Source organism: Amycolatopsis sp. NPDC051106 (genome assembly GCF_040682775.1).
In the GTDB taxonomy this organism is placed as follows: domain Bacteria; phylum Actinomycetota; class Actinomycetes; order Mycobacteriales; family Pseudonocardiaceae; genus Amycolatopsis.
Map to the genome: position 1 here is coordinate 1 of NZ_JBFBBQ010000009.1, position 57,225 is coordinate 57,225.

Here is a 57,225-nt window from a genome sequence, read left to right on the forward strand (position 1 = left end):
CGTTGAACGCACCCAAGGCGGCCTTCGGTGCGTTCAACGCAACCAAGGCCACATTGGGGCGCTTGAGGTGACCTAACGCGAAACGGGGTGCCGGGCAGCACGCCCGGCACCCCGTCCGTTACGGGTTTTCGCAGGTCAGCCGGTGAACCGGCCGGCAACCAGACCCTGGGTGGCACTCAAGTCGGCCTTCGCCGCCGTCGGCGCCGGGGGCGTCGGCTGGGGCAGCGGGGCGCACTCGACGTCGGCCGTGCGGCCCGGCTTGCGGGCCGGGAGCGCGCCCGTCGCCAGGTAGTCCGCGATCTTGTTGTCGACGCACGCGTTGCCGCGCGGGGTGATCGCGTGGCTCGTGCCGCCCGGCTCCGCGATCAGCGACGCGCCCGGGAAGCGGCTGCGGACCTCGAGGCTGCCCTCGTACGGCGTCGCCGCGTCGAGGGTCTCGTCGATCATCAGCACGCTCTGCACGCCGCGCCCGTCGATCTTCGCCGGCTTGCCCGCCTTCGCCGGCCAGTACAGGCACGGCGCGTTGAACCAGGCGTTCTGCCAGGTGAAGTACGGCGCCTTGGCGAACGTCTTCCAGTTGTCGCTCTTCCACTGGTTCCAGCTCTGCGGCCACTGCACGTCGGAGCACTGGACGGCCAGGTACACCGCGTAGCCGTTGTCGTCACCGCGGCCGCCGAACGCCTCGAACAGCGACTGCCAGTTCTGCCAGTCACCCTGGTTGACGAACCGCGAAAGCGCGTCGCCCAGGAGCGTCCATCGCAGCTGGTAGTACGACGCCTGCTGGATGACGTCGAGGATCTCGTCCGGGCCGATCACTCCGCCGGCGGGGTTGAACTGCGCCTTGAGCAGCTGCTCGTTGACCACGCGCTGCACCGCGGACTGCGTCTTGCCGAGGTGGTAGACGTCGTCGTGCTGGGCGAGCCAGCCGAACCAGATGAGGATGTTCTTGTCGAACGCGACGTCCTGGTTCAGGTTGTCGCCGTACCAGACACCGCGCGGGTCGACCGTCGAGTCGAGCACCATCCGGCGCACGTTCTGCGGGTACAGCGAGCCGTACACCTGGCCGAGGTAGGTGCCGTAGGAGTAGCCGTAGAAGTTCAGCTGCTTCTGGCCGAGCGCCTTCCGGAGGGAGTCCATGTCCTTGACCGTGTCGGTCGTCTTCATGTTCTCCAGCAGGGCCTTCGAGTTGTTCTTCGCGCACGCGTCGGCGTAGCCCTTGGCGCGGCCGAGCCAGGTCCGCTCGAGCTGCGGGGTCAAGGGCACGTACTGCGGCCGGTCGTAGTCCATGTAGTTCGGGTCGCAGCTCAACGCGGGCTTGCTCGCGCCGACACCGCGCGGGTCGAAGCCGATCCAGTCGTAGGCGTCGCCGGCGTGGTTCGGGACGCGCGGACCGCGCGTCGCCAGCAGCAGGCCCGAGCCGCCGGGACCACCCGGGTTGGTCAGCATGACGCCCTGGTACTGCGCGTCGGCGACCTTGTGCTTGACGCGGCTGACGGCGAGCTGGACCTGCTCGCCGCGGGGCTTCGAGTAGTCGAGCGGCACCCCCAGGTACCCGCATTCGGCGCCGGCGGTGACGAGCGTGGGATCGGTACACGGCCCCCAGGCGATCGTCCCGGCCGCCGGTGCGGGCGCCGCGGACGCGGCCGGCGCGGCCACGAGCGCGGACGCCACCGCGGCGGCGACCACCGCGGCGACGGTCACCACGGAAGAAATGGCACGTCTCACTGTTTTCTCCCTTTCGGCTACGGCTTCGAGCGGCTGAACCCTAGACCCGCCGGCGGCCTCCGGGGACCGCAAACGGGGAGGGTGACCGCGAATGCCCTACGAAAGGCGGAAATCGGATACGCCGGTCCGGCGGTGCCGCCCGGCCGGGCGGCACCGTCCGATGTGGACGGTGCGGCCGGTCCGTGGCCGATCAGGCGTGCCGCTGGACGAACGCCTCGATCAGCTGCTGCCGCTCGGCCGAGGTCGCCCGCTCCAGCTCGACCGTGTCGCCGTCGATCGTCATCGTGATCTTGTGGCGGCCCGCCTGGCGGCCCAGCCACTCGCGCAGCGTCTCGACCAGGCCGGGGAACACGCCGCCCGCCGCGCTGAACGCCACCAGCAGCGAGCCGACCGTCACCGGGTCGGCCGCCTTCGCGCCGTCCGGCAGCTCACCCGGCACCGCCCGCAGCTCGACGTCGAGCTCACCCAGCTCCGCACGCAGGCGCCGGGCGAGCCGGTCGAGCTCCTCCGCGTCGGCGTCCGCCGCTTCGAGGCGAAGCACCGCCCGCCGCGTGTCCGGTTCGGTCATGCGCGCCATGGTGCGCCCCGGAACGAGCGTGGGCAAGGCCCCGATCAGGCACGGATCTCGTTGAGGTAGTTGTAGATCGTGTAGCGCGTGACGTCGAGGCGCCCGGCCAGGTGGTCGACCGCGTCCTTGATGAGGAAATAACCGGCTTCGTCGAGCTCCCGGACCACCGCCGCCTTGTGCCGCTTCTTCATGAGGTCCACCGGGATCCCGGCCTTGGTCACCGCCCGGTCGACGAGGAACCGCTGCAGGCTGTCGACGTCCGGGGGGAAAGTCTCCGGCTCGCCGTTGCCGCCCGCCGATGCCGACGCGTCCACGCTGTTGACGCACAAGCAGCCGACCGCGACCCCGTCCGCGTCGCGCAGGAACAGCGTCGACGAACGGATCGCGCGGCCGTCCGGGCCGTGCGTGCGGTAGTTCGTCAGGTCCTGGGTCGTGCCGCGGCGGACCAGGCCGAGCAGCAGGTCGGTCATCGGCCCGCCGACGCTGCGGCCGGTGAGGTCGCCCGCGATCGCGACGATCGAGTCCGGCAGCCGGCTGAGGTCGTGCAGCAGCACCTCGTTGCCCGGCCCGAGCATCGCGGCGAGCCCCGGGATCGCCGGCACCAGCGCGGTCAGCACCTCGTGCGTGGTCGCGCCGGCCGCCGGGACGGCCAGCGGTTCGCGCGGCTTGGTCAGCGTCTCCAACGCCTCGCGCAGCAGATCCGCGGCCGCCGCCGGGGTCGACGCGTGCGGCGACAACCGGACGTGCTCGGGCCGCACGGTCGCCGCGATCCCGGCGGTGGCCAGCGCCGCGCCGACCTGCTCGGCCGGGTGGCCGGGCAGCGTGAACGCCAGGATTCCCGCGCGCCGTTCGGTCGCCGACACGACCTCGGCGCCGCAGGACGCCAGCACCTCCTCGAAGGACGCGATCCGCTCGGCGATCCGCGCCGCGATGGCGCCGACGCCCGCGTCCTCGACGAGTTCGAGGGCCTCGGCGAACGCGCCGGACGTGATGGGGCTGAGGTTGGAGATGGACCAGGCCTGGGCGGTGGCGTCGGGCGGGTGGATCTCGTCGTCGAACAGGCCCGGGTCGCGGGCGCCGGTCCAGCCGGAGAACACCGGATCCATCCGCTCCAAAGCGCGGTCGGACAGCACCGCGAAGCCGGTCCCCCAGCCCGCGCGCAGCCACTTCTGCCCGCCGACGACCAGGACGTCGGCGACCTCCCACGGTTCCTCGACCACGCCGAAGCCCTGGATGCCGTCGACGACCAGCAGCCGGTCGCCGACGACGTCGCGCAGCGCCGCGAGGTCGGCGCGGAAGCCGGTGCGGAAGTCGACCGCGCTGACGGTGACCGTCGTGATCTCCGGAGTCAGTGCCTCGGCGACCCGCGAAGGCGTCACGTAACCGCCGGTCAGACGCCGTACGCGCAGCCGGCCGGCCTGTTCGGCCCGTGCCCACGGGTAGGTGTTGGCGGGGAACTCGGCGGCCGACACCAGGACGTCACCGCTGCTGTGGAACGCGGCCTGGAACAACCCGAGACTGGTGTTGGGCAGCAGGACGGTGTGGTCGGTGTCCGAGCCGGACAGCCGCGCGGCGGCCGCCTTGGCGCGGATCTCCTGCCGCATCAGCTCGTCCACAGTGGACGGACCGGCCGTGGTGGCCTGGTCGAGCAGGGCGGCCGTCGTGTCGAGCACCGCGTGCGACGGCGGGCCGAACCGGGCGAAGTCGAGGTAGCCGGCGGGCTCGTCGAACTGGAGCAGGTACCGGGGCGAAATCCGCGTCACGCGAGGATCCTCGCCAGGAACTGCCGGGTGCGCTCGTGCTTCGGCGCGCTCAGCACCTCCGACGGCGGCCCGGTCTCGACGACCGCGCCGTCGGCCAGGAACACCACCTCGTCGGCGGCTTCCGCGGCGAAGCTCATCTCGTGCGTCACGACGACCATCGTCATCCCCTCCCCCGCCAACGTACTCATCACTTCCAGCACCTCCCCGACCAGCTCGGGGTCCAGCGCCGACGTCGGCTCGTCGAACAGCATCAGCTTCGGTTTCATCGCCAGCGACCGCGCGATCGCGACGCGCTGCTGCTGCCCGCCGGACAGCTGCGCCGGGTAGGCGTCGCCGCGGTGCCCGAGGCCGACGCGGTCCAGCAGCTCCAGCCCCTGCTTGCGGGCTTCGTCCGGCTTGAGGCCGAGCACCCGGATCGGGCCCTCGACGACGTTCTCCAGCGCCGTCCGGTGCGCGAACAGGTTGAACCGCTGGAACACCATGCCGATGTCCCGGCGCTGGCGGGCGACGTCGCGTTCGCGCAGCTCGTACAGCTTGCCGCCGCGCTGCCGGAAGCCGATCGCCTCGCCGTCGACCCAGATCTGGCCGGCGTCGATCGTCTCGAGGTGGTTGATGCAGCGCAGGAACGTGCTCTTCCCGGCGCCGGACGGGCCGAGCAGGCAGACGACCTGTCCCTTGTGGACTTCGAGGTCGATGCCGCCGAGGACTTCGGTGTGCCCGTAGGACTTCTTGACGCCGACGGCGCGCAGCAGCGGCTCAGACACGGGCACTCCTCACCAGCGGCACGCCGCGCAACGCCTTGCCCGCGCGGGAAAGCGGTCCCCGGTCGGCCTGCCCGAACGAACGTTCCAGGTAGTGCTGGCCGACCCCGGCGACGGTCACCACGACCATGTACCAGACGGCCGCGGCCAGCAGCGTCTCCATGACCAGCAGGTTGTTCGACGAGATGTTGTTGGCCGCGTGGATCAGCTCGGTCACGCCGATCACCGACGCCATCGAGGTGCCCTTGAGCATGTTGATGAAGTCGTTGCCGGTCGGCGGGATGATCACGCGCATCGCCTGCGGCAGCACGACCCGGCGCAGCGTCGCGGCCGGCGTCATGCCGATCGACTTCGCCGCTTCGGTCTGCCCGCTGTCGACGCTGTTCAGCCCGGCCCGGACGATCTCGGCCATGTACGCGCTCTCGTTGAGCGCCAGGCCGAGGAACGCGGCGGTGAACGCGCTGATCAGCACGTTCGTCTGCTCGTGGACCAGGAACGGGATGTCGATGACCGGGAAGACGAGCGCCAGGTTGTACCAGAGGAGGATCTGCAGCAGCACCGGCAGGCCGCGGAAGATCCAGATGTAGCCGGCGGCGAACCACCGGGCGACCGGGTTGGCGCTGCGCCGCAGCAGGGCGATGACGACGCCCAGCACGATCGCGACGCCCTGCGACAGCACGGCCAGCACGACCGTGTTGAGCAGGCCGGTCGCCATCACCTTGAAGAAGACGAAGTCCGGGACCTGGCTCCACGCGATCTGCGCGTTGCCGAGCGCGATGCCCAGCAGCACCAGCAGGGCCAGGATGATCGCGGCGGCGACCCAGCGTCCCCAGTGCCTCAGCCGGACGATGGGCAGCGGTTCAGCCGGGTCAGGAGCCGCCATTGACCGCGGCCTCCTTGATGGCGCCCTGCTCGACACCCCACGCCTGGAGGATCTTGCCGTACGTGCCGTCGCTGATCAGGGCCTGCAGCGCCTTCTGCACGGAGTCGCGCAGCGCCGTGTTGGTCTTGTTGACGCCGATGCCGTACGGCCCGCCCTCGATCGGCTCGCCGGGGACGACCTCGAAGAACTTGCCGTCACCGGCGGTCCGGGAGATGTAGACGGCGCTGGGCAGGTCGTTGAGGATCGCCGCGACGCGGCCGGTGCGCAGCTGGTTCTGGTTCTGGTTGTCGCTGTCGGTCGCGGTGACGGTGACCGCGGGCTTGCCGGCCTGCGTGCACTTGGTGCTCTGCGCCTCGGCGAACTTCTGGTGGCTGGTGCCCTGCACTACGGCGACGTTCTTGCCGCAGAGCGCGTCCGGTCCGGTGATGCTGTCCGGATTGCCCTTGCGGATCATGATCGTGATGCCCGAGGTGAAGTAGTCGACGAAGTCGATCTGCGCCTGGCGGGCCTTGGTGTCGTTCATGCCGGCCATGGTCAGGTCGATGCGGCCGGACTGGAGGCTGGTGATGAGCGAGCCGAACGCCATGTCCTGGTGGGACACGGCGACGCCGAGCTTGGCGGCGATCGCCTTGGCGAGGTCGACCTCGTAGCCGATCGGGGTCTTGCCGTCGGCGGCGTAGAAGTTGTTGGGCGCGGACTGCAGGTTCGACGCCAGGTGCAGGCCCGCTTGCTTGACGTTGTCCGGCAGGGCGGCGTTGAGCTGGGCGTCCTTCTGCACGCCCTGGACGATCGCCGCGGTGTCCGGGATCCCGGACGCGGGCGCGCCGGCGGCCTGCGACGTCCCGCCGGCGCCGTCCGGACCACCACCACAGGCCGTCACGAGGACGGCCAGGCTCGCGAGCAGCACTGCCTGTGCGGCACGGGAACGGGACATAACGGACCTCCACTGTTCGGCTGGCGGGAACGGTACAACTCGTTGTTGAAGAGGTCAACTCCCTGTTGAAATCTGAACCGGTGCTAGCTTGCGCGCATGAGCCTGCGGATCGGCATCCTCGGGGCGGCCCGCATCGCCCCCGCTGCCCTGGTCAAGCCCGCTTCTTCCCACTCCGAAGTGGACGTCGTGGCGATCGCGGCGCGTTCCCTCGAGCGCGCGCAAGCGTTTGCGACCCGGCACGGCATCCCGCGGACGCACTCGTCCTACGAAGCGCTGCTCGCCGATCCGGACATCGACGCGGTGTACAACCCGCTGCCGAACGGCCTGCACGGCCGGTGGACCCGGGCGGCGCTGGAGGCGGGCAAGCACGTGCTGTGCGAGAAGCCGTTCACGGCCAACGCGGCGGAGGCGCGCGAGATCGCCCGGGTGGCCGAAGCTTCCGGCCGCGTCGTGATGGAGGCGTTCCACTACCGCTACCACCCCCTGGCGCTGCGGGTGGAGGAGCTCGTGGCATCGGGCGAACTGGGGACGCTCGAGCGCGTCGAGACGGCGTTGAGCTTCCCGCTGCCGAAGTTCTCGGACATCCGCTACGACTACGCATTGGCGGGCGGCGCGACGATGGACGCGGGCTGCTACGCGGTCCACATGGCCCGGACGTTCGGCGGCGGCGAGACCCCTTCGGTGGTTTCGGCTTCCGCGAAGCTGCGTTCGTCCCGCGTCGACCGGGCTATGACGGCGGAGCTGAAGTTCCCGTCGGGCCACACGGGCCGGGTGGAGTGCTCGATGTGGTCGTCTTCGGTCTTGAAGATCAGCGCGAAGGTGATCGGGTCGCGCGGGTCGATCAGCGTGGTCAACCCGCTGATGCCACAGGCGTACCACCGGTTCTCGGTCCGCATCGGCGACGAGCGGCGCACGGAGAAGTTCCCCCGCCGGGCAACGTACGCGTACCAACTGGACGCGTTCGCGGCGGCAGTCCTGCGAGGCGAACCGGTGAAAACCTCACCGGCCGACGCGATCGAAACGATGACCGTGATCGACGAGATCTACCGCGCCGCGGGACTGCCGCTGCGCGAACCCAGCTGAGCCCGCACGTCGGCGAGGGCGAAGCCGAGCAGGTTGAGACCCCGCCAAGCGCGCGGCTTCTCCGCCCGCGGATCGTCCACCGCGAGACCGATACCCCAGACGCGGTCGACCGGGCTCGCCTCGACCAGCACTCGTTCCCCGGTGCCGGCCAGGTACCGGCGCAGGTCGGGGTTCTGGGCGAACTTGGCGGCGTTCCCGTCGACCACGATGTCGTAGCGGTGAGCCACCCAAGCCTCTTCGTCGAACCCGCGCACCCGGCGGCCGAAGTCCTTGGCCTGCTTCGGGTGCACCGCGGTCAGCACCTGCGCCGCGACCTCTTCGTCGCCGAAGAGCCGCGCCTTGCGCCACATCATGTAGTGCTCGGCGGTGGCGAACCGGACCCCGTCGACCTCGAACGGCGACGGCCACCACTGACTGAAGCACCCGGCACCCACCCCGCCACCACGCGGCGGCCGGTGGCCCCAGAAGTACACGTACTTGAACCGCCGGCCCGCGTCGAGAGCGCGGGTCAGCTCCTCGACACTGCGCGGGCTACCGGTCATGGCGCCAGTCTCACGCACCAGGCCCTCGCCCCGCGCCCCATTTTCCGGCGGCTCCGAAAGCCGTGAATGTCGCATTGAGGGACTCCAAGTCCCTCAATGCGACATTCACGGACTTGCGACCCCCTACGCCGCCACGTAGTTGCCGGACAGGATCAGCAGTACCTGGACCGTGATGCCGGTCCCGTAGTAGTCCGTCGAGTCCGGAGTCCACGACGAGACCGCCGTCCACAGCTTGTCGAGCCACGCCTGGCTGCCCGGGTCCGTCATCGCCGCCACCGCGAACGGGGCGGTGAAGCACGGGTGCTGACCACTCTCGGTCTTCGTGCCCGACAGCGAGTAGCCGCTCTGGATCTTCGCCGGGTCACCGCCCGTCGCGGACTTGATCCACGCGTTCATCTTGCGGACCTGCGCCGCGGCCGCGCTGCCGGAGAACGAGATCGCGTCCGCGCCCAGGCGCCACGGGTCGCGGCAGGCGTTCCAGCTGTACTTGCCGTCGTACGGGCCCTCGAGGAACTCCGCCGGCGCCGGCTTCGGCGTCGAGTTCGTGTTGACGACGAAGTCCGGCAGCAGTCCGGTGTTCGGCGCGTACTGGGACTGCAGCTGGCTCACCGCTGTCTCCGAACGAGTCCGCACCGAGTCCCAGAAGCTGTCGCCGGTCGCCTTCGCGAACGCCCGCAGGTGCCCGGGCATCCAGTCGGACGAGCGCGAGCTGTTCTTGTACTCCGCGTCGTTGCCCCAGTCACCCAGCAGCGTGAACTTCGTGGTGCCGTTGACCTCGGACTTCTTGATCGCGTTGATGATCCGGACGGCCTCGGCCTTGTAGTTGACCGAGCCCGCGCTGCCCCACTTCTGGTCCGCGATCAGGAGGCCGTACGCGATTTCGAGGTCGCCGTCGGTGGCGGAGTCGCTGCCGTTGACGCTCTTGCAGTTCGAATCCTGCTCAGCCGCGTGCAGGTCCTTGTTGTTGACCGACGGGTGGGCCTTCACGAACTTCAGGATCCCGTCGACGATCGAGCGGGCCTGCGTGTCCTTGCCGGCCATCATCGCCGAGATCGTCAGGCCGTAGCCCTCCCCCTCGGCGACGAACGAGTGGTCGGCGTCCTTCGACAGCACCGCGTAGGTGCCGCTGCCGCACTTGGTCGTCAGGAAGTTCTTCTTCCAGAAGTCGTAGTACTTCTGCAGCGCCTGGTCCTGCGTGGCCTGCGAGACGGACGGCCGCAGCGTCCCCGGCACGTACGGGGTACCGGCCGCCGACGCGCTCGCGGGCACGCTCAACAGCCCGGCGGCCAGGGCGGCCGTGGCCACCACCGCCCGGACGATCTTCTTCATGAATCCTCCGACATCGTTGGCTGCGGCGATGGCGGTTCAGAGCGTGACAGACGGTTCAAGACCAGGTCAAGACCGTTAGGAAACTTTCCTTACAATGACCGTGAGTGGCCTCACGACCGTCCGGGCACCCGGACGGACTAGCGTGGCGGACATGATGATCGACCGCGGCGCGGACTTCCGCGCCTTCTGGACCGAGCGCCGCCTGGCCACCCTGACGACGGTCCGGCCGGACGGCACCCCGCACGTCGTCGCGGTCGGCGTGACCGTGGACTTCGACGCCGGGCTCGCCCGCGTCATCACGTTCTCGTCGTCGGTCAAGGCCCGGCTGATCCGCGCCGCCGGCTCCGCCGGCGTCCCGGTCGCGGTCTGCCAGCTCGAAGGCCCGAAGTGGTCCACTTTGGAGGGACGCGCGATCCTGCGCGACGACCCGGACTCGGTGCGGGACGCGGAAAACCGCTACGCCGCGCGCTACCGGCAGCCCAAGCCGAACCCGCAGCGGGTGGTCCTGGAGATCGCGGTGAGCCGGATCCTCGGCAACGCCTGACTCCCCTAACCCCCGGACACGCCGGGGACGGCGGCCCGCCGCTCCAGCCACCGCAAGATCACCTGGTTCGTCTCGGCCGGCTTTTCCTGCTGGATCCAGTGACCGCAGTCCAGGCTCGTCACTTCCACGTCGGGCACGAACTCTTCCAGCCGTGCCGACCTCAGGACCGGGTCACGGTCGCCGTAGACCATGAGCGCGGGCTGCCGGACGACCGGGTCCACGTCGGCCAGCAGGCGCCAGTTGCGGTCGAGGTTCCGGTACCAGTTGATGCTGCTCGTGAAGCCCGTCGACTCGAAGGCGGAGACGAAGACGGCCAGTTCGCGGTCGCTCATGACGGGCTCGCCGAGGGGTGTCTCCGCCCGGGCGAGCTCGATCATCGCCATCCCCGGCCGAGGCGGTTCCGGGGGCTGGTTCTTCCGGAACACGTTGCGCAGGAACCGGGCCGGGTGCCGGTCGAGCACGGCGTCCGCGACGCCCGGCTGCCGGTTGAAGTGGACGAAGTAGAAGTCCCCGCCGAGTACGGCCTCCATGGATTCGATCCAGGGCGTCTCTCCGCGCGCCTGGTAGGGCAGGCTCAGCGCCACCACGCCGTTCACCCGCTTCGGGTGCAGCAAGGTCAGGCCCCAGACGACGAAGGCGCCCCAGTCGTGGCCGACGAAGGTGGCGTCCTCGTAGCCGTAGTGATCGAGGAGTGCGACGAGGTCACCCGACAGGTGCTCGATGTCGTAGTCCGTCACTTCGGCCGGACACGACGAGTTGCCGTAGCCCCGCTGGTTCGGGACGATCACGTGGTAGCCCGCCGCGGCCAGGGCCGGCACTTGGTGGCGCCAGGAAAAGGCGTGCTCCGGCCAGCCGTGACAGAGCACGATGGGCTTTCCCGCGTTCTCCCGGCCCGCTTCGAAGACCTCGAGTTCCACACCGTTGACGGAGACAAGGGTGGGTTCCGGGAAGTCGGTCGGATCGACCATGGCGTTTCCTCTCTGTCGTTCGGCGCGTCCGCGACGGCCGATGCGGTCAGGTCGCCATCGTGCCGACCGAAACAGGTCATCCCGTAACCGGTTTCCTGTGGGAGTGTGGGCGGTGTGCGAGCCGACCGGCTGATGGCCGTCCTTCTGCTGCTGCAACAGCGCGAACAGCTGACGGCAGCCGACGTCGCGCGGGAGCTGGAGGTGTCCGAGCGCACCGCCCGCCGTGACTTCGACGCCCTGGCCATGGCCGGCGTGCCCGTCTACTCGATCCAGGGCCGGGGCGGCGGCTGGCGCCTCGTGGGCGGCGCGCGCACCGACCTGTCCGGGCTGACCGCGGGCGAGGCGCGCGCCCTGTTCCTGGTCGCCGGCCCGGCCTCGGCCGCGACGCCGGCCGTGAAAGCGGCGCTGCGCAAGCTCGTGCGGGCCCTGCCGGAGCCTTTCCGGGGGCCGGCCGAGGCGGCGGCCGCGTCGCTGGTCATGGACCCGCAACGGTGGGGGTCGAGCCGGGTCGAGCACCGGCCGCCGCCTCGCTTCCTCGACGAGCTGCAGGACGCGGTGATCCGCGGTGTCCAGGTGCGGCTCGGCTACGTCGACAGCACCGGCGCCGAAACCGGGAGGACCGTCCACCCGCTGGGCATCGTCGCCAAAGGCCCGTTGTGGTACCTGGTCTGCGGCACCGAAGCGGGCCGGCGGACCTTCCGGATCGACCGCGTGTCGTCCGCCGACCCGACCGGCGATCCCGTGCACCGGCCCGGCGGGTTCGACCTCGCCGAGAGCTGGCGCGAAATCGCCGACGAGGTCGACCGCCGGCGGACGCCCCTCGAGATCCAGGCGACCTGCACGGTCAGCGGGATGGCCCGGCTCCGGATGGTGCTCGGCGACCGGCTCGAGGTCGGCGGCTCCACGACCGACGGCCGCATCGAGGTCGTGATCCGCGGCTACAACGAGTACGCGCTCGCCGGCGAGCTCGCCGGCCTCGTCGAATGGCTCGAGGTGACCGGCCCCGCGGGTGTGCGAGACCGCCTGGCCTCGATCGGCGGCGCACTCGTCGAGCGGTACGGCTGAGACGGCCTTCAGAGGCCTGTACGCCGACCCGCGCGGGCGTGCACCAGCCGCGTGTACTCCGCCAGCAGGGTCGCCAGCTCGCTGTGCTCCCCCGCCGACGCCAGCTGCTGGTGCCCCACCAGCACCGCCATACCCAGGGACGTGAGCGTCCGCGCGAGGTCGCGGTCGCCGACGATGCCCTTGACCGCCCGGCCGACCGTCCGCAGCCGCGCGGAGTCCACGCGCTTCTGCGCCGCTCGCACGGTTTCGTCGTTCGCCGCCCACGCGCGGATGGCGGCCTCGGCTTCGTGCGGCAGCCCGAGCGTCAGGTCCATCAGCGCGGCGAAGTCCGCCGACGGGCCGCCGCTGCCGAAGTTGCGTTCGCGCAGGATGAGCACCTGCCGGTTCTCCCAGTGGTCCAGGAGCTGCTCCACGAAGCCCGGCCAGCCGCCGAAGTGGTGGTAGAACGATCCGCTCGTCACGCCGAGGTCGCGGCACAGCCGGCCGACGTTCAGCTCGGTGAACCCGTGTTCCGCCAGCACGTCCAGCGCGGCCGCGAAGTACGCCTGCCGCCTGACCGGGGGCATCAGACGTTCCGGTCCCGGTCCCGCCAGTACGGTTCGCGCAGCGAGCGCTTGAGGATCTTGCCGGTCGCGTTGCGCGGCAACGCTTCCACGACGTCGACGCTGCGCGGGCACTTGTAGTGGGCCAGGCGCTCGCGGCAGAACTCCATCAGCTTGTCGGCGTCGACCTGGTCCCCGGCGACGACGGCCTTGACCTGCTCGCCCCACCGGTCGTCCGGCACGCCGATCACGGCGACCTCGGCCACGCCGGGGAACTCCGCGACGACGCGCTCGACCTCGGGCGAGTAGACGTTCTCGCCGCCGGTGATGATCATGTCCTTGACGCGGTCCTCGAGGAAGAGGAACCCGCCGTCGTCGAGGCGGCCGACGTCGCCGGTGCGCACCCAGCCGTCCACTATGGTCTCCGCGGTCGCCTCCGGCTTGCCGAGGTAGCCGGCCATCCGCTGCTCGGTGCGGATCCAGACCTCGCCGGTGGCGCTGTCTTCGAGGGTCACCGGGTCGACGATCCGGATGTCCACACCGGACAGTGCGGTGCCCGCCGACGCCAGCCGCTCGGGACGCGAGGCGTCCCGGTGCGCGTCCGGATCGAGCGCGGTGACCGCACCGGACAGCTCGGTCATGCCGTAGACCTGCGCGAACTTGACGTCCGGCCAGGCGGCGAGCACCGTGCGCAGCAACGGGAGCGGCATCGGCGAAGCGCCGTAGCAGAGGTACTTCAGCCGGGAGAACGCCTTGAGCGCGGCCTCGCCGGCCTGCGCGATCCCGGCGACCACGGCGGGCACCAGGAAGGCGTGCGTGATCCCGGCTTGCAACGCCGCGAACAGCGACGCCGCGTCCGGCTCGCGGGTCAGATAGGACGGCTCGCCGTAGAGGAAACCGGAAACGGCGTAGCAGCTGCCGCCGACGTGGAACAGCGGCATCGCGACGAGGTTGACGTCGCCCGGGCCGATCGGGAACGCGGTGCCCGCGGCGAGGCCGTGGGCGATGACGCTGCGGTGCGTGAGCACCGCGCCCTTCGGGAAGCCGGTGGTGCCGCTGGTGTACATGATCAGGACACCGTCGTCTTCGTCGAGCGCGGACCCGGTGTACGGCTCGGCGCCCGTCAGGAACGGCTCGTACTCGTCCTGGTCCCCGCCGACGACGATCACGCGTTCCAGCGCGGGCAGGCGGTCGCGGACCGCGTCGAGGGCGGGCACGAGCTCGGCGCCGACGAAGACCACCTTCGCGCCCGCGTCCGCGAGGACGTACGCCAGTTCGTCGCCGGAAAGCCGCCAGTTGACCACCGCGTTCGCGGCACCGACGCCGGCCGCCGCGAAGGTCGTCTCCAGGCAGGCGGGGTGGTTCTTGTCGACGAAGGCGACCCGGTCGCCGCGGGTGACCCCGGCGCCCGCGAGCGCACCCGACAGCCGGCGGACCCGCTCGTCGAACTCCGCCCAGGTCCAGGACCGGTCGCCGAAGATCAGCGCCGTGTCACCGGATCGTTCGCGCGCCCAATGGGCCAGGAGCTCGCCGAACAGCCGGACCCGGGGGCGGACGTCTTCGGGCATGGCGGTGCTCCTTCGGCCGGCGCTGGACCATAGACCGCTCTATGGTGCGGCGCGGCCCGCCGGGCGTCAATACCGGACAGGGATGACCGGAACGCCCGGTCTGCCCGTTTGTTCTTGCCGTGTCAGGCGCCGAACCGGCGGCGGGCGGTCTCGATGTCCCCGAGGTACCGCTGCGTCCAGCCGCACATCGCGTCGACGGTCGCGCGCAGCCCCTGCCCCGGTTCGGTGAGGGTGTACTCGACCCGCGGCGGCACCGTCGGGTGCACCTCGCGCTCGATGAGCCCGTTGCGCTCCAGCATGCGCAGGTTCTGGGTGAGCATCTTGTGGCTGATGCCCTCGACCGCGTCCCGCACTTCGCTGAAGCGGAGGGTGCCGTCGCCGATCGTCTCGATGATCAGCAACGCCCACTTGTTGGCGACGTCCGAGAAGATCTCGCGCGCGAGGGAATCCGCCCGCGAAAGGTCCGCGTCCTGCTTGGTCACCATCTGGTTCCCCCGTCACCGAAAAGTGCCTTCTTCCGTACCGCCCGGCACTCTCCTACGGTTCCTGGGTAACCACAAGAGACCACGGAGGAAAAGTGGCTGTCACCCTGGTGAATCCCCGCGAGCTGCCCGAGATCGACGTCTACCACCAGGTGTCGATCGCGTCCGGGACGAAGCTGGTGTTCGTCGCCGGGCAGGTCGCCTGGGACACCGAACCCGACCTCGCCGCGCAGGTCGAGCAGTGCTACGTCAACGTCGGCGCGGCCCTGGCCGCGGCCGGCGGTTCGTTCGACGACGTCGTGAAACTGACCTGCTACGTCGTCGACTGGACGCCGGACAAGATGCCCGCGCTCCTCGACGGGATCGCCCGGGGCAGCACGAAACTGGGGACCACCGCGAAACCGCCCGCCAGCCTCATCGGCGTGGCCGCGCTCGACGTCCCCGAGCACCTCGTCGAGGTCGAAGTCACCGCGGTGCTCTAGGCGAACAGCGAGAGCAGCCCCTCGGTCGAGCGCACCACGACGTGGGCCGCGGTGCGTTCGGCGTGGGGCCGGTCCGGCCGTTCCGCCTCGTGCCGCCAGCGCCGCAGCGCGTCCAGGCCCGCGTCGTAGATGTCGCCCGGGTCCGCGTCCGGTTCCAGGTTCAGGCGGTCGGCCGGGGACGTGCCCTGGGCCCCCAGCAACCTGACCGCCTCCCCCGCCGGCTCGCCGGACAGCGCCGTGCGGCCGCCGCGGATGTCGGCGATCAGGCGCAGCTCGCGGAAGTCGTGCGCGGCCGCCGCGAACCGCTCCACCCGGGACACCAGCCGGTCGCCGCCCGGGCGGGGCTGCGCCGCCAGCAGCGCCTCCAGCCGGATGATCGCCGTGCGGGCCTTCAACGCCTCGGCCCGCGCCACGATGCACCCGGCGAGGGTGTCCCGCAGCTCGCCGAGACCGCTGCGGCGGAGCAGCTCCGCCGACAGCTTGACGCGGTCGTCGCAGCCCGTGCGGATCAGCGTCAGCGCCAGGCGGACGCCGAACATCCCGAACCGCACGACCAGCGACCGCCGCGTCTCGACCGGGATCGGGCCGGGGAACGCGGGATCCGTGAACGAATCCACCGAAAGCACGTGCCGTTCCAGCTCTTCGCGCGGCACTGCGGCGAAGGCCGCCAGGAGGTCGAACTCGTCGTCGCGCAGGGACCGGCCGCCGTAGGCCAGCTGCCCGGCGACGGCGATGACGCCCAGGAAACCCGTGCACAGCGGGTCTTCGCGCCAAGCCCGGCGGGCGAGCTGCTTCGCGGTCAGCAACGCGTCGATGCGGCCCGCGCCGACCTCGTCGGCCCGCGACAGCACCAGGACCGAGTTGACCGCGCTCTGCCGCGCGAACGCCGAGCCACCCGGCGGATGAGCCGCCGAGAGCTCGTCCGGTTCGAGGTGGCGCACGAGCCGGACCGTCGCGTCCGGGAGGTCGTCGGCCGGGCCGGGATCGTCCAGCAGGACGAGGTCGCGCAGTGCGCGCGTCGGCCATTCGCCCAGCGCGGCGGCGAGCGTCGTCTTGCCCGACGACGGCGCCCCGGTGAACCCGACGCGCAGCGGCTGCTCCAGCCGGTTCAAGCAATCGTGCAAGACCGCCGAAGCACGCGGGTCGTCGCGGTAGAGGCCCGCCGCGGCGTGCAGCAGGTCGCGGACATCCTGCGTCACGCCGAAAGCTCCCTCGGCTTCCGCCCGGCGATCGTGCCGAGCTCGCCCGCGCGCTGGTGCAGCCCGGCCAGGCGGTCGATCTCCCGGCGGATGTGCCCGGTCTTGCGCTCGCGCTCGGCGGTGCCGGCCACGATCATCTCGCGCTCGCGCGTCAGCTCGTCCGCCAGGTCCTCGGCCAGTCCGGTGAAGTGGTCGCGCAGCCGCCGCTGGACGATGCGGATCCCGTCGCGGAACTCCTTGCTGTAGCGCAGGAAGACGTCGTCGACGTGGCGTTGCGCGGCCTGCTTGGCGACGGCCTGCCGCCGCTGCAGCCGCATCCCGCCCTCGTCGCGGATCGTCTTCACCGCGAACGCCGCGCCGGCGCTGAGCGACACGGGGTTGATCAGCGGCAGGCCCAGCCACGGCAGGCTGGTGACCAGGCCGAACATCAGCACCCCGCCGTACGAGCCGCGCAGGCCGGTGAAGGCCTGCTGGCCGATCTTGAACTTCTCGATCTTCGGGCGCCGGACGTCGTCGAGGCGGTCGATGCCGGAACCGTCGAGCGGCAGTTCGGGCAGCGCGCGGTCGTACTGGGCGCCGAAGCACGCCGCGACCGCCTGCGCGGTCCACTGCGCCCGCTCGGCCAGCCACGCGTAGTTCGTTTCGACGGCATCGGCCAGGGTCTCGTCCAGCCACGACGCGAACTCGTCCCACACCTTGGCCGGGTCGCCCTCGTCGAAGGTCTGGTCGATGGTGGTGACGATCTTGCGCGTCCGCTCGCGCAGGTCGTACTCGACGTCACCGAGCAGGTCGGTGATCTCGTCGGAAAGCAGGTTCTGCCACCGGGTGTTCTGCCGCCGCAGGTCGTCGGCACGGCGTTGCGCGCGCTGCAGCAACGCGGCCTGCCCGAGCCCGGCGTCTTGGGCGGCGGTATCGACGCGGTCGCGCAGCGACTCCACGAGCTCCGCCGCCGCGGCACGCACGCCGACGGCGGCGAGCAGGGCGCGCGACTGCTCCGGCGGCCGCGCGGCCTGCTCGGCGATCCACGTGAGCAGTTCGGGAAAGCCCGACCGCGTGTTCAGCTCGGCGTCCCCGGTCTTCGCGGCGGCTTGGCGCACGACGGCCGAAACCGGCAGCACGGGCGCGTCGATCCCCGCTTCGGCGAGCATCCCGCGGTCGCGTTCGGCCACCGCGCGCCACCCGGGGGAAGCGTCGATCTTGGTGAGCGCCAGCACGACGTGCGGGCACCAGGTGCGGACGTGCCGGGCCAGCGCGAGCTCGGCGGCGCTGAGCGGCGCGGTCGCGTCGGAGACGAGGATCACGGCGTCGGCGTCGGCGAGCAGGTCGAGCGCGGCGGCGGTGCGCGGCGACCGCGGGTCGCCGACCGGCGGGGTGTCCACGAGGACGAGCCCGGCGGAGAGGAGTTCGCGCGGCACGCCTACCTCGACGCGGCTGAGCGTGCCGGCGGGCCGGGCGCCGAGCTCACCGGTGAGCCGGTCGACCGCGACGGGAGTCCGTTCGAGGGAGCGGCCGACCAGGGTGGCGGCGGGCTCGGGGGCGTAGCCGATTTCGGTGGGGACTTCGGGGGTCGGGGCGTCGCCGACCGCGCACACGGGCGCGTTCAGCACCGCGTTGAGCAGGTATCCTTTGCCCTGTTTGGGGAATCCGAGCACGCCGAGCCGGATCTGCCCCTCGGGGGCGTCACGACGTCTGCGGAGGCGCTCGGCGAGGTCGGCGCGGCCGTGCGTGCGGCACGCGTCCAACGTCTCGTTGAGCACTTCGAGCCAAGCCGGTGCGGTCACAGCGGACGAGTGTCCCCGGTTTACTCCCCGTGCGCACACCGGGTGCCCGTCCCGCGGCTGCACCCAGACCGCGGGACGGGCACCGGTAACCGGTTCGGGGATCAGTGCCCGAGGTGGATGTCGTTGTGACCGAGGTCGCCGACGTGGATGTTGCCCAGCGCGTTGTGGCTGAGGTTGTCGGTGACGCCCGAAACGACGTCGTGCACAGCGTCGACACCGTTGTTGCTGGCGATGTCGCCGACCGCGTTGTGGTCGACGCCGACCGCGCCCGTCACCGTGGTGACGGTGTTGTGGGTGATGTCGCCGACGGTGTTCTGGACAGCGCTGGTCAGGTCGCCGCCGACGTGCTTGACGTCGAGGTCGCCGACGTGCTTCAGCGTGCTGCCGAGGTCACCGACGTGGCTGGTGACGTCGCCGGCGGCGGTGCCGGTGACCGCACCGGCGAAGTCGCCGGTGCCGACGGTGGAGACCGCGTTGGTGACCGTGTGGCCGACCTCGCCGACCACGTTGTGGCCGTCGACCGCACCCGTGACCGCGCCGGTGACGGCGTTGCCGAGACCGCCGACCGAGCCCGCGTCGATGCTCTGCGCGAGGTCGCCGCCGAGGCCGAACGAGTTGGTGACGTCGCTCGCGATCGTGGTGACGCTGGCGGCGTTGTTGGTGATGTCGGTCACGCTGGAGAGCGGGTGGCCGAGGCCGCCCACCGCCGGCAGGCCGAGGTCGCCCACGCCCGGCAGCACGCCGCCGAGGTCGCCGACACCCGGGAGCTCCGGGACGGCCGGCAGGCCGAGGCCCGCGGTGAGGGCGGTGAGCTGGTCGATCGCACCCTGGATGCCGGAGGCGTCGGTGCCGACCGAGGTCAGGTCGCCGACGACGGGCAGGGCGCCGACGGCCGGGAGGCTGTCGACCGGGACGAAGTCGAGCACCAGCGGGATGACCTCGTGCACGTCGGCGGCGCTGACGTCGCCGAGACCGGCGGCAGCGAGGGCGCCCTGCGGGTCCGTCCCGAACGCCGCGAGGGCGGTCGGGTCGTTGAGCAGGTTCAGCGCGAAATCGTGCAACGTCTGCACGGAGTCCATGGGGTTTTCTCCTGATCCGGTGATTCGGGGGACGGCATCGGCCGCAAGGACCGCTGCTCCGTCATCAAGCTAGGGAGCCGGTCCCCCCACGCACATCGGGGATCACTCCGAGTTGCGGGTCAGTCAGCCGATAGGGGATCGATATGTCATCGTTAGGGAGTTAGGGGCTCATCCGAGACGCGCTCAGTTGGGTTAAATCCCTCCAGACCCTTGATTGACTAACCCGTCTGGGTGAGGATGCCCCGAGCCCTAGGGGGATTCGGTGCCCCCGATCGGCCCCCGCGAGGTGAGGAGGAAGCGCCGTTGCCCTACGTCCTCGGGATCGACGTGGCACAAGGGCGGACCCACGCCGCGACCTGCCGCCGTCTCGGCCCCGGCTGGGGCGAACCCGAACCGCTCTGGCTGGGTGACCGGACCCCGGCCGCCGCGTCCGCGCTGTTCCTGGACGACGAGGGGTACCTGCTCACCGGCGACGCGGCCGCGCAGGCGGGCGCCCGGGTCCCGTCCCGGCTGCTCACCGGCTTCCACCGGCGGATCGGCGACGACGTCCCGATGCTCGTCGAAGGCGAGGCGTTCCCGCCCGAGACGCTGACCACCGTGCTCGTCGAAAGCATCGCCGAGCACGCCGCGAACCAGTTCGGCGGCGCCCCGCAGCACCTGGTGCTGACCCACCCCGGCGACTGGGGCGGCTACCGCCGTGACGTGCTGCGCCGCGCCCTGGCCGACGCCGGGTTCACCGCGGTCACGCTGGTTCCCGGCTCGATCGCCGCACTCGGCGCGCACCTGCCCGTCCCCGGCCCCGGCGCCACCGCGGCCGGGGTCTGCGAGTTCGGCGCCGACGGCGTGAACGTCACGCTGGCCACGGCGACCGGCGCGAGCGGCTGGCAGCCGGCCGCGAGCGCCGAAGGCGTGGCCCCGGCCGCGGCACTCAGCACGCTCTTCGCCCTCGCGAGCGCGGCGTCGACGTCCCCCAAGGGACTCGCCGGCGTGGTGTTCTGCGGCGACGTCCCGCCGCACGCGCTGCCGGCCCGGCCGCCGTGCCCGGTGTTCGCGGGACCGGTTCCGCCGGCGACCACCGCCCTCGGCGCGGCCGCCGTCGCGGCGCTGCGCGTGGACCACCGGGGTGCCCCGCACGAACCCCCCACCGTCGAGACCACCCTGCTCCCCCAGGTGGACACGCTCGGTGACCTCGGCGAGCGCCCGCCCCGGCCGCCCGTCGACATCACGCCGTTCGAGCTGCCCGAAAAGAGCAGCCCGATGAACCTGTTCCGGCGGCGCCGCCCCCTCGCCGCCGCGGTCCTCGTGCTCGCCGCGGCCCTCTCGGCCGTCGTCATCACCGTCACCGCCCGCGAAGCCACCGCCGGCCCCGACTCCTCCTCCCCCGCCCCGAGCCACTGCGCCCCTTCCGGTGAAGGTCACTGTTGAACACTCTGCTTTCGCAGGCTTCCCCGTCTCGCACCGTCCCGGTGCACCCGGCGGCACGGCAGCTGCTGGACCAGGTCACGGCCGACCCGGCCGCGCCGCTGCGGCTGGCCGTCGTCGCGCCCGGCGGGTACGGCAAGAGCGTGCTGCTCGCCGCGCTCGACCGCTGCTACCGCGCGGCCGGCGTCGAGGCCCTGCTGGTCGACGACGCCGACCGGCTCGGTGCCGACCAGCTCGAGGAGCTGCTGACCGGCGCGGACGGGCCGATCGTCGTCGCGCACCGGCCGGCCGCGGTGTCGTCGAGCTGGACGCTGCTGCAGCTCGGCCCCCTGGGTGTCGAGGACATCGCCCGGCTGGTTTCGGCGGTGACGGGATCGCCCGCCGAGCCCGCGGCGGCGGCCGAGCTGCACGCGCGCAGCGGCGGGGTGCCACGGCTGGCCGAGCGGGAGCTGCTCGGGCGGATGGAGGACTTCCGGCCGGAGCTGGATGAGCTCGACGACGACGTCCTGCGCTACCTGATCGCGGCCGAAGCCGGGGCGGGGCGCAACCTCGACCTGCTGTGCGCGTTGCTCGACCGCACCCCCGACCAGCTGCCGGCGATCGTCGACGCCGCCCGCGCGACCGGGCTCCTCGGCCCGGACGACGCGCTGCTGCCGCTGGCCGCGGCCGCGGTCCGGGATTTCGGGCCGCCCGCGCGCCGGCTGACGACGGTACAGCGGCTCGTCGAGCTGCAGCTGGCGAACGGCCTCCCGGTGCTCGACCTGGCGCGCTCGCTGCTGGGCACGGGCAGCTCCGGCGCGTCCGCAGCGGCGGCGTTCGCCGCGGCGGCAGCGGAAGCCCTCCCGGCCGACGCACGGCTGGCGACCCGGCTGTTCGAGGCCGCGGCCGAAGCGGGCGACCGTTCCCCGGCGGTCACGGCGGGCTGGGCCCGCGCGACGGCGTTGTCGGGCGACCTCGACACGGCGCTGCGCCTCGGCGACGGAATGCTCGGCGCGGCCGACCCCGAAACCCGCGCGGCCGGGGCGGCGATCGCGGCCACGGTGCTGGCGCATCGGGGCGAGCTGGCGCGTAGTGCGGAGCTGTACCACTGGGCTTCGCGCAGCGCGGAGACTTTCGGCCTCCCCGGTGGGGCCGGGCTCCCTGGCGCCGGGCACCCTGGCGGCGCCGGGCACTCTGGCGGTGCGGGGCACCCTGGCAGCGCCGCGGACCCCGCGGGCGCCGGACTTTCCGGCAGCGCCGGGCACCACTCGGGGTCGGGGCTTTCCGCGGGCGCCGGGCTCCCGGGCAGCACCGGATTCCCCACCGGCACCAGGCTCCTCGGCGCGGGCACCTGGGCGGGCGCCGACGCGTTCGCCGCGATCGCGCTGGTCGGCACCGGCGACGTCGACGGCGCCCGGCGGCTCCTCGACGCCCCGGCGCCCGGCGTCGCCCCGACGTTGTTCGCCGGCGCGGCCACCCGGATGGCCCGCGGCATCGCCGATTCGGTGTCCGGCTGCGCGACGGAGACGTTGTCGACCCTGCTCGGCGCGGCGGCGATGCTCGAGCCGGCGCTGGGCGGCACGCTGCTGCCGGACAGCCCGGCGGCGCTGGCAGCGCTCGCCGCGCTCCACACGGGAGAGCTGGCGCTGGCGGAGCCGGTCCTGACCCGGGCGCTGGACGGCGGAATCGGCGGCGACCTGCTGTCGGCGCGGCACCGCCTGCTGCTGGGCTGGGTCGCGATGACGGCGGGCGACCTCGCGACGGCCGCCGAACACCGCGACGCCGTCGCCGGCCGCACGCTGGAGGCCCGCGACGAGCTGTTCTTCGCGACCCTGGAGCTCGGCTTGGCGCGCCGGGCCAGCGATCTGGTGGGGTTGCAGCGGTCGTGGCACCGCGCGTACCAGGCGTCGATGCGGCAGCAGACGGACCTGTTCACCCTGTTGCCGCTGGGCGAGCTGGCGATCGCGGCCGCCCGCACGGGTGCGTTCGCGAAGATTTCGGGTCAGCTGGAACGAGCCCACGCACTGCTGGCGCGTCTCGGCGAACCTCCACTGTGGACGGTATCGCTGGTGTGGCACGAGCTCCACGCGGCGATCACCCTGGAGGACGCGGACGCGGCGAAGGCGCACCTGGCGACGTTGGCGACGCACGCCCACTGCGGCCGTCACCCGAGCGCGCTCGCCACGGCGGCCCGCTGCTGGCTGTCGGTCCTGAGCGGAACGTTCGACCCGGACACGATCGCGGCGGCGGCGGCCGAGATGCACGACCTGGGCCTGCGCTGGGACGCGGCCCGCCTGGCCGGCCAGGCGGCGATCCGCACGTCCGACCGCAAGGCGATGGTCCAGCTGCTGGAGGCGGCCCGCCAGTTCCAGGGAACGGCGGCCCGCCGCGAGCCGGGAACCTCGGAGCCGGCGGCGGCCGGAACGGGCTTGGCGGCCTTGAGTGAGCGAGAGCTCGAGGTGGCCCGGCTGATCGTCGAGGGGCTGACGTACAAGCAGGCGGGTTCGAAGCTGTTCATTTCCGGGAAGACGGTGGAGCACCACATGGCCCGGATCAGGGGAAAGCTGGGAGCGGCGGACCGCAGGGAGCTGCTCGCGACGTTGAGGGAGCTGCTTTCCCGCCCGGACGCCCCCTGAGCGGCAGCCCCCTAGAGCAGCCCCCGCCCTCTCCGGGGGTCCGGCCCCGTCTCCAGTGTATCGGGGGTGGGCGACGAAACCTGCGGATGAGCGTGGCTCGGGCCGAGTTGTCCACATTGGTGCCGGGCTGTGGATGGCCTCGGTCAGTCGCGGCTGGGGCCGAACCTCTCCGTGCGGATGCGGTGCGGGTCGTGGCCCAGGGCGACCAGGATGTCCGCCGCCGTCTCGACGAAGCCGGTGGGGCCGCAAATGAAGCACGCTGCGCCGAACTCGGCCGGCCAGCCCGCCGTGTTGAGCGTGGGCACGTCGATGCGCCGGGGGATTCCCGGGCGGCCTTCCGGCAGCTCGCGCGTGTACACGTACGTGATGTCCAGGCCTGGTACCGGCGTGCGCAGTTCGTCGGCGTAGTACAGCTCCGCCGGGGTGCGCAACGAATAGATCAGCTTGAAGGGCGTGCGGACGCCCGCTGCCCGGCGGGCGCGGATCATCGCCATCAACGGGACGATGCCCGAGCCGCCCGCGATCAGCAGGACCGGGGCCGGGTCCGCCGGACGCCAGACGAACCAGCCGCCGACCGGGCCGCGGATCTCGACCGGGTCGCCGATCGCGTACGGGCCGGCGAGGTGCTCGGACACCTCGCCGTCGGCGACGCGCTGGACCGTCAGCTCCACCCGGTCGCCGTCGGCGGGCGCGGCGAGCGAATAGCTGCGCTGCGCGCGGTAGCCGTCGGCCGCCGTGAGGCGGACGTCGACGTGCTGCCCCGCCAGGTGACCCGGCCAGCCGGGCAGGTCGAAGACGAGCGTGCGCGCTGTCGGCGTCTCGTCGCGGAAGTCGGCCAGGCGGGCGACCCGCCAGGCTAGTCGCCCTGATACCGCTGTTCGCGCCATGGATCCCCGTAGTCGTGGTAGCCGACGTTCTCCCAGAAACCGGGCTCGTCCCGGGTCTTCAGCTCGAGCCCGCGCACCCACTTCGCGGACTTCCAGAAGTACAGGTGCGGCACCAGCAGCCGCGCCGGGCCGCCGTGTTCGGGGGTGAGCGGCTTGCCGCCGTACTCGTAGGCGATCCAGGCCTGGCCGTCGAGCAGGTCGGCGAGCGGCAGGTTCGTGGTGTAGCCGCCGTAGGCGTGGACCATGGCGTAGTCGGCGGCCGTGTCGAGCCCGCCGATCAGGGTGTCCACCGAGACGCCGCGCCAGCGGGTGTCCAGTTTGGACCACTGGGTGACGCAGTGGATGTCCACTGTGGGCTTCTCGCTGGGCAGCGCCATCAGCTCGGCCCAGCTCCAGGCGTGTTTCTCGCCGGTCTCGGTGGTGACCGTGAACTCCCACGTCTCCGTGCGCACGCGCGGAGTCGGGCCGGCCGACAACACGGGGAAGTCCTCGGCCAGATACTGCCCGGGTGGCAGGCGCGGGTTGCCGCTGCGGTCCCGGCCGCGGAACCCCGGTGTCACGACGCCCATCGTGGCCCTCCTTCCCGGTCGGCCCGAGCCTACGCCCGGACGCGCAGCCCGAGCGACGTGACGAGCACCGCAGCCTGTTCGGGTGACACGATCGCGCCGGCCAGTTCGGCGTTCACCGGGTCGAGCGCCGACAGGTCGCTGCCCCGCAGGTCGGCGCGTGGCAGCTTGACGGCGTGCAGACTCGCCGCCGAAAGGTCGACGTCGGCGAACACGGCGTCGGCGCAGTTGGCCCCGGTGAGGTCGGCCTCGCGCATACGCACCCCGTGGAAGGCGACCGACCGCAGGTCGGCGCCCGCCAGCCCGGCGAACGACCAGTCGCCGCCGGTGACCCGCAGCGGACGCAGGTCGCACTCGCTGAACGTCGCGCCGACGAGCTTGCACCCGGTGAACTCGGCGTCGAAGAAGTTGCACCGCTTGAAGGCGCAGCCGGTGAACGCCGAGTCCGTGTGCCGGGACGCGTTGAAGCGCACGTTGCCGAACACGCAGTCGGTGAAGACCGAGTTCCGCGTCTGGGCCTCGGAGAAGTCGACTTCGTGGAACTCGCACCGCACGTAGTGCCGTCCGGTGATTTCCTCCCCGTACCAGTCGTCGCGGACGAACCGCTGTTCCTCGACGGGCGGATCTTGCGTGGCATCGGACACCCGGTCAGGCTAGCGGCAGTTCCCGACGCCGAAGGGTCCGCGCATGCTCGATGCTCACGCCGTCCGGGCGGCCGTGCCGATGACCGCCGCCGTCGACGCGGTGCGAGAGGCTTTCCTCGACCTCGCCGCCGGCCGTTTCGTGGTGCCGCAACGGTTGTCCTTCGGCGGCGGCACGACGCTGGTGATGAGCGCGTGCCACACGCCGACGTCGACGACGGTCGTGAAGACGCTCAGCCTGGTCGCCGGCCGGACACCGATGATCCTCGGGACACTGGTGTGGAACACCGCCGCGGGCCAGGTGGTCGCCGACGCGATCGAGGTGACGACGCTGCGCACGGGCGCGGCGTCCGGCGTCGCGACGGACCTGCTCGCGCCGCCCTCCGCCGACCGCTTGGCGCTCCTGGGCACCGGGGCGCAGGCCGCCGACCAGGTGCGGGCGATGGCGGCGGTGCGGCCGGTGAGCCGGCTGGCGGTGTTCGGACGGGATCCGTCGCGTGCTCACGGCTTCGCGGACCGTCTGCGTGCCGAGTTCCCGGAGATCGTGACGCGGGTCGCCGCTTCGGCGGCCGACGCCGTCTCCGATGCGGAGATCGTTTGCTGTGCTACTTCGTCTTCGACTCCTCTCTTCGAGGTGGACGACCTGCCTGAGCGGGTGCACGTCAATGCGATCGGGTCTTATCTGCCTTCCATGCGAGAGCTTCCCGCCGAGTTGCTCGGTTCGGCGGCCTGTGTGGTGGTGGATCAGGTCGAGGCCGCGTTGGAGGAAGCCGGCGAAGTGATCCATGCCGTGGACAGTGGGGTGCTTGAGCGCTCCTCTCTGGTCGAGCTTGGCGAGGCGTTGCGCACGCCTCCGGCGACGAGTGGGCGGACGGTGTTCAAGTCCGTCGGGCTCGCGGTGCAGGACTGGGCCATCGCGCGGTTGCTGGGCGACGCCGGACCGCGATGACGGACGCGGACGGACGACACGCGTGCTTGGATGACGACACGCGTCCGACGGGCACGAGGACGACGAACGATCTTGGCGTCCCCCCAGAACCCGCGTGATCACGGACCGAACTCGCGTGATTGAGGCCGGAACTCGCGTGATTGGGGGCGTGACTCGCGTGATTGGGCGGGCATCGCGCGTGACTGAGTGGGCATCATGCGTGACTGGATGGGCATCTCGGGGTGCGACGGAGGGTGCGGGACGGGCGGCGGAGAGCAACCGGAGCCGCCGAACGGCGCAATCTGGGGTTGGAGCGTTTGATCGGTCACCCAATCCGGGAATTTTCCGGACATGTCTCCTTGGCGAACCACCACCAGACGGAACACGGCCGTGCGGGTCATCACGGCGATCGGCGCGATCTTCGCGGGGATCGAAGTCCTTTACATGATCATGGTGCTCGCCGGTGCCAACGCCGGCAACGCCTTCTTCATCTTCATCAAGTCGCTGGCGGTTCCTCTCGCGTTGTTCTGGCCGGGGCTGTTCAACGTGGACAACGGCAGCCTGCAGGTCATTCTCGACTTCGGCTTGGCCGCGGTGTTCTGGCTGGTCGTCACCGGCATGATCGCGCGCTTCGCGGGCCGGTGACCGGCGGGCGACACCGCCCTCCGAACTGCCGCCTGTCGTCATCGCCCCCTCCGGTGACGGCAGGCGGCACGCCACCCCGGTGCTGATCCGGCACGAACGTGGCGGCACCGCCGCCGCGTGAGAATCGCCGCTTCGCGGGACCTGCCCTCGGCGGGCCACCCGGCTTTCGGCGACACTGGACGGATGAGCGACGGCAGGTGGTTCGACGGCTGGTCGCCCTGGCCCGAACTGGCCGGGCTGGCCGCGGCCGGTCGTTCCCTGCTGCCGAACGTCCCGGTCACACCGGCCGCCCTGGCGCGCACCGTCACCGAGCAGCTCGTCGGACGCAGGCTGACGGCCAAGGTCGACGGCCGCGACGTCGGCCTGACCCTCACCGAGCTCGACTACCCGGCCGACAGCCTCCGCCTGGCCACCGGCCGCGTCGGCGACGTCCGGATCGTCGCCGAGGACGTCGACTGGCCCGAACCCGAAGGCGGCAGCATCCCGCTGCGCCGGGTCACCGTGCTCGCCGAAGACGTCCGCCTCCGCTCGCTGCCCACGCCGGCCGCCAAGCCGGCCCGCGTCGAGCTGCGGATCGCGGTGTCCGCGGACGTGCTGCGCGAACGGGTGGCGAAGGTCCGGCCCGGGATCGTGGCCGCCCCGGCGGACAGCGGGCTGCTCCAGATTCATTGGGCCAAGAAGCCGCACTGGGGCCACCTGACCCTCGAAGCCCGGGTGGAGGACGACGCCGTCGTGCTCGTGCCCCGGACTCTCCACATCGGACAGCGCACCCTCCGCCCCCCGAAGCGCTTCCAGCCCATCGTGCTTCCCCTGCCGGAACTTCCACCAGGGATAAAGCTGACCGAGGTGGAACCGCGGCACGACGAACTCGTGCTGCACACCGTCGCCGACGAGTGGCCGGAACGGCTTTCCCGCATTCCTCTCGCCGATCTGTTGAGCTGGTTGACCACCGCAGCGGTGACCCTGACTTTGCCGAAACTCGGTTCGCGTCCATGAGATCGAAGCTACTCGAACGCGCGTTCGAACGTCACCACCCACAGGGGTGGAGCCGCGCGCTCACCCGTCCCGGTCCCGCAGGTACAGCGTGTGATCGGCCTGCCGGTCGACCTCGGACGAGTAGAACCGCTCGGCCACCCGATGCGCCTCCGCCTCGAGCAAATCCAGCTGTGTCACCAGTTCCGAGCCCGCACCGGCCCGCCGGGCCGCGAACCACCACGGCAGGTTCAGGTAGGTTTCCAGCGACAGCGGCAGGTCCGTGCGCACCAGGCGTCCGACGGCGTGCCGCAGGTCGGGATCGGCCGCGAGCCGCGCGGGCTGCGCAAGCAGATCCCGCAAGATCGCGATCCGGCCCACGCTGTCCACAGTAGACGCTCGCATCCGCGACGCCTGCGAAGAGACCCGTCGCACCAGCGTCTCCAACGAAGAACGCAGCTCGGCCGAAGTATCCGGTACCAACCGCACCTTCTCGGAAGGCGCCAGCAAAACCCCGGCCAGGTACAACGCCGCCACCACGAACGGCCAGACCCCCCGACCACCCCGGTCAGGTACAGCACCACACCGAGAAGCCCACCGACGCAGCCGAGCAGGTTCTTGGTCGACCCCAAGAAGCGCAACAGCATCATTGGTACCCGCGGATCTCCTGGAACACGCCGGCCAGCCGCACCTTCCGCGCGTCGAACACCTTGCCCCCGGTCATCGTGGCGACCTGCGTCAGCTCGTCGCTCGACCCCTCGCCGAACAGCACCGTGAACACCGGCACCTGCTTCATCGCCGGCGGCAACGAGCCGAAGGAGGCCCGGAAGTCCGGCAGCGACGACCCGTTCGCGTTCTCGCCGTCGGTCATCAGGACGATCGACGCGAACCGGTCGGGATCGCGTCCCGCCAGGGGCTCCAGCACTCGGTAGGCCTCCGAGAGGCTGTCGTAGATCGCCGTCCCGCCCCCGGCCGACAGACCTTCGGCGAACGCCTTCATGCGCGCCAGTTCGGTGGAGGGGTTCTGTTCCGGCACCGTGAACGTCGAAGCCCGCGAAGGACTCGTGTTGAACGGCAGCATCGTGACCTCTTCCCGGCTTCGGAACCGCCGGAACCGGCCGGCCAGCGACGTGTCGGCACCCGTCAGCCCGACCAGCGCGGTCCGCAGCGAGTCGATGCGGCGCCCTTCATCGAACCCGACGTGTCGAGCACGTACAGCGTCCGCGACGGCCGCCGGATCTTGTCGAAGTAGGCCTGGAGCAGCGCGTCCACCGCCTGCTGCGTCGCCGGGAACGGCAGCTCGACGAGGTCGCGCGCCGCGAACTGCGGCCCCGGCGCGACACCCGGGACCACCGGCCGCCGCTGTGTCGTGTCCATGATCCGCTGCTGGACGCCGGGAGTCCGCAGGTGGTCCGAAAGCCGCTGGTGCGCCGAACGCGCGTCGGCTCCGGCATCCGTCAGCAACGTGAGCGGGTAGTCGGCCGTGACGACGCCGTCGCTCGGGTAGACGAGCGTCAGCGGCTCGGGCAGCTTCCCGGACGCGTTCGCCGACAGCAGCACGGACTCGTAGTTGATCAGCCCGTCGACCTGCCGCCCCGGGTCCTGGCCGGTCGCGCGCCGCGTGTACGCGTCCGACAACCAGCCCGACGATCCGGCCGAAAGCGCCTGAGCGCTGAAGAACTGCGTCAGCTGCGGCGTCACCGAAGCGATCTGCCGGGCGTCGATCGCATTACCCGCACCGGCCAAGGCCGAAGCCACCCCGACCAGCGCCGAGAACCCGGAGTTCGACGCCGACGGGTCGGTCATCCCGTAGCTGAACGCCTTCTTCCCGGCCTGCGCCGCGATCTCGCCCCAGCTGACCGGCTTCCCCGCCCAGCCGAGCCGCCGCACGACGGAAGACGCCAGCCCCAGCACCACCGGCGAGCTCATGATCTTGACCTGGTTCCCGAGCCGCTTCGCCGCTTCGGGAATGCCGGCGGGATAACGGTTCGAGGAGAACCACACGGCGTCGTACTTCCCGTCGACACTGCCGTTCGCCAGCGCTTCGGCACCTTCGAGGGTCCCGGTGAAGGTGAACTTGACCCGGACGCCCGTCGGCTCGGCGGCTTCGTCGAGCACCGGCTGCAGGTCCGCCAGCTCACTGCCCGCGAGGACCCGCAAAGTTTCCGGCTCCGGTTCGCCCAGCGGCGCGGACGACGGCTCGGAACACCCGGCCAGCACCAAAGCACAGAAAGCGAGCGCTCCCAGCCTCTTCCTCATGACTCCCCCTCGTGCGAACGCCGCAGGTGGCCTTCGGCGCGGCGGATCTCCCCGGACAGCGACTCGACGGTGGTCGCCATGGTGCGGACGGCGTCCGCGCGGAAGCCGTCGATCGCGTCGATCGAGGCGTAGATCCGGTCGAACGACGCGCGGATGGTCTCGGTCGCGACGGCCGGGTCGGCGCTCGCCCCGCGGATCTCCGCGGACTGCGTTTCCAGCAGCTCGGAGTTGGCGCGGATCAGCCCGTCGGTCGTCGACCGCAGTGCCGCCACCTCGTCCAGGACGTCCCGCTGACCCGCGAGAGCAGCCGACACGAGCAGGGCGACGCGCAGTGCGGACACCGTCGTCGACACCGCCCGCTCGCTCGTCGTTGGTACGGCGCACCAGGTCCAGCGCGAGGTACCCCTGCGCGCTCACCGCGAGCTGGGTGAGCAGGTCCTGGTGCCGCTGCCGGATCGGGTACAGGATGTCGCCGCGCAACGCCCGCGCCCGCAGCGGGTCGGCCAGGTCGAAGACGGAAGCCTGCCGCTCGATGGCACCGTCGACGGCTTCGGCGAACGCCGCCGCTTCGGCGAGCTTCCCCAGCACCTTCCACAGCCGCTCGCGCTCGCCCTTGATCGCGGAGTTGTCCCGCCGCAACCGGTCCTGGCGCGTGCGCAGGTCGACGACCAGGGCGTTCACCGGCTCGTTCGCCGCGTGGTACCGGTCGAGAGCCCGCTTCGCAGCGCCCGCCACCGGGAACATCCCGAGCAGCTTCCGCCCGGTCAGCGGTAGTTTGGCCGGGTCCAGCTCCGCGACGGTCCGGCGCAGCCCGGCGAGGCTCGTCGTGACGCCGTCCTGCGGGAGGCCATGCCGCGCAGGGAGCGGTCCAGCATCGCTCCGGCGACGCCGGCCGCGGCGCGCATGTCGGCTTCACCGACCGCCAAGAGCTCGTCGAGGAGATCGGTGAACTCGGGCGAACGGACGTCGAGTGCTTCCAGTCGCGTGGCGAAACCGTCGGCACGAGCGGTGATTTCCGCGCGTGTCGTCCCCGAGGGTGATGAGCCCGGCGGCACGCTCGGGGGAAACCGCCGTCACCGGCGTGAACCCGTCCATGTCAGTACTGCTTGCCGACGGCGTCGAGCAGCCGTTCGAGGGTTTCGAACGACGGCGGCTCGACGGCGTCCACGAGGTCGGCCGGCACGCGGGCCGGCGCGGCGACGTCGGCGAACAGCCGCGGGTCGGTGGTGCGGAAGCCGAAGGTCGCGGCGAGCTTGCCGAGCTCGGGATCGGTCGCGAGGAGCTGCCCCACCTGGTCGCCGTCACCCGACAGCGGGACGAGCGTGTGCTTCGAATACACCGTCGGCGCGGTGTAGACCAGGCGCATGTCCGGCCGGATCGAGCCGTCGCCGCGCACCACCCGGTCGACGAACTGCGACTCGTAGATCAGGGCCAGCGGCGTCTTCCCCATGCCCGCCGAAAGGTAGTCCTCGAACGGCCCCTCGGTGCTGTTCTGCGTGTACCCCTGATCGAGGAACAGCGCGCCGGGTAGGCGGTGTTGCCGGGCAGCTGGTCCCACCGCGTGCCGGCCTTCGCCAGATCGAGGTACTTCGCGATGTCGAGGACGTCGTAGTCGCCGGCGCCCTTGCGCACCACGCCGTTCGCCTTCAGCAGTGCGATGACCGGCTCGAAGGACGCGATCGCCATCGGCGACTGGAACGGCGTGTACACCGTCGTCACCTTGCGGTCGCGCTGGATCTTCTGCGCCGCGGGCGAGGAAGACGGGAACGCGAACGCGTACTTCCCGAGGTCGACGGTGGTCGCGATCTGCCGCGAGCCGGCCGTGTCGACCTCCACCTCCAGGCGGTGCCGCGCGAAGGCGCCGACGACGCGCTGGTCAGTGAAGAACGCCTGCTTCTCGGAGCCGATCACGCCGCGCACGGTCGTAAGACCCGGCCCGGAGTCGCGGCCCCAGACGATCACCCCACGACCGCGAGCAGCAGCACCACGGCCAGTCCGACCGACACCCGGCGTTTCACGAGCCACTCCGCTCAGCCGCCTTCGCCCATTGGACGCGGGAGGGAGCCGGTTCGAAGTGAACGGCGGATGAAGGAACGGTCTCAGGTCACCGGGAACCAGGTCCCGGACGCCCATTCCGTGTCGCCCCAGGCCTTTCGCTCGTCCGGCCGTGGGTCGAGCACCAGATCGGTGTCTTCGCGGAAAACCAGTACCGGGCGCAGTTCGGGGCCGTACGGCGGCCATTCCGGGCCGTCCGCGTCCGCGACGCCGTCGTGCACGAACCGCACCCAGCAGCGGTGGATCAGCAACGCCGCGCGCTCGCGGGCCGGGTTCACGTCGGTCGCCTCGGCGAACAGCGGCAGCGGGGTCTTCCACGCCATCGTCGTCTCCGTGCCGTGGCCGCCGTCGAGCTGCTCGGGCACGCCGGGTGCGGCGATGTCGATGCGGTAGCGGTAGACGGGCGCGTGCGCGGACTGCGCGTCGGCGAGGCGCTGCGTCGGGATGCCGTAGCGTTCGTCGCCCATCGCGGCGATCTTCGCGGACTTGAGGTCGGGGACGCGGCGGAGGTACGTATCGAGAAGGTGCGAAGCGCCTTCGTCGCCGAGGATTCCCTCGAGCACACCGGAAGCCGGTGCGGTCGCGATGTCGTCGCCGAGCATCAGCGCGTACGTGCTGCCTTCGTTGCTGTTGCAGCCGACCAGGAGCGGGATCCCGGCCGCGCTCCCCCGGCGGATCGGCCCGATCGGGACCTCAGGCAGCACGCGGGGGTGCAGGGTCGGGCGCCAGAGCCACAACGCCTGGAGCCCGCTCAGGATCCGTTCCTGCGCTTCGACGAACTCCTTGGCCGGCACCGCGCGCAGCGCCTCGACGTCGTGGCAGCCGACCTCGTCGAGCAGCCGCCGGGCCAGCGCGGTGCCGGCCTCCGGCGTCGCGACGTGGTCCGCGCCGCCGCTGCTGCTGATCGCCTGCGCGAACAGGCCCGCGCCCAGCGGGCTGCCCATCAGGTTCCCGACGCTCTTCGCGCCCGCCGAAACGCCGTAGACGGTGATGCGCGCCGGGTCGCCACCGAACGCGGAGATGTTGCGGCGCACCCACTTCAGGGCCTCGATCTGGTCGAGCAGGCCGCACACCCCGGCGTCCGCTTCGGCCTCCCCGAAGATGCCGGCGAGGTGCAGGAAGCCGAGCGAGCCGAGGCGGTAGTTGATCGTGACGACGACGATCCCAGCGCGCGCGAACTCGTCGCCGTCCCCGAGCTGCTCGCCGTGGCCGACGCGGTAGCCGCCGCCGTGCAGCCAGAACAACACCGGCCAGCCGCCGTCCGGGACCGGCCCTTCCGGCGTGCAGACGTTGAGGTACAGGCAGTCCTCGTCACAGACCGCTGCCGGGTTCATCGGGTCGGGCGCCTGCATCGCGTGCGGCCCGTACTCCGCCGCCACGTGGACACCGCCCGAGAACGAGGGCGGCTGGGGCGCCTTCCACCGCAGCTCGCCGACCGGCGGGCGGGCGTACGGGATCCCCCGCCACCGGCGCACGCCGTCGCCCGCCAGCCCCACCAGCGCCCCGAGCTCGGTCGTGACCGTCGGGACGGCAGCCATCAGAGCGAGGCCTGCTCGACCGTCGGCAGGCAGATCTCGAACCGGGTGTTCCCCGGCTCGGACTCGACGCGCAGGTCACCCTGGTGGCGTTCGACGACGATCTTCCACGAGATGTCCAGGCCGAGCCCGGTGCCCTCGCCGACCGGCTTCGTCGTGAAGAACGGCTCGAAGATCCGCTGCTTGATGTCCGCCGGGATGCCGGGGCCGGTGTCGCCGATTTCGACGCGGACCTGGTCGTTCTGGCCCCACGTGCGCAGGGTCAACGTGCCCTCGCCCTGCATCGCGCCGAGGGCGTTGTCGATGACGTTCGTCCAGACCTGGTTCAGCTCGGCCGGGTAGGCGGGGATCTTCGGCAGGCTCCGGTCGTACTCCTTGACCACGCGGACGCCGTCGCCGATCTTGCCCGCGAGCATGACGAGCGTCGAGTCGAGGCCGTCGTGGACGTCGACCCACTGGTGCGGCGCCCGGTCCATCTGGGAGTACTGCTTGGCCTTGCCGACCAGCGCGGAGATGCGCGTGGTGGAGTCCTCGATCTCGCCCATCAGCATCTCGGTCTCGAGCGCGTAGGCGAGCCAGCGGACGGCGCCGTCGATGAAGGTGTCGCCGACCTGCTCGAGGACGTTGTCGAGGTCGGCCGTCGTGAGGCCGGCGCGGACGTAGATGTCGGCGAGGTCCCAGCCTTGGTCGATGCCGCGGTCCTCGAACCAGCCGGTGATCTCGTCTTCGCGGTCGGCCTGCTGCATCGCGGACAGCTTCTCGGCCTGCACGACCTGCTTGACCAGGCGTTCCTGGACGTCGATGAGCTGGTGGAGCAGCTCCGGCTCGATGTCCTTCTTGGCGAGGAAGGCGAGCTTGTGCCGCATCCCGGCGACGCGTTCGCGCAGGGCGGACGTCGCCCGGACGGCGGCCGCGGCCGGGTTGTTGAGCTCGTGGGTCAAGCCGGCGGACAGCTCACCGAGGGCGAGGAGCCGGCGGCGCGAGCCGATCACGGTGTCGCTGTTGCGCCAGCCGAGGTACATGCCTTCCAGCAGGTGCGTCGCCATCGGGAACCACCTGCGGAACTCGACGGAGAACTCCTTCGACGGCAGCGCGAGCAACGTGACGTCGGAGAGCGCGCGCACCGTCGCGCCGTAGTTGTGGTCGGTGTCCTGGTGCACGAAGAACTGCGTGGCGCCGAAGTACGCGCCGCGCTGGTCGGACCGGTTGGTCTCCACCTCGGTGCCGCTGACCAGGCGCGTCATCCGGATGGCGCCGCCGAGCAGGACGTAGAAGCAGGTCGCCTCGCCGCCCTCGCTGATGATGGTGGAGTCGCCTTCGTACTCCTCGAGCACGGCGTTGGCGGCCACCCAGTCGAGCTGGTCTTCGGAAAGGTGTTCGAAAAGGAAGAGCCCGCGAAGCTCTTCCCGCGGCAGTGCGCTCATTGTTCCTCCAGGTACCGGTGTACCAGCGTCACGGCCATCGCGCCCTCGCCGACCGCGGACGCCACCCGCTTGACCGACTGGGACCGCACGTCACCGGCCACGAACACGCCGGGGATCGACGACTCGAGGTAGTGCGGATCACGGTCGAGCGTCCAGCCTCTCGGCCGCTGGCCCGCGGCCAGCAGGTCCGGGCCGGTGCACACGAAGCCGTGGTCGTCGCGCTGGATGTCCTCGCCGAGCCAGTCGGTGCGCGGGGCCGCGCCGATGAAGATGAACAGGTGGCCGCTCTCCACCGTCTCGGTGACGCCGTTCTCGCACAGCGTCAGCCGCTCGAGGTGCTCGTCGCCGTGGGCCTGCTTGACCGTCGTGTGCGTCCGGACGTGGATGTTCTCGATGCCGGCGATCTGCTCGATCAGGTAGTGCGACATCGACGCCTCGAGCGACGCGCCGCGCACCAGGATCGTGACGTCGCTGGCGTGCCGGGAGAAGAACACCGCGGCCTGTCCGGCGGAGTTGGCGCCGCCGACGATGTAGACGTGCTCGCCCTTGCACTCGGGCGCCTCGGTCGCGGCCGAGCCGTAGTAGACGCCGCGGCCGGTCAGCTCTTCGATGCCCTCGGCCTGCAGGGCCCGGTAGGTGACGCCGCTGGCGAGGATCACCGAGTGCGCGGCGATCTCGCTGCCGTCGCCGAAGGTGACGACCCGCGACGAGCCGCGGGCTTCGAGGCCGACGACGTCGCGTGCGGTCAGCACCTCGGCGCCGAACTTCTGCGCCTGGCGCCGCGCCCGGTCGGTCAGCTGCGCGCCGGAGACGCCGTCGGGGAAGCCGAGGTAGTTCTCGATGCGCGAACTGGTGCCGGCCTGGCCGCCGGTGGCCTTCTTCTCGACGAGGACCGTGCGCAGGCCCTCGGACGCGCCGTAGACCGCCGCGCCGAGCCCGGCGGGACCGCCGCCGATCACGACGAGGTCGTAGAACTCCTGCGCCGGGCGGGTCGACAACCCGACCGCGTCCGCGATCTCGCCGCCGGTGGGCTGCTTGAGCACGGTGCCGTCGGGGGTGACGATCACCGGGATGTCGGCCTCGGCGGCGTCCGCGGCCTGCAGGATCCGCCGTCCTTCGTCGTCCTCGACCGAGTACCAGCGGTACGGCACGGCGTTGCGCGCCAGGAAGTCGCGCAGGTGGAACGACGGCGAGTTGTAGCGGTGGCCGATGAGCTTGACCTCTTCGACGGGCTTGTCGCCGACCGCCTTCCAGGTTTCGACCAGCGCGTCGATCACCGGGTAGAGCTTCTCCTCCGGCGGGTCCCACGGCTTGAGCAGGTAGTGGTCGACGTCGACGACGTTGATCGCCTGGATCGCGGCGTCGGTGTCGGCGTAGGCGGTCAGCAGGGCGCGGCGGGCGTGCGGGAACAGGTCCATCGCCTTCTCGAGGAAGGCGATCCCGTCCATCTGCGGCATCCGGTAGTCGGCGAGGATCGCCGCGACGGCGTCGCCGCGCAGCTTGATCTCGCGCAGCGCGTCGAGGGCGTCCGCGCCGGAGTCGGCGCGGATGACGCGGTAGTCCTTCCCGTAGCGGCGCCGCAGGTCACGGGCGACCGAGCGGGACACGGCGGGATCGTCGTCGACGGTCATCAGGATCGGCTGGCTCACGAGATGCAGCCTACGGCGCCGGGTGGCCGGCTGGGGAGGACCGCCGTTTCGGGACCTGGACCCGCTCCAGGTCTTCGGCCACCACGATCTCGCCGTCGAACTCGGCTTTCGCTTCGTCCAGGAAGCGCGCGGGATCGGGGTAGCGCTGGGAGAAGTGCGTCAGCACGAGCTGCCGGACACCGGACTCGGCCGCGACGCGGGCCGCCTGCCGGGCGGTCAGGTGCCCGAAGTCACGGGCGAGGTGGGTGTCCTCGGCGAGGAACGTCGACTCGATCACGAGCATGTCGGCGCCCTCGGCGAGGGCGTACACGCCGTCGCACAGGCGGGTGTCCATGACGAACGCGAACCGCTGGCCGGGCCTGGGGGTGCTGACGTCTTCGAGGCGGGTGTTCCCGAGCCGGCCTGCCCGCTGGAGCTTGCCGACGTCCGGGCCTGCGATGCCGTGGTCGCGCAGCCGGTCGGGCAGCATGGTGCGGCCGTCCGGCTCGACCAGCCGGTAGCCGTACGCCTCGACGGGGTGGCTCAGCCGCCGGGCCTCGATGGTCACCTTCCCGGTGGCGATCGGGCCGTCGTCGGTGATCGGGTGTTCGCGCAGGTCGGCCGTCTCGTAGAACGCCGTCGCGTGCCGCAGCCGCTCGAAGTAGTGCGCGCCGGACGCCGGGAAGTGGGCGTGGACCGGGTGCGGCACCTTGTCCAGCGAGAGCCGCTGGATCACCCCGGACAGCCCGAGGCTGTGGTCGCCGTGGAAGTGCGTGACGCAGAGCCGCGTGATGTCCGTGGCGGCGACGCCGGCCCGCAGCATCTGGCGCTGGGTGCCTTCGCCAGGGTCGAAGAGGATGCCCTCGCCGTCCCAGCGCAGGAGGTAGCCGTTCTGGTTGCGGTGGCGCGTGGGCACCTGGCTCGCGGTGCCCAGCACCACCAGTTCGCGGGTCGACACTCCCGCACGCTACTCAAGCCGCGGGGGTGGTGTCCCCCAGTTTGCGCAGCCGGAAGGCCAGCACCAGCAGCATGATCCCGTAGAGCAGCGCGTAGATGCCGACGAGCAGCGCGATGCCGAACGCGCCGGCGATCGGGTTGATCACGATGAGGACGCCCGCGATCACCGAGAGCGCGCCCGCCGCGATGAGGAAGGCTTCACCCCGGATCTGCTTGCGCAGCCGGATCGCGGCCGCGATCTCCGCGATGCCGGTGACGATCGCCCACAGGCCGACCAGCAGGGCCAGGAGCAGAACCGTGATGCCGGGCCAGACCAGGACGAGGATCCCGGCGATGATGCCGAGCGCGCCGAGGATTCCGTAGGCGGCGCGGTGGCCGGCGTCGCCCGGGCGGAAGGCCTGCATCAGGCCGCCGATGCCGTCGACGATCGCGTACACGCCGTAGAGGATCGCCAGCACGAGCACGGTGGCGCCCGGCCAGATCAGCGCGAAGAGCCCGAACAGCACGGCGAACACGCCGCGGACGGCGGCGATCGGCCATGCCCGGCGGGGTTCGACGACGGAGAACGCTGCGAAGGAGGTCATCTGCCGCTCCCGGGATCGTTGGGGACCTCAGTATCGCGACGGTTACCCGCTGTTCGCGCCTCCGAACACCCGTTCGGGGCATGCACCGGCCATTGTGGACTTGAAGGACCGGCGTGCGCCGCGGCCGCCACCACGGCGCACGCCGGTTGCTCAGGGGTAGCTGACCAGGTTGACCGGCTTGGTGCCGGTCGGGGTCGTGTCACCCGTGGTGTTGATGACGTGCGTGATCGTGCCCTGGTAGTTGAGCGACACGGTCACCATGTCGTGGAACCGCACGCCCGGGGTGTTCGGCGCCTCGAAGGCGTGGGCGCTGGCGACCGAGGGGTTGGTGCTGAAGAAGCAGTAGCTGCCCAGCCCCCACGCCTCGTGGCTGGTGACGTTCGGGCCCACCTTGTAGGCGGAGTAGCCCTTGGTCGACCCGTTCATCCAGCCGGCCTGGTCCGGCACGTCGTAGGGCATCTCGTTCTGGAAGAAGTACGTCCGGCCGCCGTTGCCGTTCCAGACGACCTGCGTCTTCTGGTAGTGCTCGACGAACAGGCCGTACATCGTCACGTTGTTGCCGTTGACCGTGAGCCCGGTGTCGGCGGTGTTGGTGCCCCAGCCGACATTGTTGCCGTTGTCGGCGTGGTCGGCGCGCCAGATCCACATGTGGTCGCCGATCACGTTGCCGCTGTTCACCACCAGGCTGTTCGTCGCCTTGCCGACGGCCGGGCCGCCGATCCGGAAGAACACGTCGTGCAGCGACGTCGGGTTCGCCGCGTGGTCGGCGGCCGAACCGGCCGGGCCGACCTGCATGAGGGTGTTCGAGTTGGTCGTGCCGGCGTCGATCAGCAGGCCGGCGACCTTGACGCCGTCGACGTCGTCGACGTTCATCGCGGTGACGCCGTTGTCCGGCACCAGCGTGGCGATGCCGAGCCCGAGCACGACGGTGTCCGGCCGGGTGACGTGCAGCGCCTGGTTGAGGTGGTAGACACCCGGGGTGACCAGCAGGTTCTTGCCCGCGGCGAGCGCGGCGTTCAGGTCCGCGGCGGTGGCGCCGGGCTTGGCGATGTAGAACTGGTCGATCGGGAGCGAGCTGCCGGGCGCGGTGCCGTTCGCCCAGCTCGTGCCGGACGCGTTGGTCTTCACGCCGGGGACGAAGACCTGGTAGTTGCCGGCGTTGTCGATGTAGAGGAACGGCTTTTCGCGCACGACCGGCGTCTGGCCGACCGTGGTGTAGGGCGGCGACGGGAAGGTGTTCGCCGGGGCGCCCTGGACGCCCGCGAAGACCATGTTCCAGTTGGAGCCGGACCAGCTGCCGAACTGCGAGTTGCGCGAGATCCACTGCTGCTGCGAGCCGGAGCGGACCTGGCCGTCGACCTTCGTGTCGGAGATCCAGCCGCCGCTGGCCCAGCCGCCGTCGTCGAGCTGCAGGTTGCCGCGGACGTGCATGCGGCGGTACGGCGCGGCCTGGCTGACGGCCCAGCGGTCGGTGCCCCCGTTCGGGTTCACGGACAGGTTCTCGGCGCCGCGCCAGAAGTTCTGCGTCGCGTTCTGCGGCGGGAACCAGTCGGCCTCGACGTGCACGGCGCCGTTGATCGTCACGGCGTCGGGGCTCAGGCCGAGGCCCAGCACCTGCGTGTAGAAGCCGACGTTGACGTCGTTGGAGTACGTGCCGGGCTTGAACATCACGGCGTAGCGCTGGCTGCCGAACTGGTTGCGTTCCTGCTGGCCGAAGATGCTGTTGAGCCGGCTCTGGATGCTGGAGCTCGACATCGACGGGTCGAAGATCACCACGTTCGGGCCGAAGTCCGGCTGACCGGGCTGCGTCGTGTTCACGGGGTTCAGGATGAAGGACTGGGCCGTGGTGCCGTTGCAGGCGTACTGCTGAAGCTGCACGGAGTCGGCGACGGAGGCTCCCGGAACGTCGAGGCACTTCCCGCTGTTGCGGCTGACGAAGTGGTAGCGGCCGTTGCCCTCGTCGACGGCCTGCCACTGCTGGTTGGCACCGTTCGAGTAGGACCAGAGCTGCACGAGGCCACCATCGGCGGTGGAGACGCCGGTGACGTCCCAGGCCGCGGCGGGGTTGCCGCGGGCGTTCACCCGGAAGTAGCCGTCGCCGGTGGGCTGGAACTGCCACTGCTGCGAAGCGGTCTGGTTGCAGGAGTACTGCTGCACGACGGTGCCATCGGCGGTCCCGGCGGCCCGGGCATCAACGCACTTGCCGCTGTTGACGGCGGCGACGGTGTACCAGCCGTCCGGAGTGACCGCGGCTTGCGCCTGGCTCGTGGTCAGCATGCCCGCGACCAGGGCGGATGCCGCGGAGAGCAGCACCATCACCCGCCGTCTCGTCTTCATCGAAACCTCCTCTGCCGCGGTTCGCGGCGTCCGTAGAGCAGGAAACGGCAGAGGCATGCCCGGTCTGGGGGTAGACGCGGCGTAACGGGCGGGGACCTCGGCGTCACAACCGCCGAAAATGTAACGGCGGCCACAGCTGAGAGTCAATACACGACTAAAAATAAGGTGTAAAACTGCTGGTCAGCGCTCCGATGAGCGGGACTGCTCCGAAGAGCTACCCCTCTGCTGAGGCCGTCCGAGGGTCGTGTAACGTATGGACACACGAGATGCGGAGTACACCTTCGCTTCGGGGCTATGGCGCAGCTGGTAGCGCACCTCACTGGCAGTGAGGGGGTCAGGGGTTCGAGTCCCCTTAGCTCCACAGTGACGAAACACCGCCCACCGGATCCGAAGATCCAGGCAGGGCGGTTTTTTCGTTGCAACGGATCTTGAGTTTCGTCCAGAAGAAGTTCAGCTACCGGCTAGTAGCTGGGGCAGAACTGGGGCACCGGCCGGATCGCGGCGAAATGGGGTCACGAAAAGTGCCCCAGTAGCGTCCCCCGAACAGGTGGATTTCGAGTCATCTCGCAGCCAGACGCCCGCCAGGCAGAGGCCGACGACGGCCGGTGCACCCCGGCCGGGTCGACAGCAAGAAATTTGAGGAACCGGAACGAACCGCGAGCGTCGTGTCGTGGGGTAGACATGACGAGCACCACCGACACTGCAGAATATGTCAGCCGGCTGGGTCATCGCGGTCGCGGTCGCCATCCAGGAATCCACCTTGCGCAAACTTGATCACGGCGACCCGGGACAGCCCCGGCCTCTTCCAGCAGCGTCCCTCTCAGGGTTGGGGCACGCCGCGACAGGTCATGGATCCGACCTACGCGGCCACGCAGTTCTATCGGCACCTGCAGGCCGTCTCCGGGTGGCAGCAGATGAGTCTCAACGATGCCGCCGAGACCGTCCAGCGGTCGGGCACACCGGATGGCATACGGCCGACACCAGGCGGACGCCGAGGCCATCGTGGCCGCGGTCGCAGGAGTGGCCTGTGAGCACACCGGCGCCGGCGACTGCTCGAACGTCACCGCGCCGACGCCCGCCGCGCTCACCGCCATCAACTACGCCTGCGGGCAACGCGGACTGCCGTACGTGCGGGGAGGCAACGGCCCCGAGGACGGCGACGCCGGGTTCGACTGCAGCGGCTTGACCCGGGCCGCGTACGGCGCCACCAGCATCCCGCTGCCGCGGACCTCGCGCGAGCAGTACGCGGCCGGACCACACGTGCCCGCCGGCGCCCCGCTGCTTCCGGGCGACCTCGTCTTCTACGCGACCGCCGGACGCGTCCACCACGTCCGGCCTGTACATCGGCGGCGGCAACATGATCGACGCGCCCGACTTCGGACAGGCCGTGACGGTGGAGCCCTATCGCCACCCCGGTGACGACTACTTCGGCGCGACCAGGCCAACCGGGCTCCGTTGAGGCTTCGGCACAAGCACTTCTGGGCGATACGCCTGTCTTGTTGGACGAACGCTTGACATGAAGCGGCTGACGGAGCGTCCATGGATGTGTAGCTCGAACCACCGGATGCGCACCGGCGGGCGAACGCCCCGGCCCGGGGCCTGCCCCCGCCACCGATCCGGCAGTCTCGGGAGCTCCCACGGTGGAAGCACCGAAGCAGGAAAGACTGCCGAAGGGGGCACTTTACGACCTGGTGAAGGATTTTCTGCAGGCGAACCCCGGCGAGGAGTTCAGACCTGCCAAGATCGGCACAACGCTCGGCCGGTCTAGCAGCGCTGTGAACAACGCCTTGGAGAAGCTCGCCATCAACGGCATGGCAACAAAGACGCGCGAGGCACCGAAGCGCTTCACGTCGAACTGACGTCGCCTCAGCGGTGGACCGGCCGACTCCGGCGGGTAGCCAGCGCCACGGCCGTGGAACCGGCCAGCGATCCGTCGAACCAACACCGTCTCCTGTGGACATAGGTCGCACACGTCGCACTGGAGGACGGGGATTTCTCGGCGAGCTTCACCGAGTTCGCTGGACCATCAGGGAGCTACCGGGACCGAAGCCGCCGCTTAGTGGCGAACGAAGGCTTCGGCCTCCTCCTTTTTCCAAGCGTCGAACCAGGCGTGCCATTCCGGGCTGCAGTTCAGCGTCGAGGTGAACCGGATGACGCAGGCTCCCAGCTCGTCGCGGCTCAGCGTCAGCTGACCGGTCTTGTCCACTCGGGTGAGAGGCATAATGAGATCGCTGAACCCGGGTAAGCGAGAGCCGATCATGTGCCAGGTGCCTGATCGGCCCTCACCGAGCCAAGGGGCACGTTCGTAGGCGGCGAGCATCGTCGCCAGGAAGAGCAGGTAGAACCCGGTCGACGACGGGGGAAGGTCTCGTCCGATCGGGAAGTGACGGCGTACGACTGCCGGCTCGAACGGCCCCCGCGCCTCAAGCGCCGTCGGACTCGTCTCGTCCGGTACCTCGTCCGAGGCGAGCAGTTCGGCCAGCGCCGACTTGTCGTCGAACATGGGGCGCATCTCGGCCGACAGCGGGATAATCTCGGATTCGGGCTCGCCGTGCCCGAACGATCCGGAGAGCGCGGATGCCTCGGACAGCCTGCCGATGTCGGCAAGCTCCCTCAACACGAGCCAGCGGAGCGGGAGCACGTAGGCCGGCGACGCGGCGATCCGCACGAGCATGTCATGGAGGTCCGGATCGATCTCACCGGCAGAGAAGAATCGCCGGAGCAGGTCCACCAGCGGACCTGGCGTCTCATCGGGCGTGCCGTGCAGCTGCACTGACAACAGCCCACGAGCTCCCATGGCTTCGACGTATCGCTCCATCGGCAACAGGTCGCGACGGCACAGCTCCACGACCACGCCCGGATGGGAAGACGCGATCCTCGGTGCGAGGCCGACGACGATCCCGGCCAGCGCGTCCGGCTGGGACTCCAGGCGGCGAGCCAGTTCAGCGGGCACAGTCCCGTCGGCGACCACCTGGAGCAACTCGTCGACGATGGCGGCGCCGCACTCGGCGTTCACGGCGACGTTCCCGGTCAGGATCGCCCGGCAACTTCGCCGAGCTGTCGGGAAGGTGTCCGGTGGACAGGACAGCAGCAGCGCCAGCAGCTGGGTGTCCCTGGTTCTGGCGTAGAGCAGAATCGCGGCCGTGTAGAGCCGATCGAGTACTCTCGGGCTCGGGCGCATGAACCGCAGCGAACGCAGAGCGAACTCCACCTGGACGCGACGGTCGGCATCCGATCGGTCGAGCACGAGCAGCTCCAGACAGTCGTCGATGCCGTCGGCGCGTCGTGCGTCGAACTGCTGTATCGCGATCTGGGGGACCACTTCGCTGGTGTTGAACTGGATCAGCGGCCGGATCATGCCGATCACGTCGCGTGCGCTGTTGCAGTGGCGGACGATGAAACACGCAGCGAAGTACTCGAGGAACGTGCGGTGGGTGAATCCGAAGAGCCGTTCCCCGCGTTCGGAGGTTCCGGTCTGTGCCAGCAGCCAAGCCCGCCCGGCGCAGAAGTCCAGGAAGTCCTGAGCCTGCAGAGAAGCGGACTCGGCGTCGTCGACGACGTTGCGCTCGAAGTAGTCCTTGATGTTCTGTTTCAGCCTTCCTTCGGGAAGCCCGCTCTGCACGCTTCCCTGGTTGAAGAAGTTATACGCGAGCTCTTGGATCAAGTACCGCGTCTTGGTGTTCGACTTGAACGAAATAGGTACGCGGCGCATCCGGTCCCATCGTTCGAAGAGCAGCTCGGCGCATTCTTCGTAAACCTGCGGCCGGTTTTCCGGGATGAACCCGTCGTACTCGTAGATCATGCAAAGCAGCGACAACATCAGCGGGTTGGTCCGCAGGTCCTCGACGTGCACGCTGTCCTCGAGGAAGTTCCGCACCCGGTCGCCGGGCTCGAAGTGCCTCGGCTGAGCGACGATCCGAAACCAGCGCTGAACGTACAGTTCCAGCTGCTCGTCGGTGAAGTCGGGAAGGTAGTAGACCGGGAAGAGCGCCGGGTCGAGACGGGCGCGGAGGTAGCCCTCCTCGCGGGAAGTCACCACTACCGTGACGAGCGGATAGCGTCGGCAGAACTCCTCGATCCCGGCGACCGTCGAACGCCGCATGTCGATGTCGGCGATCTCGTCGAGGCCGTCGAAAACGATCACGCCGAGCCCCAGGAAAAGGATGTCCCGGATGGTGTCGGCACCGAACTCGGCTTGCGCCACGACGCGCAGGGTGTCGGCCAAGATGGTGAGGTAGGAGGTGGTCGGCGCCTGATGGTCCTTGAGTTCGACGACCATCGGCGCGATCGGCGTCTCGTCGCCCTGGCGCGAGGCGACGCGATGGAGCAGGTTGCGAATGAAGGTGCTCTTGCCGGCCCCGGGGTGACCGACGACGACGAAACGCCGGTCTGCCATCTCCGACTCCGCCAACGGCGCCAGGTCGCTCGCAGCTGCGGCCGCGAAGTCCTCGACGGCCTCTGCCGGGCCGCCGGTATCCGATCGTTCGTCGACGCCGGGGCGCGCTCGACGGGACTCGACCACTTGGAAGTGCGGTCGCGGAGTCAGCAAGCGGGCGACGTAGATCTGCTCGATGGGGACTCGGTGGTCATCACGCGAGTGCGGCATCACCATCATGGCGTACCGCGTTCGCATCGCCTGGCGGATCACGCGAACGGCGGCAAGGGCAGCGGAAGCCCGTTGCCGTTGGCCCGAAAGAGCCCATCGCTCGGATACTGCGGACGCCAGTGACGACTCGGCGGGCGGGGTCCCGCCGAGGTTGCGAAGGCTTGTCGCGTAGAGGAAATCATCGGAGGTGAAGACATTCTCTTCACGCAGTTCCTGGAGCTGCAGGTGCACGCAAGCGCACAGCTCCGACCAGAGGGACTCGGCGATCCGTTTTCCTTGCGCATCGGGAAGATCGAGCTTGTCCACGAGCTCCCGAACGAAGCTCTCCCCCAGTCGGTTGCACTCTTCCGCCGTGTCCGGGCCTTCTCCGGTCATCTCCAGATAGGCAAATATCTCCAGTAGGCCGGTGCACAGACGCCCTTGCAGGTACGTGGAGATTGCGGCCTGCTGGGCGCGCACGAGCTTGACATCTCGCCAGCTCGCCGACTGCCTGACCGGCGCCGGAGCGGGACGGAGCCTCTTCGCCGCAGCTTTCCACGCGGGCGCCGACGCTCGGACTGCCATACCGCCGACGGCTTTGGCTGCGGATTGCGCGACGAGAGTTGCCAGCACCGCCGAAGACATGTCCGCGATACTACCGGCTGGAGAAGCCGGACACCGGCGGTCGTACAGCGCTGTCCAGGTCGACGATGCATTGCGCCTTCACCGGCGGTGCAAAACCTCTGCCCGGCAAGAATGGGAAAGTGCCATATCCTGAACGATACTGCATCGAATGCGTCCGAACCCTGGCTTGACGGCCGCGTGACGTGATAACAGTCGTCGCCTCGATAGCGGCACGGATGAATCTGCACGGCTTTCCCGAAGCCCAACACGTCGATCATGGTGCCGCCGCCGAGGTAGAGCCCGATGTGATGGGCTTGCCGTCGACGAGTGGCCGGACGACGAACTGCTCGCGTGAAGGTGCGGGGCAGACGATCGCCGCGGCCGCGTAAACGGCGTTGGTCAGCCCGCTGCAGTCGAGTCCAGGGTCGCCGTCACCTCCCCAGACGTAGGGTTTTGCCGAGCTGGGCGCAGGCATGGGTGATCGGCGAGTGCGCCACCGTGGACGGGGCCGGGATCTCGTCGCAACCACCGCCAGTGTTTCGGCGAGCGCGCCGTCGAACTCGTCGACGGTGGTCGCGCTCAGCAGCTTGCTGCCCAGGAAACGAGGACCGCGTTCGCCGTCGCAATCTGGGGCATCTGGGAATGCCTCGAACGACACCAACCGCTACCCCACCGACGGGCACTCACCGCGGCCGCCCGGACGTGGGCCCACCACAGGCTCGACGGCAGCTCCTAATCACCTGGATCTCACGACGTGAGGACCACCGGATGACCGTCGCCAGCGAACCGGCCCTGCGGGTCGGCGCCCGCGTCCTGCTCCTCAACCACGACGACGCGGTCCTGCTCGTCCACGCCCGCGACCGCGCGAAAGCCGCTTCACCTACCGCGGCCGCGAACACCGGTCTGATCGAGCGTCGCTGGTGGTCGGCCGCCGCGCTCTTGACCTGCCGAGACAAGCTGCTGCCCGCAGAGCTGCCAGATCTGCTGCAGGCACTCCGCGACGACCGCTTCCCGCTCGCTCCCAGGCGCGGAACGACTGAGCCACCGGACCGTCGGGTAGCAGCGCCGTCTGCCGGTAGGACGGGACACGAGCCACCGCGGCCGCCACCAGCGACCGTCCGCACCCGAGGCGCCGATACTCGGCGGCGACGTGGACGAACGCCTGCTGAGGTGGCCGGTTGGGGCGACGACCCCGCCGGCCCCTTGTTTGGAGCCGGCGGGGTCTAGATCCGAAGGAGCCCGTACGGGAGGATCCGGACCTACACCCTCGTTACCCGGCCACCCCACTTCGAAACCCGCCTCCCGCTGTGAGCTCGCCGCCGAGCGGCCGCCGGCTCGTAGCGGCCGGACGGTCCGGCAGGCTAAGTTGGTCTTCGCGATGGTTGAGAAGGCAGCTGTCTTCCAGGGCGACCCTAGGGAGAACGGCAATGGGCAGTGAGCAGGACTGGCAGCTGGACAAAGCGGCGTTCGTCGCGGACCTCGAGCCACCGGGGCCCGGACCCTTGGCGCGCCAGTTCGCCGAGCTGACGGCCGGCCTGCTCGCCGCGGCCACCGTCGAGGACATCCTGCAGCGCGTGCTCGAAGCCACCACGCTGATGGTCCCGGCCGCCGACCTGGCCAGCTTCACCCTGCTCGACGCCGGCGGACACTTCCACACACCCGCGGAGACCGGCGAAGTCGCCATCGAACTCGACCGGCTGCAATACCGGTTCCGGGAAGGGCCGTGCGTCGAGGCCGCCGTCCCCGGCGGCCCGGCCGTGGCCATCGCCCCGGACCTGACCGATGAGCCCCGCTGGCCCCGCTGGGCCCCGGCCGCGTCGGCGCTCGGGCTCGGTTCCGTCCTCGCCACCGCGCTGATCAGCGGGCCACCCAGCGGGGAATCCCACGGCGCCCTCAACGTCTACTCCCGCTCCCGCGACGGGTTGAACGAAGCCGACCGCGACGTGCTGCTCCTGCTGGCCACCCACGCTTCCCTCGCCCTGGCCGCCACCGACGCCGTGACCCGCGCGGAACTGCAGGCCACGCACCTGCGCACGGCGATCGACAGCCGGGACGTGATCGGCCAGGCGAAGGGCATCATCATGGTGCGGCGCGGCATCTCCGCGGACGAAGCGTTCGACATCCTGCGAAGGGCGTCGCAAGACCTCAACGTCAAGCTGGCCGAACTCGCCCGCACGCTCGCCGATCGCCACACCGACATCGACCTGCCCACCCGCTGACCGGCGGCTCGGTCCGCGCGTGGCAGCCCAACCCGATTCCGGGTTGCCTATCCGACCTGCCGCCGATCATCTCGTCGGCGAGCACGCGCCAACGCGACCGCGATCTGAGCGGCGACCGCCGAAACGGCGCGGTGGATTCGCTGTCTGCCGAGCACCTGACGCCAGACCGAGGCAGAATTGCGGCATGTCCGACTCAGATGGCGCAGGGACCGAGGAGCCGCCGGCGGACATCCCGGGCTCGGCGAACGAGGTGACACTCGAGAAGGTGGGTGAGGCGTTCGTTCTGCGGGTGACCGGAGCGCTGGACCTGGCCGTTGCGCCGAAGCTTCGCCGGTTGGTCGACCGCGCACAGCGGCTGGCCCCCTCGCTGCTGGTCATCGACTTGACCGAGGTCAGCTTCTTGGCCTCTACGGGGATGGCGGAACTGGTGCGGGCCGATCGCCTCGCAGCGTCGACGACAGTACGGGTCGTGGCCACCGGGCGGATCACGTTGCGACCTCTCGAACTCGCGCGCCTGACCGACGAGCTGGTGATCCGTCCCACGCTCTCGGCCGCGTTGGACCGCACGTGACCGGCCACGGCGGGTCCGTGACCAAGCTCAACCCACGTCGGCCGAGTCATCGGGTGACGGTGGCCCCGTGATGACCCTGTGCGGTCGTTGCCGGGTCAGCGGAGTCGGTGCAGCAGCGACAGCCAGTCCTCGGCGTCGGCGCGGTCGTGGTGGACGAGGAATACTGCCCAATTGGCACGGAACTCAACCACCTTCGTGCGACGGCGGGCGCGGGCGGTGAACCCGGCTGGGCGCAAGACCGCGAGGCGCTCGTGCGGCTACCTCGGGTTCGTCGGTTGAACGGCTGCAGAGCGGGTAGCCAGGATTCTCAGGCCGGCAAGACCGAGCGCGGAGAGAGGCACCCGGAGATGACCTCGGATATTCCGCATGCGGGTGAGCCGTCGAGTGACGCGCCGGCGGTCGAAGAGCTGACCGCGGGCCAGCTGGCGGCGGTCTTCGCGCGCATGTCCGGTCTGTTGCTGTCGTCCGAGAAGGTGGACACGGCGCTGAAACTGGTCACCGCACTGGCGGTCGAGATGGTGCCGGGAACGACCGGAGCGGGAATCAGCTTGCTCGACCGCCACGGTGAGCGGGTGACCGCGGCCGCCACGGACGAGGTGGTCGAGCGGGCCGACGCGGTGCAGTACCAGCTGGGTTACGGTCCGTGCCTGACCGCATGGGCGGATCGGGTGGTCGTGAGAGTCGACGATCTCGCGCAGGATGACCGGTGGCCGGCCTGGTCACGACCGGCGGCCGAGCTGGGGCTGCGCTCGGCGTTGAGTGCGCCGATGGTGGCCGGGCCCGAGCCGCTGGGCGCGCTGAAGGTCTATGCCGTTTCGCCGCATTCCTATGGAGAGCGGGAGGAACACGTCCTCACCATGTTCGCGTCCCAGGCGGCCATGCTCATCAGCAACGTGCGGACCGCGCAGGACGCCGAACGCGCCAGCGCCCAGGTCGCCGAAGCGCTGCGTGGCCGAGAGATCGTCAAATTGGCCAAGGGCATCGTCATGGCCCGTGACCGCGTCGACGAACGCGCAGCACTGCTGACGCTGGCTCAGCTGGCCGGGCACGAGCGCACCACCCTCCGCCACGCCGCCGAGCGGCTGGCCCAGTCCACGGTGCGACGGCTGCGATGACCAGCCGCGCCTGTTCGGCGACGCCGGCCGTGAGCAACGGTGAACGGCCGTGAAAAACGACCACCCGCCTGACCGGGCGGTTGAGCAGCAACGCAGTCTGGCTCTGGCGTTCAAGCGGGCCGAGCTGTCCGTCGAGGGCCTGTGGTTGCGCTACTTCGGGGTGGGCGGCGAGGCCGGCTTCATCGAGATCGACGCGTACTTGCACGGACTGACCGACTTGCCGCCACTGGAACGCGACACCCTCGCCCTCGCGGTGAACGAACGCCTGGACGAGCTGACCTGGACGCACCGGGCCGGTTTCAGCCGGCAGATCCGGGACAGCACCCCGAGAAGCGCGCCGTTCGCCGCCTTGGTGCGGCTGTTGGAGGGCACCGAGCTCGCTCCACCCGATCGGCTGCCCAAGGCCGTGGGCACCGCCGCCACCGCGCTCGGTGTGCGGATCGGCGTCTACCTCGTCGACTACGACCAGCGGCGCCTCCATCCCCTCCCGGATGCCACGCCGGAGCGACCGGTGCCGGAGCGTGCTGACCTCGACGTCGACACCACGCTCGCGGGACGTGCGTTCCGGCAGATCCAGATCCTCCCGTCGGAGTCACCCAGCGGGCCTCGCTTGTGGGTGCCCCTCGTGGACGGGGCGGAACGCCTCGGCGTCCTGGAGATCGAGGTCGACGAGGCGGACGAGTTGTACGACCCGGGCTTGCGGGTTCAGTGCCGGTGGTTGTCCATGCTGCTCGGGCACCTGGTCACCCTGATGTCGCAGTACGGGGACGACCTGGACCGGGTCCGGCTGCGGACCCGGCGGACGGTCAACGCGGAGCTGGTGTGGTCGCTGTTGCCGCCGTTGACCGCCGGCGTCGACGGTTTCGTCGTGACGGGTGTCGTCGAACCGCGGGACAGCGTCAGCGGCGACGCCTTCGACTACGCGCTGTCCGAAACCACCGCGAGCCTCTTGGTGCTGGACGCGGTCGGGCACGACCTGCGCAGCGGCCTGATCGCGGCCACCGCGTTGTCCGCCTACCGCAGCGCCCGCCGGGCCGGCCACGGGCTGTTCGAGCAAGCCCGGCTGATCGACGAAACCATCAGCGGCCAGTTCGGCGACGCCGCGTTCGCGACCGCCGTGCTCGTCGAACTCGACCTCACCACGGGACGGTTGCGCTACCTCAACGCCGGCCATCCCCATCCCCTCGTCATGCGCGGCGGGAAAATCGTGAAGCCCTTGGCCGCCGGCCGCTGCCTCCCGCTCGGCCTCGGCTTGGGCGACCTCGAAGTCGGCGAGGAGTACCTGGAAACGGAGGACTGGCTGGTCCTCTACACCGACGGCATCACCGAGGCCCGCGACAGCACCGGGGAATTCTTCGGCGAACCGCGGCTCCTGGACTTCCTGCGCCGCGAGGCCGCGGCGGGCAACCCACCGCCCGAGACCGCCCGCCGGCTCACCAAAGCCGTCCTCCACCACCAGAACGGCACGCTGCAGGACGACGCCACGGTCCTGCTCGCGCGCTGGACCCGCCCTTCCCGCGTCACCCCCTGAGCAGCCGCCGCTTGCCCGGAGCTCCCCGAGGGGTGCGCCGCAGATCACCCCGCCGGCCGCCGCGGCACCGCGTAGCGGGCCGCACGAAGGGTAGCCACTTCCCGAGGTCGGCCGGTCCTGCGGCGACGACGCACGAGGGAAGCAAATGCCGAAAACACCAGATCGGGCGTTGAGCCGGCTGACCGGTTGGGCAGCCGCGGCGGCGGCGATCCCCCGGCTTCCCGCTCTCCTCGCCCGCGACTACTGGACCAGTTCGGTTGTCGAGTCCGCCGCCGGGCACCGCATGACCGGCATCACCCACGGGCTGTTCGGCGCCCGGCTGCCCGCGTCCGGCCACGGCGCGGGCGACGAGATGACCGTCCGGTCCGACCGGCAGCCGGTCGGCGTGGACTCCCGGTCGCTCGCCACCGCCTTCCCCGGAGCGACCGGCAGCTTGGCCGTTTTCGTGCACGGGCTGGTCGAAACCGAACGCAGCTGGTTCCGCGGCTGCGGACCGGGGGCCGACTTCGGGTCTCGGCTCGCCGACGACCTGGGCGTCACTCCGGTCCACGTGCGGTACAACACCGGCCACCACGTCTCCGAGAACGGGCGCGACCTCGCCGCCCTGCTGTCCCGGCTGATCGAGGCGTGGCCGGTACCGGTCACCGACGTCGTCCTCATCGGACACTCCATGGGCGGCCTGGTCGCTCGAAGCGCGCTGTATCGGGCACAAGAACGAAACTCGCCCTGGCTCTCCCGGGTGACCCGGCTGGTCTGCCTCGGCACGCCGCACAGCGGCGCGCCCCTCGAACGACGCGTCGCCCAGTTCGTGGACCTGCTCGGCAAATCACCCGTGACCGCTCCCCTCACCTGGTTGCTCGCGCTGCGCAGCGACGGGATCCAAGACCTCGCGCACGGCTACCTGCACCATCGGCAGTGGGCCGGCGACCCCGGGGCCGAACGCCCACCGGAGCCCGTCCCTCCGGCGGGCGTCCGCCGCCTGTTCGTGTCCGCGACGCTGTCGCGCACGCGGGGAAGCACGTGGGGCCGACTGTTCGGCGACCTCCTCGTGACGCCGGTGAGCGCCGGTGAGCTGCCGGAAGAGGCCGACATCGCCTGGCTCGGCGGGATGAACCACTTCGGCCTGCTCCGAGACGATGCTGTCTACGCAACGCTCCTCGGCTGGCTCCGCGATACCACCCGCCCGGCCCAGGGCCATGATCGCGGCCGAGTAGCCGCCGGCTGAGCCGGCAAGCACTACGGCGACAGGGGAAACAGGGTGTCCAGGCCGGTCTGCCGGATTTTCGACCGCGCAATGGGGGACGGGTGCATCCGCAGCGGCACCCCGGCGACGGCGCAGCCTCGCGCCAATTTCACGAGTGCGGTCAGTGACTCCAGCGAGAGGTAGGTGACCGCGGTCAGGTCGATGATCACCTCGGTCGCCGTGCGGGCCAGGTCGGTGGTGGCGCGGGCCGCGGCGGCGAACCGGTCGGTGACGTCCTCGCCGAGCTCACCCCGCGCGCTCAGCGTCACCGGCCCTCCGGTGGATCCGGTGATCTCGACGGCAGCGATTTCGCCTCGCTCGAGGGGGGTGGTGGCGGGGATCGTGGTCATTGCGGTACTTCCGTTCTCGCAGTCGCGAAACAAGCACCGTGTCGTGGAGTTACAGCGCATCCCGGACCCCCGCCGTTACCGCGGGCGGCCCGGGTCACCCGGCCGTGGTGCCGGACCGGGGAAGTCATCTCGGCGTGGGGGCGGCCCCCTCGTGGGCCGCACGGGTGCCGTTCAGGGCCATCGCAGCTGATTTCGGCCCGCACCGTTTTGCCACGGCCCGTGGCCGGCCGTCCGACCCAGCGTCCGGCGAGCTTGCCCGCCCCCAGCGCGCCGGCGGGCCGGCTTTGCCCGGTCATCGTGACGTCGGGCATGCGACGTCCACCACCTTCCGTGGGGCGGGCTCGTCCACTCTGCTGAACACGGGCCCACCGTGAACGCTACTCCGCCGGCCGGGAGACCCCGCCTCCGACCGTGCCGGACCGTCACGGTCCGCGCCGGCTCACCGACGCGCCGTGAGCAGCGGCGCCAGGAGCGGCAACCAGGCGAGCCGGAGATGTTCGGCGTAGCGTCACCCATGTCCGGATAGCGTCCTGCCGGCAGTCCAGGATCAGCTGGGCCGTGAGGCGAAAGAGACACATGACCACCACCGAAGGCCCCGGGCCGGACGCGCAGCCGCGGGCGCAGGTACTGGACGAAGTCACCGGCGCGCTGGAAGCGCTGACCGCCGCCCTCACCGACGAAGAGGACCTGCGGGTCCTGCTGCAGCGGGTCTGCGAACAGGTGACCCGCGCGGTGCCGGGCGTGGACGCGGCCACGATCACCTTGCTGCGCGGCGGCGAGCCCTACACCCCCGCCGGAACCAGCACCGTCTGCGTCGAGCTGGACCGGGACCAGTACCGGCTGGGAGCCGGGCCGTGCCTGGACGCGGCGACATCGGGGAGGGTGACGCGGGTGGCGATCGACGCCGCCGCCGACCGGTGGCCCCGCTTCGCCGCCGGCGCCGCAGCCGCCGGGATGGGCAGCTTCCTGTCCGCACCGATCGTCATCGACGGCGAACACGCCGGTGCCGTCAACTGCTACAGCACCGACACCACCGGCTTCGCCGACCTCGACGAGCAACTACTGGAACTGTTCACCGCGGCGGCCGAAGCCGGGCTACGGGTCTTCGCCCGCTACAGCCACGCCCGCGACGTCGCCCAGCAACTACAGACCGCCCTCGAGACCCGGGGCGTCATCGAGCAGGCCAAAGGCGTCATCATGGCCGCGCGCCGCATCCCCGCCGACGAAGCCTTCCAGGTACTCGTCGCCCAATCCCAGAACGGCAACATCAAACTCCGCGACCTCGCCGCCCGCTTGATCGCCAACCTGCTCACCGACACCAGCGGGATACCGCCTGCCGGGTGAAGCAGCTGAGAGGCAGCAGAACCGGACGCCCCACTCGGCCGGCGCTCTCCCACCGATTTCACTGCCCAGCTGACCGTTGTTCCCCACCGGCCGCGGACGTGATGATTCCGTCCACTCTGGACACCGCGAGAACCGGACAAGGTCTTTGCCGAGCCGGAGTGAACCACGGCCGGCAGTAGCGCACCGAGATCCTCGCTGTCGGCAAGCACTCCGAGGACTCCGGCGGCCCGCAGTGCATCCCGGACCGGACCGCGGGCGTGCACAATTCGGCACGGAGCCGCATTCGGCACGATGCGCTTACGGTCCTCGGGAACCTGCTCGTCCGTCACCGGCGGTCTTGCGTCCGGTCGGGTGTGCTGTTGTGGTTGGGTGGGTCCCGAGTGATCGGAGGTCGCCGTGGACGGTGGGAAGCTGGGACCGGGTGATGTGCTGGCGGCCGCCGAGACCGCCCCGCCCGTGGAATCGGTCGAGGTCGTCGCGCGTGACCTGGCGAAGCGGCTGGGCGCCTTCGACGTGTCCTTCCTGCTGGTCGACCTCGTCGAGGAACACCTGGTCCGGCTGACCTCGACCGCGCGGGACCCGGACGGGCGCGACCCGGAGCCGGTCAAGCTGCGGGCCAGCGTCTACGAGCAGGTACTGCGCACCCAGCGGCCGTGGCGGGAGGAAAACGACGGCGGGGTGCGGGCGGTGCTGCCGGTGACCAACCGCGGCGACTGCGTCGGTGTCCTGGAGGCGACCGTGCCCTTCTGCGATGAGGAGGTGCTGGCCCAGCTGGGGCAGGCCGCCCACGCGCTGGCCTACGTCATCGTCACCGACCGCCGCTTCACCGACCGATACCACACCGGCCGGCGCACCACCCCGATGAGCCTGGCCGCGGAAATCCAGCACCAGCTCCTGCCCACGGCGTCCTGCTGCGAGGCGGCCCAGTTCACCGTCGCCGGTGCCCTGGTGCCCGCCGACGACATCGGCGGCGACACCTACGACTACACCCTGGACCGCGAGACCCTGCACCTGTCGATCACCGACGCCGCCGGTCACGACGTGGCCTCGGCGCTGACCGCGACCCTGCTGGTCGGCGCGCTGCGCGGCGCCCGCCGAGCCGGCCTCGGCCTGGCCGAGCAGGCACGGCAGGCCAACCAGGCACTCCTCGACCACGGTGGCGAGGTGTCCCTGGCGACCGGGCTGCTGCTGCGCGTGGACCTGCGAACGGGCGGGGTCGAGCTGGTCGACGCCGGACATCCCGCACCGCTGCTGCTGCGCGACGGTGTGGTGAAGCCGATCGAGGTGGAGCCGGACCTGCTCTTCGGCGTCCGGCCGTACCCCTTCCGGGTGCAGCGGCTGGACCTGCGCCCCGGCGACCGGCTGGTGCTGCTCACCGACGGCATGCTCGAACGCGACGCCGCCGGCGCCGACCTGCCCGCGCTGATCCGCGAGACCAGCGGGCTGCACACCAGAGAGCTGGTCCAGGCAGCGACCCGGGCGGTGACGCACGCCTGCCACGGTCACCTGCAGGACGACGCCACCGTGCTGTGCCTGGACTGGCACGGCACCGACCGCACCGAACGCAACGCCGACTACGGCGCCGACACCGACACCGCCTCACCGGCCGGCACCTCCGGTGACCCGGTGTGACCACCGGGCACCAAGGCCACCTGCCTCGAGTAGCGACGCGACGTCCACGACGTAGACCCGGTGACGTGGCGGAGATGCCGACCGGGCGGGAAAGCGGCCACCTCCGGCGGCCCGCGGCCCTGTGTGCCGGGGCTACCGGCAGCGGGCGGAGTTCGTCGTCCGGGCCTGCGAGTTCCTGGCCGAGGGGCTCGCCGCGGGCGAGCGCGTCCTCTACGCCGCCCCCGGCGCCCCGGAAGTCCTCGCCGGGCAGCTGCGGGCGACAGTGCCGCCGCCGTTGGCGCTCGAGCGCGCCGACCTGCGGTCCCGAGGGACCGGTCGCCATCGATGCCCGGGGGCTGCGGTTCATCGACCACCTCACCGCGGGCGAACCGACCATCGTGTCCCTGGAGCCGGACCGGGCCGAACTGGTGCGCGCGGCACTGCCCGCCTCCGCGGGAACGCAGTTCATCGAGAACCTCGTGCTCGCGGTGAGCGAGATCGTCACCAACGCGCTCGCCACGGCCGCCCACCGGTTCACCTGCGGATCTGGGCCGACACCGAGCACATGGTCGGCACCGTGCACGACGCCGGCCCCGGCCCCGGCCCCGACGACCCGTTCGCCGGCCTGCTCCCCGCCGACCGGCGCGTCGGCGGGCGCGGGCTGTGGATCACCCACCGGATCTGCACCCACGTCGCCCTCCACCGCGACGACACCGGCTTCACCGTCCGCCTCACCGCGGGACTCCCCCAGCCTCGGCGTTCGTAGCCGGACGAGTCAGACCGTCGTGAGACGCCTGATCATCCGGTAGCGGAATCCTCGGTGGTGTCGTCAACGGTCCAGGTCAGGATGACGGTGGTGCCGTTGTCCCGGTGGATGGTCGTGGTGTGGTCGGCCAAGACGCCGATCAGCGAAAGGCCGCGCCCGCGAAGGGTGTCGGTGGCATCCCTGACCTTCCAGGTGCCGTAGTCGGTGACGGTGACCGTCACCTGGCCACGGTGACGTTCGCCGTGCACCTCGACGGCGCCGGGCCGCGGATCGTCGCGGTAGGCGTGTTCGACGGAGTTGGACAGGGCCTCGTAACTGGCCAGGACCAGGTCCTCGCTGCGCTCGACGGTCATGCCGAGTCCCGCCGCCCACTGGGTCAAGCCGCTGCGCAGCCCGGCGAGCTCGTCGACGGTGGCGTCGGCGCGTCGGTGGAATTCGGCCGCCGGCGGGTCGAGGTGGCGGTGGACGTGGATGAGAGCGATGTCGTCGTCGTGGCGGCCGAGGGTGAGCTCG

The 57,225-nt window shown here is 70.7% G+C and carries 46 protein-coding genes, 1 tRNA gene and 5 pseudogenes (1 of these 52 only partly in view); 20 read left to right on the forward strand and 32 right to left on the reverse strand.

What is annotated here, in order from left to right; genetic code table 11:
- Window positions 1–135: 135 nt before the first annotated feature.
- From AB0M83_RS09805 to AB0M83_RS09830, 6 genes are all read right to left on the reverse strand, one after another.
- Window positions 136–1,686: an alpha/beta hydrolase gene (locus AB0M83_RS09805; RefSeq protein WP_364515412.1), complete on the reverse strand. Its 1,551-nt coding sequence runs from the start codon at window positions 1,684–1,686 to the stop codon at window positions 136–138.
- Window positions 1,687–1,915: 229 nt separating this feature from the next.
- Window positions 1,916–2,293: a hypothetical protein gene (locus AB0M83_RS09810; RefSeq protein WP_364515070.1), complete on the reverse strand. Its 378-nt coding sequence runs from the start codon at window positions 2,291–2,293 to the stop codon at window positions 1,916–1,918.
- Between the two features lie 44 nt (window positions 2,294–2,337).
- On the reverse strand, window positions 2,338–4,056 hold the full coding sequence (locus AB0M83_RS09815; protein WP_364515073.1) for an aminotransferase class V-fold PLP-dependent enzyme: 1,719 nt from the start codon (window positions 4,054–4,056) through the stop codon (window positions 2,338–2,340).
- Entirely contained in the window at window positions 4,053–4,820 is a 768-nt protein-coding gene (locus AB0M83_RS09820; RefSeq protein WP_364515076.1) for an amino acid ABC transporter ATP-binding protein, read from the reverse strand. The genes AB0M83_RS09815 and AB0M83_RS09820 overlap by 4 nt, the downstream gene beginning before the upstream one ends.
- Window positions 4,813–5,700, reverse strand: a complete 888-nt coding sequence (locus tag AB0M83_RS09825) for an amino acid ABC transporter permease (protein ID WP_364515079.1) — start codon at window positions 5,698–5,700, stop codon at window positions 4,813–4,815. The genes AB0M83_RS09820 and AB0M83_RS09825 overlap by 8 nt, the downstream gene beginning before the upstream one ends.
- A complete protein-coding gene (locus AB0M83_RS09830; RefSeq protein ID WP_364515082.1) occupies window positions 5,687–6,634 on the reverse strand; it encodes an ABC transporter substrate-binding protein in 948 nt (315 codons plus the stop codon). The genes AB0M83_RS09825 and AB0M83_RS09830 overlap by 14 nt, the downstream gene beginning before the upstream one ends.
- Before the next feature lie 96 nt (window positions 6,635–6,730).
- On the opposite strand from AB0M83_RS09830, the gene AB0M83_RS09835 reads away from it, so the two are divergent.
- Window positions 6,731–7,717, forward strand: coding sequence for a Gfo/Idh/MocA family oxidoreductase (locus AB0M83_RS09835; protein ID WP_364515085.1), 987 nt, complete (start codon window positions 6,731–6,733; stop codon window positions 7,715–7,717).
- Here AB0M83_RS09835 and AB0M83_RS09840 read toward each other — a convergent pair.
- Together AB0M83_RS09840 and AB0M83_RS09845 are read right to left on the reverse strand one after the other, a co-directional pair.
- On the reverse strand, window positions 7,678–8,259 hold the full coding sequence (locus AB0M83_RS09840) for an NADAR family protein (protein WP_364515088.1): 582 nt from the start codon (window positions 8,257–8,259) through the stop codon (window positions 7,678–7,680). The genes AB0M83_RS09835 and AB0M83_RS09840 overlap by 40 nt on opposite strands.
- A gap of 123 nt (window positions 8,260–8,382) precedes the next feature.
- Window positions 8,383–9,588 (reverse strand): glycosyl hydrolase family 8, encoded by a 1,206-nt coding sequence (locus AB0M83_RS09845; protein WP_364515091.1) that lies wholly within the window; start codon window positions 9,586–9,588, stop codon window positions 8,383–8,385.
- Between the two features lie 151 nt (window positions 9,589–9,739).
- Between AB0M83_RS09845 and AB0M83_RS09850 the strand changes: the two genes are divergently transcribed.
- Window positions 9,740–10,132, forward strand: coding sequence for a TIGR03618 family F420-dependent PPOX class oxidoreductase (locus AB0M83_RS09850; RefSeq protein ID WP_364515093.1), 393 nt, complete (start codon window positions 9,740–9,742; stop codon window positions 10,130–10,132).
- A gap of 5 nt (window positions 10,133–10,137) precedes the next feature.
- Here the strand turns inward: AB0M83_RS09850 and AB0M83_RS09855 are convergent, their stop codons facing one another.
- Window positions 10,138–11,100, reverse strand: coding sequence for an alpha/beta hydrolase (locus AB0M83_RS09855; protein ID WP_364515096.1), 963 nt, complete (start codon window positions 11,098–11,100; stop codon window positions 10,138–10,140).
- 114 nt (window positions 11,101–11,214) lie between these two features.
- On the opposite strand from AB0M83_RS09855, the gene AB0M83_RS09860 reads away from it, so the two are divergent.
- Window positions 11,215–12,165: a WYL domain-containing protein gene (locus tag AB0M83_RS09860; protein WP_364515098.1), complete on the forward strand. Its 951-nt coding sequence runs from the start codon at window positions 11,215–11,217 to the stop codon at window positions 12,163–12,165.
- A gap of 8 nt (window positions 12,166–12,173) precedes the next feature.
- Here AB0M83_RS09860 and AB0M83_RS09865 read toward each other — a convergent pair whose 3' ends face one another.
- The 3 genes from AB0M83_RS09865 to AB0M83_RS09875 form a co-directional block, all read right to left on the reverse strand.
- On the reverse strand, window positions 12,174–12,731 hold the full coding sequence (locus tag AB0M83_RS09865; RefSeq protein ID WP_364515101.1) for a TetR/AcrR family transcriptional regulator: 558 nt from the start codon (window positions 12,729–12,731) through the stop codon (window positions 12,174–12,176).
- Complete coding sequence (locus AB0M83_RS09870; RefSeq protein ID WP_364515104.1) at window positions 12,731–14,275, reverse strand: long-chain fatty acid--CoA ligase; 1,545 nt, start codon at window positions 14,273–14,275, stop codon at window positions 12,731–12,733. The genes AB0M83_RS09865 and AB0M83_RS09870 overlap by 1 nt, the downstream gene beginning before the upstream one ends.
- A gap of 122 nt (window positions 14,276–14,397) precedes the next feature.
- Window positions 14,398–14,760, reverse strand: a complete 363-nt coding sequence (locus AB0M83_RS09875) for a helix-turn-helix domain-containing protein (RefSeq protein ID WP_364515107.1) — start codon at window positions 14,758–14,760, stop codon at window positions 14,398–14,400.
- Window positions 14,761–14,852: 92 nt separating this feature from the next.
- Here AB0M83_RS09875 and AB0M83_RS09880 point away from each other — a divergent pair, with 92 nt between their 5' ends.
- The gene (locus AB0M83_RS09880; RefSeq protein ID WP_364515110.1) at window positions 14,853–15,239 is read left to right on the forward strand and encodes a RidA family protein; all 387 of its coding nucleotides are present in this window, start codon (window positions 14,853–14,855) and stop codon (window positions 15,237–15,239) included.
- On the opposite strand, the gene AB0M83_RS09885 is transcribed toward AB0M83_RS09880, so the two are convergent.
- From AB0M83_RS09885 to AB0M83_RS09895, 3 genes are all read right to left on the reverse strand, one after another.
- Window positions 15,236–16,438 carry a GTPase gene (locus tag AB0M83_RS09885; RefSeq protein ID WP_364515113.1) on the reverse strand — a complete coding sequence of 401 codons (1,203 nt, stop codon included), beginning with the start codon at window positions 16,436–16,438 and terminating at the stop codon, window positions 15,236–15,238. The genes AB0M83_RS09880 and AB0M83_RS09885 overlap by 4 nt on opposite strands.
- Window positions 16,435–18,219: an isoniazid inducible protein IniA gene (locus AB0M83_RS09890; protein WP_364515116.1), complete on the reverse strand. Its 1,785-nt coding sequence runs from the start codon at window positions 18,217–18,219 to the stop codon at window positions 16,435–16,437. The genes AB0M83_RS09885 and AB0M83_RS09890 overlap by 4 nt, the downstream gene beginning before the upstream one ends.
- Before the next feature lie 101 nt (window positions 18,220–18,320).
- Window positions 18,321–19,298 (reverse strand): IniB N-terminal domain-containing protein, encoded by a 978-nt coding sequence (locus AB0M83_RS09895; protein WP_364515119.1) that lies wholly within the window; start codon window positions 19,296–19,298, stop codon window positions 18,321–18,323.
- Between the two features lie 303 nt (window positions 19,299–19,601).
- Here AB0M83_RS09895 and AB0M83_RS09900 point away from each other — a divergent pair, with 303 nt between their 5' ends.
- Both AB0M83_RS09900 and AB0M83_RS09905 read left to right on the forward strand, forming a co-directional pair.
- Complete coding sequence (locus AB0M83_RS09900; RefSeq protein ID WP_364515122.1) at window positions 19,602–20,723, forward strand: molecular chaperone DnaK; 1,122 nt, start codon at window positions 19,602–19,604, stop codon at window positions 20,721–20,723.
- Window positions 20,720–23,335 carry a LuxR C-terminal-related transcriptional regulator gene (locus tag AB0M83_RS09905; RefSeq protein ID WP_364515125.1) on the forward strand — a complete coding sequence of 872 codons (2,616 nt, stop codon included), beginning with the start codon at window positions 20,720–20,722 and terminating at the stop codon, window positions 23,333–23,335. The genes AB0M83_RS09900 and AB0M83_RS09905 overlap by 4 nt, the downstream gene beginning before the upstream one ends.
- Before the next feature lie 143 nt (window positions 23,336–23,478).
- Here AB0M83_RS09905 and AB0M83_RS09910 read toward each other — a convergent pair whose 3' ends face one another.
- The 3 genes from AB0M83_RS09910 to AB0M83_RS09920 are packed head-to-tail and all read right to left on the reverse strand — an operon-like array spanning window position 23,479 to window position 25,432.
- Entirely contained in the window at window positions 23,479–24,222 is a 744-nt protein-coding gene (locus AB0M83_RS09910) for a ferredoxin reductase (RefSeq protein WP_364515128.1), read from the reverse strand.
- A complete protein-coding gene (locus AB0M83_RS09915; protein ID WP_364515131.1) occupies window positions 24,192–24,791 on the reverse strand; it encodes a sulfite oxidase-like oxidoreductase in 600 nt (199 codons plus the stop codon). The genes AB0M83_RS09910 and AB0M83_RS09915 overlap by 31 nt, the downstream gene beginning before the upstream one ends.
- A 29-nt stretch (window positions 24,792–24,820) precedes the next feature.
- Entirely contained in the window at window positions 24,821–25,432 is a 612-nt protein-coding gene (locus AB0M83_RS09920) for a pentapeptide repeat-containing protein (RefSeq protein WP_364515133.1), read from the reverse strand.
- Between the two features lie 43 nt (window positions 25,433–25,475).
- Here AB0M83_RS09920 and AB0M83_RS09925 point away from each other — a divergent pair, with 43 nt between their 5' ends.
- From AB0M83_RS09925 to AB0M83_RS09935, 3 genes are all read left to right on the forward strand, one after another.
- Window positions 25,476–26,378 carry an ornithine cyclodeaminase family protein gene (locus tag AB0M83_RS09925; protein ID WP_364515136.1) on the forward strand — a complete coding sequence of 301 codons (903 nt, stop codon included), beginning with the start codon at window positions 25,476–25,478 and terminating at the stop codon, window positions 26,376–26,378.
- Window positions 26,379–26,747: 369 nt separating this feature from the next.
- Entirely contained in the window at window positions 26,748–27,002 is a 255-nt protein-coding gene (locus AB0M83_RS09930) for a hypothetical protein (RefSeq protein WP_364515138.1), read from the forward strand.
- 183 nt (window positions 27,003–27,185) lie between these two features.
- Window positions 27,186–27,998 (forward strand): LmeA family phospholipid-binding protein, encoded by an 813-nt coding sequence (locus AB0M83_RS09935; RefSeq protein WP_364515141.1) that lies wholly within the window; start codon window positions 27,186–27,188, stop codon window positions 27,996–27,998.
- Between the two features lie 60 nt (window positions 27,999–28,058).
- Here the strand turns inward: AB0M83_RS09935 and AB0M83_RS09940 are convergent.
- The 10 genes and pseudogenes from AB0M83_RS09940 to AB0M83_RS09985 form a co-directional block, all read right to left on the reverse strand.
- A pseudogene (locus AB0M83_RS09940) lies at window positions 28,059–28,621 on the reverse strand (hypothetical protein).
- Window positions 28,621–30,233: pseudogene (locus tag AB0M83_RS09945) on the reverse strand (VWA domain-containing protein). The pseudogenes AB0M83_RS09940 and AB0M83_RS09945 overlap by 1 nt, the downstream one beginning before the upstream one ends.
- Window positions 30,230–31,043, reverse strand: a pseudogene (locus tag AB0M83_RS09950) (toxic anion resistance protein). The pseudogenes AB0M83_RS09945 and AB0M83_RS09950 overlap by 4 nt, the downstream one beginning before the upstream one ends.
- Window positions 31,044–31,329: 286 nt before the next feature.
- Window positions 31,330–32,251, reverse strand: a pseudogene (locus AB0M83_RS09955) (hypothetical protein).
- Window positions 32,252–32,332: 81 nt separating this feature from the next.
- A complete protein-coding gene (locus AB0M83_RS09960) occupies window positions 32,333–33,826 on the reverse strand; it encodes a carboxylesterase family protein (RefSeq protein WP_364515144.1) in 1,494 nt (497 codons plus the stop codon).
- The gene (locus tag AB0M83_RS09965) at window positions 33,826–35,247 is read right to left on the reverse strand and encodes an ATP-binding protein (protein WP_364515147.1); all 1,422 of its coding nucleotides are present in this window, start codon (window positions 35,245–35,247) and stop codon (window positions 33,826–33,828) included. The genes AB0M83_RS09960 and AB0M83_RS09965 overlap by 1 nt, the downstream gene beginning before the upstream one ends.
- Window positions 35,244–36,896: an FAD-dependent oxidoreductase gene (locus AB0M83_RS09970; RefSeq protein WP_364515150.1), complete on the reverse strand. Its 1,653-nt coding sequence runs from the start codon at window positions 36,894–36,896 to the stop codon at window positions 35,244–35,246. The genes AB0M83_RS09965 and AB0M83_RS09970 overlap by 4 nt, the downstream gene beginning before the upstream one ends.
- A 10-nt stretch (window positions 36,897–36,906) precedes the next feature.
- Window positions 36,907–37,833 (reverse strand): ribonuclease Z, encoded by a 927-nt coding sequence (locus AB0M83_RS09975; protein WP_364515152.1) that lies wholly within the window; start codon window positions 37,831–37,833, stop codon window positions 36,907–36,909.
- 13 nt (window positions 37,834–37,846) lie between these two features.
- The gene (locus tag AB0M83_RS09980; RefSeq protein ID WP_364515154.1) at window positions 37,847–38,416 is read right to left on the reverse strand and encodes an HdeD family acid-resistance protein; all 570 of its coding nucleotides are present in this window, start codon (window positions 38,414–38,416) and stop codon (window positions 37,847–37,849) included.
- Between the two features lie 150 nt (window positions 38,417–38,566).
- Window positions 38,567–40,753, reverse strand: coding sequence for an RICIN domain-containing protein (locus AB0M83_RS09985; RefSeq protein ID WP_364515157.1), 2,187 nt, complete (start codon window positions 40,751–40,753; stop codon window positions 38,567–38,569).
- A gap of 288 nt (window positions 40,754–41,041) precedes the next feature.
- On the opposite strand from AB0M83_RS09985, the gene AB0M83_RS09990 reads away from it, so the two are divergent.
- The 3 genes and pseudogenes from AB0M83_RS09990 to AB0M83_RS10000 all read left to right on the forward strand — a co-directional run bounded on the left by AB0M83_RS09990 (window position 41,042) and on the right by AB0M83_RS10000 (window position 42,612).
- A tRNA-Ala gene (locus AB0M83_RS09990) sits at window positions 41,042–41,114 on the forward strand.
- A gap of 357 nt (window positions 41,115–41,471) precedes the next feature.
- A pseudogene (locus tag AB0M83_RS09995) lies at window positions 41,472–42,212 on the forward strand (C40 family peptidase); the annotation flags it as partial.
- Window positions 42,213–42,393: 181 nt separating this feature from the next.
- Window positions 42,394–42,612, forward strand: coding sequence for a hypothetical protein (locus AB0M83_RS10000; protein ID WP_364515159.1), 219 nt, complete (start codon window positions 42,394–42,396; stop codon window positions 42,610–42,612).
- A 197-nt stretch (window positions 42,613–42,809) separates the two neighbouring features.
- On the opposite strand, the gene AB0M83_RS10005 is transcribed toward AB0M83_RS10000, so the two are convergent.
- The gene (locus AB0M83_RS10005) at window positions 42,810–45,983 is read right to left on the reverse strand and encodes an NACHT domain-containing protein (RefSeq protein WP_364515161.1); all 3,174 of its coding nucleotides are present in this window, start codon (window positions 45,981–45,983) and stop codon (window positions 42,810–42,812) included.
- Between the two features lie 253 nt (window positions 45,984–46,236).
- Window positions 46,237–46,437, reverse strand: a complete 201-nt coding sequence (locus AB0M83_RS10010; RefSeq protein ID WP_364515415.1) for an NlpC/P60 family protein — start codon at window positions 46,435–46,437, stop codon at window positions 46,237–46,239.
- 952 nt (window positions 46,438–47,389) lie between these two features.
- Between AB0M83_RS10010 and AB0M83_RS10015 the strand changes: the two genes are divergently transcribed.
- The 5 genes from AB0M83_RS10015 (at window position 47,390) to AB0M83_RS10035 (ending at window position 52,623) form a co-directional block, all read left to right on the forward strand.
- Entirely contained in the window at window positions 47,390–48,181 is a 792-nt protein-coding gene (locus tag AB0M83_RS10015) for a GAF and ANTAR domain-containing protein (RefSeq protein ID WP_364515164.1), read from the forward strand.
- A gap of 184 nt (window positions 48,182–48,365) precedes the next feature.
- A complete protein-coding gene (locus AB0M83_RS10020) occupies window positions 48,366–48,752 on the forward strand; it encodes an STAS domain-containing protein (protein WP_364515166.1) in 387 nt (128 codons plus the stop codon).
- 107 nt (window positions 48,753–48,859) lie between these two features.
- On the forward strand, window positions 48,860–49,867 hold the full coding sequence (locus tag AB0M83_RS10025; RefSeq protein WP_364515169.1) for a GAF domain-containing protein: 1,008 nt from the start codon (window positions 48,860–48,862) through the stop codon (window positions 49,865–49,867).
- Between the two features lie 49 nt (window positions 49,868–49,916).
- Window positions 49,917–51,398, forward strand: a complete 1,482-nt coding sequence (locus tag AB0M83_RS10030; protein WP_364515171.1) for a PP2C family protein-serine/threonine phosphatase — start codon at window positions 49,917–49,919, stop codon at window positions 51,396–51,398.
- A 145-nt stretch (window positions 51,399–51,543) separates the two neighbouring features.
- Window positions 51,544–52,623 (forward strand): alpha/beta fold hydrolase, encoded by a 1,080-nt coding sequence (locus tag AB0M83_RS10035; protein ID WP_364515174.1) that lies wholly within the window; start codon window positions 51,544–51,546, stop codon window positions 52,621–52,623.
- An 11-nt stretch (window positions 52,624–52,634) separates the two neighbouring features.
- Here AB0M83_RS10035 and AB0M83_RS10040 read toward each other — a convergent pair whose 3' ends face one another.
- Window positions 52,635–52,991, reverse strand: a complete 357-nt coding sequence (locus AB0M83_RS10040) for an STAS domain-containing protein (RefSeq protein WP_364515176.1) — start codon at window positions 52,989–52,991, stop codon at window positions 52,635–52,637.
- 576 nt (window positions 52,992–53,567) lie between these two features.
- Between AB0M83_RS10040 and AB0M83_RS10045 the strand changes: the two genes are divergently transcribed.
- The 3 genes from AB0M83_RS10045 (at window position 53,568) to AB0M83_RS10055 (ending at window position 56,712) form a co-directional block, all read left to right on the forward strand.
- Window positions 53,568–54,335 (forward strand): GAF and ANTAR domain-containing protein, encoded by a 768-nt coding sequence (locus tag AB0M83_RS10045; RefSeq protein WP_364515179.1) that lies wholly within the window; start codon window positions 53,568–53,570, stop codon window positions 54,333–54,335.
- Between the two features lie 396 nt (window positions 54,336–54,731).
- A complete protein-coding gene (locus AB0M83_RS10050) occupies window positions 54,732–55,967 on the forward strand; it encodes a PP2C family protein-serine/threonine phosphatase (RefSeq protein ID WP_364515182.1) in 1,236 nt (411 codons plus the stop codon).
- A gap of 544 nt (window positions 55,968–56,511) precedes the next feature.
- A complete protein-coding gene (locus tag AB0M83_RS10055; RefSeq protein WP_364515185.1) occupies window positions 56,512–56,712 on the forward strand; it encodes an ATP-binding protein in 201 nt (66 codons plus the stop codon).
- A gap of 32 nt (window positions 56,713–56,744) precedes the next feature.
- On the opposite strand, the gene AB0M83_RS10060 is transcribed toward AB0M83_RS10055, so the two are convergent.
- Window positions 56,745–57,225: the end of a SpoIIE family protein phosphatase gene (locus tag AB0M83_RS10060; protein WP_364515188.1), read on the reverse strand. Its footprint extends 1,514 nt past the window's final position; 481 of the gene's 1,995 nt are visible here — the last part of the coding sequence; its start codon lies off the right edge, out of view; its stop codon occupies window positions 56,745–56,747.

Coding starts and splice junctions, on each gene's coding strand:
- AB0M83_RS10020 (WP_364515166.1), top strand. CDS start 48,366: ATGTCCGACTCAGATGGCGCAGGGACCGAGGAGCCGCCGGCGGACATC.
- AB0M83_RS09985 (WP_364515157.1), bottom strand. CDS start 40,753: ATGAAGACGAGACGGCGGGTGATGGTGCTGCTCTCCGCGGCATCCGCC.
- AB0M83_RS09840 (WP_364515088.1), bottom strand. CDS start 8,259: ATGACCGGTAGCCCGCGCAGTGTCGAGGAGCTGACCCGCGCTCTCGAC.
- AB0M83_RS09855 (WP_364515096.1), bottom strand. CDS start 11,100: ATGGTCGATCCGACCGACTTCCCGGAACCCACCCTTGTCTCCGTCAAC.
- AB0M83_RS09960 (WP_364515144.1), bottom strand. CDS start 33,826: ATGGCTGCCGTCCCGACGGTCACGACCGAGCTCGGGGCGCTGGTGGGG.
- AB0M83_RS09875 (WP_364515107.1), bottom strand. CDS start 14,760: ATGGTGACCAAGCAGGACGCGGACCTTTCGCGGGCGGATTCCCTCGCG.
- AB0M83_RS09925 (WP_364515136.1), top strand. CDS start 25,476: ATGCTCGATGCTCACGCCGTCCGGGCGGCCGTGCCGATGACCGCCGCC.
- AB0M83_RS09895 (WP_364515119.1), bottom strand. CDS start 19,298: ATGGACTCCGTGCAGACGTTGCACGATTTCGCGCTGAACCTGCTCAAC.
- AB0M83_RS09915 (WP_364515131.1), bottom strand. CDS start 24,791: ATGGGCGTCGTGACACCGGGGTTCCGCGGCCGGGACCGCAGCGGCAAC.
- AB0M83_RS09865 (WP_364515101.1), bottom strand. CDS start 12,731: ATGCCCCCGGTCAGGCGGCAGGCGTACTTCGCGGCCGCGCTGGACGTG.
- AB0M83_RS09870 (WP_364515104.1), bottom strand. CDS start 14,275: ATGCCCGAAGACGTCCGCCCCCGGGTCCGGCTGTTCGGCGAGCTCCTG.
- AB0M83_RS09825 (WP_364515079.1), bottom strand. CDS start 5,700: ATGGCGGCTCCTGACCCGGCTGAACCGCTGCCCATCGTCCGGCTGAGG.
- AB0M83_RS10010 (WP_364515415.1), bottom strand. CDS start 46,437: ATGCCTGCGCCCAGCTCGGCAAAACCCTACGTCTGGGGAGGTGACGGC.
- AB0M83_RS09965 (WP_364515147.1), bottom strand. CDS start 35,247: ATGAGCGCACTGCCGCGGGAAGAGCTTCGCGGGCTCTTCCTTTTCGAA.
- AB0M83_RS10035 (WP_364515174.1), top strand. CDS start 51,544: ATGCCGAAAACACCAGATCGGGCGTTGAGCCGGCTGACCGGTTGGGCA.
- AB0M83_RS09845 (WP_364515091.1), bottom strand. CDS start 9,588: ATGAAGAAGATCGTCCGGGCGGTGGTGGCCACGGCCGCCCTGGCCGCC.
- AB0M83_RS10055 (WP_364515185.1), top strand. CDS start 56,512: ATGGTCGGCACCGTGCACGACGCCGGCCCCGGCCCCGGCCCCGACGAC.
- AB0M83_RS09980 (WP_364515154.1), bottom strand. CDS start 38,416: ATGACCTCCTTCGCAGCGTTCTCCGTCGTCGAACCCCGCCGGGCATGG.
- AB0M83_RS10040 (WP_364515176.1), bottom strand. CDS start 52,991: ATGACCACGATCCCCGCCACCACCCCCCTCGAGCGAGGCGAAATCGCT.
- AB0M83_RS09835 (WP_364515085.1), top strand. CDS start 6,731: ATGAGCCTGCGGATCGGCATCCTCGGGGCGGCCCGCATCGCCCCCGCT.
- AB0M83_RS10015 (WP_364515164.1), top strand. CDS start 47,390: ATGGGCAGTGAGCAGGACTGGCAGCTGGACAAAGCGGCGTTCGTCGCG.
- AB0M83_RS09850 (WP_364515093.1), top strand. CDS start 9,740: ATGATGATCGACCGCGGCGCGGACTTCCGCGCCTTCTGGACCGAGCGC.
- AB0M83_RS09830 (WP_364515082.1), bottom strand. CDS start 6,634: ATGTCCCGTTCCCGTGCCGCACAGGCAGTGCTGCTCGCGAGCCTGGCC.
- AB0M83_RS10045 (WP_364515179.1), top strand. CDS start 53,568: ATGACCACCACCGAAGGCCCCGGGCCGGACGCGCAGCCGCGGGCGCAG.
- AB0M83_RS10005 (WP_364515161.1), bottom strand. CDS start 45,983: ATGTCTTCGGCGGTGCTGGCAACTCTCGTCGCGCAATCCGCAGCCAAA.
- AB0M83_RS09935 (WP_364515141.1), top strand. CDS start 27,186: ATGAGCGACGGCAGGTGGTTCGACGGCTGGTCGCCCTGGCCCGAACTG.
- AB0M83_RS09910 (WP_364515128.1), bottom strand. CDS start 24,222: ATGGCGCGAACAGCGGTATCAGGGCGACTAGCCTGGCGGGTCGCCCGC.
- AB0M83_RS09810 (WP_364515070.1), bottom strand. CDS start 2,293: ATGACCGAACCGGACACGCGGCGGGCGGTGCTTCGCCTCGAAGCGGCG.